Raw genomic sequence first — 56204 nt, 5'->3', positions numbered from 1 at the left:
TGGTCATGTCCTTCATGACATAGGCATATTGGGCGGCCATCGGTCGTCTTTCGTCAGGCAGGATCAGGCCTGGTCAGGCAGGATCGCAGGTTATCGGGATTTGCCGCGCAGATAGGGGCAATGGCCCGCCGGGGCAAGCGTTGCGCACGGTGTGGCCCAAGCGCGCCATGGCACGGGGCTTTCCGCCGGAACGCATCTCATTCGGCACATAAGGGTCATCGAAGCCTGAACGCGCTGCCGGTGTTGTCCACTTGCAACACGATAACACCGATCCATGAAATCGGCCGGATTTTGGAAACCGCCCCGGCTTCGCGCAGTTGAGGGCCAGACGGGAAGGGCAGGGTTACAACGAAAGGTTCTTATGAAATTCAATACCAAACTCGCCGTATCCGCCGCGCTGCTGTGCGCCGCCGGTTCGGCCCCCGCCATGGCGCAGGATGCGTTCACGGGCCCCTATGTTTCGGTGTTCGGTGGCGGCACCAAGGCCGATGACAGGACCGGAGACCGGCTGGAATTCGACACCAACCGCGATGGCGTGTTCAACGACAACGTCAACACCGTGGGCGGTGCCAACGCTTTCTCGCCCGGCTTCTGTGACAGCGACGTGGATGGCAATGCCCCGCCGTGCAACAAGGATGGCAAGGACTGGGAATACGGCGCGCGCATCGGCTATGACATGCGTCCGGGCGGCATGGCGCTGATCGGCACCGTGCTGGAAGTGAGCCGGACCGAACTGGCCGACAGCACCACCGGCTTCTCCACCACGCCCGCCAGCTATACCGTCACCCGCGAGATGGACTATGCCGTCAGTGCCCGTGCCCGGTTCGGCTGGGTGTTCGGCGAAACGGTCCTGGCCTATGCCACGGGCGGCGTGAGCTATGCCGATATCGACCAGACCTTCACCACCACCAACGGCGCCAACAGCTTCACCGAAGTCAACGATGACAAGATGCGGTGGGGCTGGCAGGCCGGCGGCGGCATGGAGTTCGCCCTGACCCCGGCGCTGTCGCTGGGTGCCGAGTATCTCTATTCCGACTATGGCGACGGTGACTACTACGTCGAGGTCGGCCCCGGCACGGCAGGCGCAACCAACCCGTTCCTGGTGGTCGATCCGACCGGCACGGACCTGCGCTCGTCGAACGGCGCGTTCCGCACCCACAGCCTGCGCGCAACGGCTACGCTGCGCTTCTGATCTTCCGATCGGGTGGAATGACGAAGGGGCGGCCTGTTGCAGGTCGCCCCTTTTCGCGTGGCGGGTTTGGCCCCGCGTTACAATCGAATACAATTGGGACGTGGATGTACCCGATACCAGCTTGGCAAAACTCCGCTTCCGAGGCACATTCGTATCCAAATTGAACGAACGGGGCCAAAGCCCCGGCGGAGGGGATTGATACGATGCGTTTGCGGTCCAGCCTGCACATTACAGCCATGCTTCTTCCGGCCACGCTTATGCTCGGGGCCGGAACGGGCGTTGCCGCCCAGGATCACCATGACCATATGGAAGCGGCGGCAGAAGCGCCTGCTGCGGCAACCAGGACCATGCGCTGGTCCGATGCGGCCGCCTGGCCCGATGGCCGCGTGCCGCGCGAAGGCGATGCGGTGGTGATCGCGCGGGACATGGATGTGCTGCTCGATGTCGTTCCGCCGACCCTGCGCAGCCTGACCATCGACGGCAAGCTGACCTTCTCCAACGATCTCGACATCGAACTGGCGACCGACTGGATCTACCTGCGGCGGGGCGAACTGCACATCGGCAGCGAGGAGCGCCCGCACACGGCCAAGGCCACGATCACGCTGACCGACAATGTCCCCGGCGAAGACATCAACACCATGGGCGATCGCGGGATCATGCTGATGGGCGGTACGCTCAGCCTCCACGGTGACCGGGAGCACACCTGGAGCAAGCTTTCAGGCACGGCCGAGGCCGGAGCCACGCGGATTGAAGTGCTGGACGCCAGCGGCTGGCGGGTGGGGGACGAGATCGTCCTTGCTTCCACCGACTTCGACCCGCGCCAGGCGGAAAAGCGCACCATCGCCGCCATCAGCGGCAACGCCATCACGCTCGACCGCCCGCTCCAATACATGCATTTCGGCGAGATCACCTTCGGCGTGGACCAGCGCGGCGAAGTGGGCCTGCTGACCCGCAACATCCGCATCCAGGCGTCAGAGGATTCCCTGGAAAACAATTTCGGCGGGCACATCATGGCGATGCTCCAGCCCGACGTGCGGGTCTCCGGGGTCGAACTGTATCGCATGGGCCAGCACCTGACGCTGGCGCGCTATCCGATCCACTGGCACCTGGTGGGTGAAGGGCAGGGCCAGTACATCCAGAATTCCGCCATCCACAACACCTTCAACCGCTGCGTCACGGTGCACGGCACCCACAACGTACGGGTCGAAAACAACGTGACCTTCGACACGGTGGGCCACTGCTTCTTCCTGGAAGATGCCATCGAGACGGGCAACCAGTTCATCAGCAACCTGGGGATCATGACCAAGTGTCACCCCACGCTGCCGTGCGAGCCGACGCACCTCGGTCCGGCAGGCCTTGCCAGCTCGGCGCCGGGGCGCGGCGCGGCAGGGCAGAGGTCGGAACATATCCTGCTGCCGTCCGACAACACGGCGGCGACCTTCTGGATCACCAACCCGGACAATGTCTATCGCAACAACGTGGCCGCCGGGTCCGACATGGTGGGCTTCTGGTTCGCCCTGCCGATCCATCCCAACGGGGAGTTCCTGAACACGGAGATCGCCGCCAATACCTGGCCCCGCCGGACCCGCGTGCGCGAATTCAGCGGCAATACCTCGCACTCCAATTTCGACGGCCTGATGTTCGATCGCGGGCCGAACCCGGACAACACCTTCAGCGTGGGCGGCAGCAACTACCACTTCCCCACGGTCGATCCGGCAGATCCGAACAGCGAGCCGCTGGTATCGCACTTTGCCGATTTCACCGCCTACAAGAACCGCAACGGCGCGGTGTGGGGCCGGGGCGAACTGCACCTGTTCACCAACCTGCGCGTGGCTGACAATGCCATCGGCTTTACCCACGCCGCATCCGCAGTGGGCCGCGCGGAATATACCTCCAAGGTCGTCGATTCGATCTTCGTGGGAGAAAGCGACAACATCGGAACCCCCACCACCCCGGCAGAGATCGCCTACGGCCGCTCGATGCCGAACGAAATCGTCGATTTCCCCATCCGTGGCTATGAATACTACGACATGCGTCATGATGTGGAGAACACGACCTTCGTGAACTTCCAGCCCAACGACACCCGCGACGCCGGCGCGCTGTCCTACCTGATGTACACCAGCTTCGGGATGAGCACCGGCAATGCGATCGAAGGGGCGACTTTCGTCAATTCCAAGCCGGTCAGCTTCCCGCCCTATGTCCGCCGCTGGGCGTCGGACCTCGGGCGCGGCAACGCCTGGCGGGGCGCGTCGATCCACGACAAGGACGGTTCGGTCGGCGGCGTGCCGGGGGCTTTCATTGTCCTCGACAACGGCATCGCGTCCGATGAAGACGCCTGCGAGATCAGGCCCACCTGGGGCGCGGCGATCTGCCAGGGCGATTTCGGCTTGTTCAACCTTGGCGGCCAGATGGGCTTCGGCGGCGGTCCGATCGCCGATCCGATCATGCTCAGCCGCAACGGCCGCCGGTGGGAATATACCGGACAGACCACAATCCGCAGCGGGGCCGACGTGCGGGTGGAAACCAGCCGGGACGAACTGGCGCTGACCCTGACCGAGATGGACGACGGTTCGTGGGTAATCTTCGAACTGCCTGGCTTCTCGACCCCTGCGGCCGGCGCGGAACTCGCCAGCCTGGATGCGCTGCGCGAAGCGGGCGAAACCGCCTGGTTCAAGGACGGCGAGACCCTGTGGGTCAAGCTGGTGGTGGACAACAGCGCCGGGCAGACCGTAACCATCGGCAGGCTCGGCGCGGGCGTAAGTACGGTCGGTCCGCGCGCCGACGGTGCCTTCGACGCCGGAGCAAACCTCGCCGTCCGCAGGTAGCACCTGCGATACCGTCAAGCAGAAAGCCCTTGGCGAAAGCCGGGGGCTTTTGGTTTGTGGGATAGCCGGGCCCACAAGTGGGCAGACTTGAAGAATGGTCGGGGAGACAGGATTCGAACCTGCGACCCTCTGCTCCCAAAGCAGATGCGCTACCGGGCTGCGCTACTCCCCGAACCGGATGGCCCGAACGATGGGCCTGAATTGCGGCGGTGGTGGGCCCGGCAGGATTCGAACCCGCGACCTAGCCGTTATGAGCGGCCAGCTCTAACCGCTGAGCTACAGGCCCCTGCCACCCAGGGTTGCCCCCGTTCCGCGGCGCGGGACTAGCCGTGCGCGGGGCTGCTGGCAAGCGGCTAGCCGCTCGCACGGTCAGTGACGCGCCGCGAAGGTGCTTTCCTACAGGAAGGGCAGGGTGCCATTCGTGGGTGCGGCTCCTCGAAACTGTCGGAAACAATCCAGCCATTCGCGCTGCTGCAGTCACGCGGGCGCAAGTCTCCCGGCCAGGTGTCACTTTGTCTCTGTCGCATCAAATTACTGGTAAACAAGGACAATCGGGCGAAAACGAAAGTGACAGGGTGTCACTTGTGTCACCTTCGCTGGTTATGCGGGCGTCAGTTGCGGATTACCTGGCCCATCACGTCGGCCAGCGAGGCGGGCTTCACCCCGCGCCGTTCGAGATAGGCGAAGACGGCCCGCCACCAGTCGTAAAGTGAATCCACGTCGCGATCCTCGCGCACATAGGGTGTGTGGCCCGGCCGCAGCGAGGGTGAGTGGAACGAGAACACCAGCAATGGCAGGCCATCGTCGAGCGCGATGTCGATGCCGCGGATCGCTTCGTCCAGGCTCACGCCTTCGGGCGTCAGCGGGATGCGCTCGAGCAGGCCCAGCCGCGCCAGCACCCCGCGCAGGGCCGGAATGCGCCACATGCGCGGGAAGATCAGGTCGCCCTGCCGCCGCAGCATGCCCCAGAACACCGTGGTCAGCGGCAGTTCGAGCAGGGTCTTGGCATCATTCAGCCAATAGGGTTCGAGCGGGAATCCGCGATAGTCCGGGCCGCCACCGGATGAATAGTCGAACAGGGGCCGCACCGAGGTATCGACGGCAAGGCCCTGGTCGGACAGCAGGCGGGCCGTGTCCGGCCCGAGGCCATAGCGTCCGGCACGGTAGATCAGCGGGGCCACGCCGAAGTTCTGCTCGATAGCATTGCGCAGGGCGGCAAACTTGGCCTCCTCCACATGCCGGGGCAGGTTGCCGGCAAAGGAATTGTGCTGTGTCAGCTCCTCGTCGAACGGCGGATTGACCCAGGGGTGCAACTGGACGCCGATCTCGGCCCGGCGAGCCTGCAGTGCTGGGCCGAGGATCTCGGCGGCGAGGCGCGAATTGGCCACCGGCCAGTCGATCAACCAGACGGGCACCACGCCGTGGGTTTCGCAGAATTGCTGGAACTTGGCGAGGCGGGGGACATGGTCGAGCCCGAAGGTGTCACGCCCAAGCGGCTGGTCCCAGTCGAACTCCTCCTCCGTATCCACGGTAAGGAGGAATCGCTGGCCGAAGCCCGGAGCGAACTGTGCCCGGGCGGAGAGTGGAGGTCGCTCCACCAGACTGCGCACGCTTTTTCCCCCTGGAAATGACAGGCCCCCTCAGGCCTCTACTATGCCGTTGCTATGGACCGCGCCAGCCCCGGTCAAGGTCGGCAGGGTTAACCTCAGGTTTCGTTCGGAAATTTTCAGGCTGCCCCCCGCCGATTCCGCCTCGGCGCGGGCCAGGCGGAGCGAGAAGCCGCTGCCGAACATGCCGGCGGTAAGGGCGGGCGAGCGTTGCGGCGGCAGGCTGGCGAAGCGATCGTCCTGCGCGGCGATGGCGGCGGGCAGGCGGCATTTGAGCACGATCCTGCTGCCATCGCCGGTCAGCTTGGCGGTGATCTGCTCTGCCGGAGCCATGGCGCTCGCCAGCGTGGCCAACACCCGCCAGGCGAGGACCAGCAGCTCCTCGCGCGCCAGCGGGGTGACGAATGGGGAGCCACTGACCGCAAGCTCAATCGCTGCATTGCGCGGGCGCAGCACGCCGTCGAGGCGGCGGATGGTTTCAGCCACGACCTCGCGCATGTCACCGTCACCCTCGGCCAGGTCGAGCGCGGCGCTTTCGAGGCGGGTGAGCCGGTCCACTTCCTCGAACGCGGCAAGCAGCTTGGCGGCATCGACCGCGATGGCCGCGGCGAGCGCGCGGTAGGCGTTGGGTGCCGGGCCGAAGATCTGCTGCTGGATGATCTCGGCAAAGCCCTGGATCGCATTCACCGGCGTTCGCAATTCGTGCAGCACCTGGCGCATACGGTCCTGCGGGCTGTCGGAGGTCGCTGCAGGCGCTGCATCGGACAGGGCAAGGAGCGGCCGGCGCAGGCGTCCGCGATAGCCGGCGAACTGGCCGGTGGTAGGGGCAAAGACCGGCTCGGCGTTGATCCGCCAGTCGCCCGAGATGGCAGGGGCCGCGTCGATCGCCAGCGCCTTGTTGCGCAAGGGCAGGTGGCGCAGCAGCGCATCGGCGGCGGCGGGTGCCAGCGCGGCGAGGGTGCCGGGCCCGGCGTGGCCCAGCCGCATGCCGATCACCAGCGGGGCGATGTCTGCGTCGGCCCAGTCGATCCGGTGATCGGTGCCCATGGTGAAATCGAAACGGGCGATGGCCGGAACCTCGCCCTCGTCCGCCAGGTCGCCCAGCGGCAGGCGGGGAGTGCCGGTTTCGAGCGGACGCCGGCCTTCGCGGAAGGCCTCGATCCGGCGCAGCAGGGCGCGGATGCCGTCGCGCTCCTCCGGCTCCATCGGGGCGGTGCCCTGGGGTTGGACCGGGGCAGGGGCGGGAGCAGGGGCAGGTGCGGGGGCCGGTTGCGCCACTTCGGTCGCGGGCTGGGGCAGGACCATGTCACCCACACCCAGGCGGGCAAGCAGGTCGCGGGCGCTGGGGGGCAGGTCGCGGCGATGGCGCAGGAAGCCGCGCGCCATGACCGGCAGGCGCGGGATAAGGTCGAGCCACTCGTCCTCATCCAGCCGCGCAATCGCGACAGCGGCGGCGGCGGGGCGGGGATCGCCGCTGGCAATCTGGGCGACCATGGCGGGGTTACGCAGGCGTTGGCCGGGCTCGAGCAGGATGCGGCTGCGTTCATCCTCGGGGATGCGGCGGGAAAGCTCCTCCAGCCGCCGCCAGCCGAGGAAGGTGAGCAGGGCGGGGTTGCGGCCGAGCAGGGCGGGGGCTTCGATAATGCGGTGAAAATCGGCAGGCGGCAGACTGTCGGCACGTTGCGAAAGGGCGCGGTAACGCTCGGCCGTCAGTTCGCCCGGCGTGGCACCCTTGCTGCCCAGCAGGTCGAGCAGCTGGCGGTACTGGGTGCGCGCGGCCGCATCGCCTCCGAGCGGAGAACGCAGGACTGTGGCAAGGCGGTCGTCGAACAGCATCGAAGGCGCGGCGAATCCGGTCGCTTTGCGGGCAGAATTACCCGTAGCCTGGGCTTAGCGCGGAGCGGGGGGCGGCACATGGGGCCTGTCATGGTGCGTTGCAAAGCGGGACAATTGCGGTAATACACAACAATATTTCCGGCACACGTTGATTTGCGCGCATTTCCTTTCGCGCAAGGGCAGTCGGGCGAACCATTTGGTACAGGAACAGGCAATGGCGACGCTGGATTCGATCGACAGGAAGCTCCTGGCCGAACTGCAGGCCGAAGGGCGCGTGACCAACGTCGATCTGGCCAGCCGGGTGGGCCTGACCGCGCCGCCCTGCCTGCGCCGAGTACGGGCGCTGGAGGAGGAGGGCGTGATCCGCGGCTATCACGCCGATCTGGACCCGTCAAAGCTGGGCTACGCCATCACCGTGTTCGCCATGGTCTCGCTGCGCAGCCAGGCCGAGGAAGACCTGCGCGCCTTCGAAAACCACATCAAGGGCCTGCCCGAAGTGCGCGAGTGCCACATGCTCAACGGCGAGATCGACTTCATTCTCAAGATCGTGTCGCGTGACCTGCAGAGCTTCCAGGAATTCCTCACCAGCCACCTGACGCCTGCGCCCAATGTGGCCAGCGTCAAGACCAGCCTGACCATCCGCACCGCCAAATATGAGCCGGGTGTGCCGCTGGGGTAATTTGTGAAAGTCAAATTCATCTTGTGGCATTGATGGCTGGCTGATAATTACCGGCGATAACGAATTCTTGGAGAGGTTTCGTGAAGCACAAGTCAATTGTGGCAGCCACCCTTGCGGCGGCACTGCTGGTTCCGCTGGGCGCCTCAGCGCACCATTCCTTCGCCGTGTTCTTCGACGAGACGCGCAATGTGAGGGTGGAAGGCGTCGTGACCGCGTTCCGCTTTACCAACCCCCACGCCACCATCGTGCTCGATGTGGTCGCCTCGGACGGCCAGACGCACGAGTGGCGGGCGGAAACCAATGCCCCTGTGGTGCTGCAAAGGCGCGGCTGGAACCGCACCAGCCTGAAGGCGGGCGACCGGGTGACGCTGGATGGCTGGCCCAGCCGCGACGGGCGGCTCTACATGCGCCTGCGCAGCGCGACCGATGCCAATGACCGCGCGATCGGCTCTGCCCCGTTCAGTGCCAACGATGACTAAGGGCCTTCTTGCCGCAGCGACCGCGCTGCTCGTCGCCGTGCCGGTTCACGCGCAGGCCGATTTCACCGGCTTCTGGGGGCCGGATTTCGTGGTCGATGAATCGGTCCGCCTGCCCGGCCTGCTGGAAAAGCTGCCCGACGATGCCGTGCTGATCGAGGACGTCGGCGCGGCAGAATTCCCGCGCGGCGAATTCGGCGGACTGGTGCTGACGGCAGAGGCCGCCGCCCACGCCGCCACCTGGAATGCCGAGCAGGAAATGGCCATCAACCGCGTCTGCCTGCCGCCCTCCATCGTCTATGCCATACAGGGGCCGTTCCCGTTCGAAGTGCACCAGACGCCCGAACTGATCGTGTTCAAGTACGAGTATTTCGACCAGGTGCGGCTGATCTTCATGGATGGCCGTTCTGCGCCGGAAAACCAGCCGCATTCGAAAGTGGGCTTTTCCACCGGGCGCTGGGACGGGCCGGAACTGGTGGTGGAAACCAGCCACATCGCCGCATCCACCATCACGAACAACGGCTTGGACCATTCCGACGGAATCCGCATGGTCGAACGCTATCGCCTGTCGGAAGATGGTACACGGCTGCACGCGACACAGTGGTTTTCCGATCCGGCGGTGATTGAGACCGACGGCGCGCGCTACATCACCTGGACCAACCGCCCGGGCGAGCATGTCTATCCCTATGAGTGCGATCCGAGTTTTGCGCTGGAATATGCGCAGGTGGAGGGGGGCTAGTTCACCTGCGTGAAGACAGGCGTGTTGAGCCGGTTAGTCCCGTGTTGACCAGGGCCCGCTGTCTCCTGCCTGGGTATTCCAGTCCGGTTTAGCCAGTTCATCGTTGATGGTAACGACAGGATCGCTGTCGTTACCTGCATAAACCGTGACGGAAGTGTCGCCTGGAATGACGGACAAGGGCGCACCGCCTAACAGCGCAGAGATTTTCATCACCTCCCCAGGCTGCAACACGTACCTGTCGGGACTCATTTCGATATAGACGGCGAGTGCCTCGGACCCGCCATTCTTGATGGTCAAAGGCTGGGAGGCATCCTGCACCTGGAGGGCCTGACCTACTCGACCCCGCGCTTGGCCAGATAATCCTCCAGCCACTTGATCGAATAGTCGCCGCTCAGGATATCCGGCTGGCGGATCAGCTCGGCGTGGAGCGGGATCGAGGTCTTGACGCCTTCGACCACCATCTCCTCCAGCGCGCGCTTCAGGCGCATGATGCAGCCTTCGCGGGTGCGGCCGTAGACGATCAGCTTGGCGATCATGGAATCGTAATAGGGCGGGATAGTGTAGCCGGCGTAGAGCCCGCTATCGACGCGCACGTGCATCCCGCCTGCCGGGTGATAGGCGGTGACCTTGCCCGGGCTGGGGGTGAAGTTGAACGGGTCTTCCGCGTTGATGCGGCATTCGATCGCGTGGCCGGTGAAACGCAGTTCGTCCTGCGTCACGGACAGCGGCTTGCCATCGGCGATGCGGATCTGTTCGCGCACCAGGTCCATGCCGGTGATCGCTTCGGTCACCGGATGCTCCACCTGCAGGCGGGTGTTCATCTCGATGAAATAGAACTCGCCGTTCTCCCACAGGAACTCGATCGTGCCCGCGCCGCGATAACCCATGTCGGCCATGGCCTTGGCCACGATGCCGCCCATCCGGTCACGCTCTTCAGGGGTAATGACGGGCGAGGGAGCTTCTTCCAGCACCTTCTGGTGGCGGCGCTGGAGCGAGCAGTCACGCTCACCCAGGTGGATGGCATTCCCCTTGCCATCGCCGAACACCTGGAATTCGATGTGGCGCGGGTTGCCGAGGTATTTTTCGAGATAGACGGTGTCATCGCCGAACGCCGCCTTGGCCTCGTTCCCGGCCTGCATCATCAGCGCGGTGAGCGTGTCGGGGCTTTCGCACACCTTCATGCCGCGCCCGCCGCCGCCGCTCGCGGCCTTGATGATCACCGGATAGCCGATTTCGGCCGCAATCTTCGCTGCCTCGACCGGATCGTTGATTGCGCCGTCGGAACCTGGCACCAGCGGCATGCCCAGCGCGCCGGCGGTGCGCTTCGCTTCCACCTTGTCGCCCATGGTCCGGATGTGTTCGGGCTTGGGGCCGATCCAGGTAATCCCGTGGGCTTCGACGATCTCGGCGAACTGGGCGTTCTCCGACATGAAGCCGTAGCCGGGATGGATCGCGTCGGCACCGGAAATTTCGGCGGCAGAGATGATGGCGGCAGTGTTGAGGTAGCTTTCCGTGGCGGAAGGCGGCCCGATGCACACGGCATGGTCGGCCAGCCGCACGTGCATCGCTTCGGCATCAGCGGTGGAGTGGACCGCCACCGTCTCGATGCCCATCTCATGTGCGGCGCGGTGGATGCGCAGGGCGATTTCGCCGCGGTTGGCGATCAATATGCGGCTGATACCCATGTCGCGCGCCTTACGAGATCACGACGAGCGGCTGGTCATATTCGACCGGCTGGCCGTTCTCGATCAGGATCGCGCCGACCGTGCCATCGCGCGGGGCGGTGATCGGGTTCATCACCTTCATCGCTTCCACGATCAGCAGGGTATCGCCCGCCTTCACCGCATCGCCCGTTTTCACATATGCTGCGGCACCGGGTTCGGGCAGGAGATAGGCGGTGCCGACCATCGGTGACCTGATCGCCTTTGATACGTCAGGTCCGGCATCGGCAGCAGGCGCGGCTGGAGCAGGAGCAGCGGCGGGAGCGGCTACGGCAACGGGGGTCGCGGCGACGGGTGTAGCGGCGGCAACGGCTCCGCGCGAAACGCGGATCTTGCGGTCACCGTCCTCGACCTCGATTTCGGTTAGGCCGGTTTCGGCCAGCATGTCGGCCAGCTCGCGCACCAGCGCGGCATCGATATTCATTGCGCTCTTGCGAGCCGTGGAGCCCCTGTTGTCGGCCATGCGAACCTCTTGCTGGGTTAAATCTGTTGCCCACCCGCTAGAAGCAGCAGGGCATCATGGCAAGAACCTAGAGCAGGGTCACAGGGTGGCGGCGTGGTCCAGGGCGAGGAGATAGCCCTTGGGGCCGAGGCCCTTGAACTCCTTCACCGCCGCCATGCCGATGTAGGAGATGTGGCGAAAGTGCTCGCGCTTCATCGGATCGGACAGGTGGACCTCGATCACCGGCACCTTGATCGATTTGGCCGCATCGTAGAGCGCGATGGAAGTGTGGGTATAGGCCCCGGCGTTGATGATGATGGCCCGCGCGCCGGTGGCCTGGGCCTCGTGCATCCAGTCGATCAGGTGGCCTTCGTGGTTCGACTGGCGGACATCGACTGCCAGGCCCAGCTCGACTGCGCGGTCTTCCAGCATGCCGGCGATATCGTCCAGCGTGTCGGAGCCGTAGATTTCCGGCTCGCGCAGGCCGAGCAGGTTAAGGTTGGGGCCGTTGAGGACATATACGGTTTGGGTCATGTCCGGCGATTAGCGGGGGGCGGCAGTCTTGCCAAGCAGCGCCGCCCGCCCGCCATCGGAGAGGGTCAATCGACCCCGCGCACCTTACCCCACTGGCGCGCCGCCGTGTAGCCGAGGTAGCCCGTGCCGAAGAGCGCATAGAGCGGTTCGGGCAGGCCGTTGAGATAGGCGTTCATCCCTGCTGCGATGTCGGTCGCGGCCTGCGGGCGGAACGCGGCCAGCACACCCATGGGCAGGGCGAACAGCAGCATCGTGTACATGACATAAAGAAAGCTGGGCCGGGCGCGGCTGGTCCACGGATCGGCCGACTGCGCCTCGGCCACGATGGCCGCCATGCGCGCTTCGATCTGGCGCAGTTCCTGCGAGCCTTCGAGCGCAAGCAGTTCGAGCTTGGCCCGGTCGCGCGCGGCCTTGTCGGGAATGACCTTGTCGATGATCGAGGCGACGGGTCCGATGAGGGATTCGATGAGAGCCATGGGCAGGGGTGTCCTTGCAGTGATTCGCAAACGGGGCCTGCGTCAGGCGGGCAGCTGTAGGAAAGCGCTTATGTGGCCCGGCAAAATTCTCCCCCGATCAATTTGACAGCGACAATAAACTTGCATTTGCCGGAATCAAAAATACTCTGGCATCTCGCGAGCAGCCGTCGGCCCGCGAACGTCGCAAGACGATAAAAGGGCGGTACATGGGAAATGGGGGAGAGATTCCGATGGGGTTGGGCAAGAGGATTGGCCGCAAGGCGGCTATGGCGAGTTCATGTGCGGTGATGGCCCTGGCCATGCCTGCGCTGGCACAGGATGCCGAAAACGAGGAAGCGTCGAGCGGCAGGCCCGATACGACGATTATCGTCACTGCAGAACGGCGGGCCACCAACCTGCAGGAAACCCCGCTGTCGATCATCGCCCTAACCAATGAAATGGTTGAAGCCAAGGGCATCGAGGATCTGCAGGACCTGGCGCGGTTCACTCCCAACCTCAGCATCACGCCGGCGCGCGGTGCGGGCAACAACAACGCCAGCTTTGTCATGCGTGGTATCGCTGGCGGCGGCGGCGCCACGGGCGAGCGCGGGGTGGGCCTCTATATCGACGGCATCTACATGCCGCGCACCTCGGGTGCGATCCTGCAGGTGCTCGATGTCGAACGGATCGAAGTGCTGCGCGGCCCGCAGGGAACGCTGTTCGGGCGCAATTCCACGGGCGGCGCGATCCGCATCTTCAGCCAGCAGCCGACCGACGAGCTGGCGGGCTATGGAAAGGTTTCGCTCTCGAACCTCGGGCGGTTCGACCTGGTTGGCATGCTCAACGTGCCCGTTACCGATACGCTTGCCGTTCGTGTCCAGGGGGCGACACTGAACCAGCAGGGCTATATGGCGCGCGGCACCGAAATGCTTGGGGCGAGCAGCGATGCGATCGGCCGGTTCCAGGCGCGGTTTGAACCTTCTTCCAGCTTCAACGCCACGCTTGGCCTGTTCTACAGCCACTCGACGTCGAACGGCGCGGCCATCCAGATGACCGAGTTCGACATGCGGCCAGGCATCGAAGGGTTCATCCAGGGCAACTATGCCGACTGGGTCAACGATTCGTTCAAGCTGGCGGGGCAGGCGCCGCTGGCTGCTTTCAACGATTCCCGCATTGTGACCGGCGATCCGTACCGGGCCACCAGCATCTGCCTGATCGATGACTTCCATCCGGACTATGGTGCCGCCTGCGACCAGTTTACGACCGACGATTACTTCCAGGCCGACCTGAACATGTCGCTCGACCTGTCCGATACCCTGACCCTGTCGACCGTGACCGGTTATTCGACGCTGAAGCACCGGGGCAATGTCGATTTCTCGGCAATCGGCATCGAAACCCGCACCGACAATGTCGATTCCGATGTGTTTTACCAGGAAGTGCAGTTGAACGCCGCGTTGTTTGACGGCGTGTTCGACCTGGTGGTTGGCGGGAATTACTTCTGGGAAGATTCGCTGGCACCGAACGAAAGCCTGACCCGTCGCGGCACCAGCGCCTATCCTGCATCGGCCAATGGTGATGGCGATGCGGGCCTGTTCCGTAATGCGGTGAGCACGGTCGGACAGGAATCGACCTCTTTTGGCCTGTTTGCCAGCGGCACATTGCACATCGGCGATAGCATCAACCTGACCGGTGGTGTGCGCCGTGCGTGGGACGAGAAGGACTACTTCCAGGAACGCTTCGCTTCGAACGGTTTTACCCCGGCGCCGGGCACAAACTCGACATTCGTCGAAAGCTCGGCCAATTTCAGTGCGTGGGACTGGCGCGGCACCGCAGACTGGCGGATTACGCCGGATATCATGCTCTATGCCACGGCATCGAAAGCCTACAAGGCAGGGTCGTTCAGCTATACCGTGGTGAGCTTCACCAATGCCAACCAGGCCACTGGCCCTGCGCAGAGCGCCGGCATCCGACCCATCCCGAATGAAAAGGTCGTCAATTTCGAGGCCGGCTTGCGGATGGACCTGTTTAATGGCGTGCTGCGGCTGAATCCGACCGTATTCCGGATGGATTTCACCAATCGCCAGGCGGCCGTCCAGGTAACCTGCGGCACCGGCGCCCTGGCGCAGATCGTGCCCGGCAGCACGGCATGTCCGGTCGGCTTCCTGATCCAGGTCACCAACCAGGGCGACGTGCGGCTGGAAGGTGTCGAGCTGGACGGCCTGTTGTCGGTTACCGACAACCTGTTCATCGACGGCAGCATGGCCTATTTCACGCCGAAGCTGATCTCGCCGCCTGCGGGAACGGTCAACCTGTTCCCCGACGCGCCATCGCCCACGTTCAACGTGGGGGCGACCTGGTTCGGCGATCTTTCTGTCGGAGAATTGCAGCTCAACGCCAATTACACCTGGCAGGGCGAGATGGAGACCCATCCATCATCGGGCACCGACTCAAGCTATACGCTGCCATCCTATGGCCTGGTCAACGCGCGGGCACGGCTGCAACTCAACGATTACCCGATCAGCTTTACCCTGTTTGCCAGCAACCTGCTCGACAAGACCTATGCCACCTTTGCGCAGCGGTTTGGCGGCGGTTTCTGGGATTCGGGTTCTGGCGTAGGCCCGGCTGCTCCACCGCGCAGCGCATTATCGGAGAACCGTGGCCGTCCGCGCGAAGTGGGCCTCACGATCCAGTACAACTTCTGATAAACTGCACCCGCCCCCAGTCGCAAGGATTGGGGGCGGGATGCCAGAAAGAGGATGTTGTTGACTCCATGTTCATGTGGCCTTCATCCTTTTTGACTTAGTCAAAAAACTATCCGGGAGCCTGAGAGAGTGATGCCGAGAAACCTTTTACCACCCCGAGCAGTCACTGCTGCCGCCACGGCCCTGCTCGTCGGCCTCGGCCTGTCGGCTGTCCCTGCCTATGCGCAGGACGAAACCCCGCAACAGCCCGAGATCGTGCGCGAATATACGCCCCTCAGCGCCGAGCGGCTGGCGGGTATGGTACCCAAGCATCCGGGTTACCTGGGCGCGCTGGCTCCGGCCAATCTCAATGCCGAGCGTCCGCCCGCGCCGATCAACCTCACCGGTACCTGGTTCATCGACCTGTCCGAAGGGTTTAACCATTACCTGTTCGGCCCACCCTATCCGCAGTTCGGGCCAGAGGGCATCGAGGCGCTGATCGAGGCGCCCAAGGCCCAGGCGCGGGGTGAGACGTACCGCGATTCCATCGGCCAGTGCTTTCCGCCGGGCATGCCCATGATCATGACGCGCGTCTGGCCGCACGCTTTCATCCAGCTGCCGACCGCAATTTACATGATTTCCGGCTTCAACAATTCGGTTCGCACGATCTTCCTCGACGGGCGTGATTTCACCGATCCCAACCTGGTCGTGCCGGGCTACAACGGCGAAAGCATCGGCCACTTCGAAGGCGATACCCTGGTTGTCCACACGCGCTATTTCGAAGCTGACCACCACTGGATCGACCACGGCATCCCGATGTCGTTCGATACCGAGATCGTCGAACGCATCCGCCTGCTGGAAGACGGCATGGTCATGGAGGTGGAATATACCCTGACGGATCCAGACCTGTGGGAAGGCGAATGGAAGTCGACCAAACGCTTCGGCCGGCAGGACTATACCGACATCAACGAGAGCAATTGTATCCTCGCCTATAACGAGAACCTGCCAGGGACCAACCTGGGCCGGGACGCGGCGGAAGAGCGCGGGCAGAGCAATGTGGAAGGGATTTCAGATGATTAGGAAAACTGTCCTGGCAGCAGCAGGTGCTGCGGCAGGCCTTGGCGCGGTTGCCATGCTGGCCATGCCGGCCGCTTCGCACCACAGCTTTGCCATGTTCAACCAGCGCGAGATCATGACGCTGGAAGGCACGGTGCGGCAGTTCCAGTGGACCAACCCCCACGCCTTCATCGAACTGGACGTGCGGCAGGGCAATGAAACGCGCACCTGGTCGATCGAGCTGAACAGCCCGAACAACCTCACGCGGCAAGGCTGGCGGCGCAATTCGCTGCGTCCGGGCGAGCGGATATCCTTGCGCATGAACCCCTTGCGCGATGGCGCCACGGGCGGCCTGTTCCTCGACCTGCGCAAGGCCGATGGCTCCGTGCTCGATTCCGGATTGCCCAAGAACGGGCAGCCGATCAATGTTCCGCAATTCTGACCGATCGGGGGAGATAGACCGATGAAACTGCTTCAGAAAATGGCGCTGGCCGCATTGCTCGCCGCCCCGCTGGCGGTTCCTGCCGCTGCCCACCATTCCTATTCGATGTTCGACATGCAGCGCACCATCCGGCTGGATGCCACGGTAACGCAGTTCCGCTGGCAAAACCCGCACGCTTTCATCCGCGTGACCGTCCCCGCAGGTGACCAGACCGAGATATGGTCAATCGAAATGACCAGCCCCAACAACCTGGCGCAGGATGGCTGGACACGAACCACACTGCGGCAGGGTGAACGGGTGGAGCTCTATGTCCATCCGCTGCGCAGTGGTGCGAAAGGCGCGGCCTATGCGGGCGTCCGCAAGGCCGATGGCACAACCTTCGGGGAGGTCGGCTGAACGTGGCGCTCTCCTTCAAGGCGCTCGCCCTTCTCGCCGGAACGGCCCTGTTCGCCGGAACTGTTGCCGGCTCTGTTGCTCACGCGCAGATCGGCACGCCGACCTCGTCGCCGCTGCCAGAAGGCATCACCGCGCCGGAAAACAGTGCCGGGTTCGCCAAGGGCCGCTATCACGAGCTGGACCAGCTGCCCGACTGGGGCGGCATCTGGTTTCTCATCCGCGGTGATCCGTCCTTGGCCCGCGCACCCACTCTGCCGCTGAAGGGCGAATACCTTGCCCAGTGGGAACGCTGGCGCCAGCAGGTGCTGGATAACGACGGGGTGGAGTTGCGCAGCCGGTCCAACTGCAGCCCGCCGGGCCTCCCGCGCATCATGCAGCTGGCGCAGTACCCCTACGAATTCCTGTTCACCCCGGGCCGGTTGACGATCAACCAGGAAGCATGGATGCAGACCCGCACCATCTGGATGGATGGCCGCACCCACCCCGATCTGGAGGAGTTGACCCCCAGCTTCCACGGCCATTCGATCGGCCACTGGGAGGGCGAGACACTGGTAGTCGATACCATCGGCATCTCGGATCAGCTCGAAGTGGGCGAGGGGGGCAAGCATTCTGACCAGTTCCGGCTGGTCGAACGTATTTTCCTATCGCCCGACAATGCGGACGTGCTGGTCAACGAAATGACCATGACGGATCCGCTGGCGTTTTCCGAACCCTATGTCGTCACCGTCAGCTACCGGCGCGACCGGCACGGCGCGCTGATCGAGTTCCAGTGCGCCGAGAACGATCGCAACCCGGTGAACGAGGACGGCGAGACACTCTATCTTTGAAGCCAGCCGGAGCCGCACTGGTTTTTCGCGCGACAGGCGTTAAGGATGGCGCGAAGGACCTTGGGGAATGCGGGTGCGGAAGGGCACGCAGATTGGCTGACGACAGCACCAGCAAAACCGGCGGGCCTTTGCGCTCGATCGATGAAATGCGCCGTCAATTAAGCGGCAAGCGCAGCGGTCCGCTGGCCGAACTGCTGTCGATGCGCATGGTCGTGCTGTTCAGCATCATGCGCCGCAGCACGATCTACAACCAGCGCCGCCTGTTCGACCTGACCGAGATCGAATGGCGAATCATGTCGCAGATGCACGAACACGCGCCGCTGTCGCTCAACGGCCTCGCTGAACTGCTGATGCAGGATCGCGGGCAGTTGAGCCGCGCGGTGAAGAACCTGGTCGAGCGCGGGCTGATGACCCGCAGGCGCAAGCCCGGCGGTCCGGGAATCGAGATCGGGCTGGCCGAAGGCGGGAAGGCGCTTCAGGCCCGGATGGTCGAGCTGGCGATCCAGCGCGACGAATTTCTCACCGAAGATATAGCGCCTGACGACCTGGCAGCCGCGCGCCGGGTAATCGAACAGATGATAACCCGCGCCGAAGTGCTGGCGGAACAGGCCCTTGCGGCTGATAACAGCTGATTGAACGACAACGCGCTATTCAAGAGGTTTCGATGATCGGACAAGCTGCTGAACGGTACAGCCGCGGGGCGATCCTGCTGCACTGGATCATCGCGGCCGCGCTGGCGCTGGTCCTGGCCATCGGTTTCGGCATGCCACGTGATGCCAGCGGGTTCGCCCTGTTCCAGTTCCACAAGAGCCTTGGCATCACCATCCTGGTCTTCACCCTGGTGCGGATCGGCTGGCGGCTGACCCACCGGCCGCCGCCGCCTGTGGAGCGCGGGTTCAACGGGTTCCTCGCGGGCGCGGTCCACTTCGGGCTCTATGCCTTCATGATCCTCGCCCCGCTGACCGGCTGGGCGCTGGTTTCCACCTCGCCGATCCAGGTGCCGACGGTGCTGTTCGGCCTTGTCCCCCTGCCGCACCTGCCCCTTGATCCGGCTCTGGCCGAGAACTTCGAGAATGCCCATTGGCTGATGGCCTGGATCGGCCTTGCCCTGTTCGCGCTGCACGTTGCGGGAGCGATGAAGCATCACCTGCTGATGCGCGACGGGGTGTTGGCGCGGATGTCACCGGGTGGCTCGGCCAAGGCGGGCATGGTGCTGTTTGGCGTGGTCCTGCTGGTGGGGGCGGTGACCTTCGCCATCCTGCCGGGACACGAGGAAGGATCTGAGCCTGTTGAACAGGATATCGCCGCCGTTGCCCCCGATAGTGCCTCGACGGACGAAGCAGCGGCAGTCGAGGAACCCGAAGCCACCGAGGAAGTCGTCGAGGAGACCGAAGAAGCGGCAGAACCCGACGAACCCGCCGGTCCGCCGCCATCGTGGTCGATCCAGCCTGGCGGCTCGCTGCGCTTCGTGGCCGACAATGCCGGCACCGCCATGCGCGGCAGCTTCCGCCGGTGGGATGGGTCGATCACGATGGACCCGGAAAATCCGGCAGGCGCGGACATCCGCATCGAGATCGAACTTGGCAGCGCGACACTGGGGGATGCGACGCAGGACACCATGCTGGCAGGCGGTGATTTCTTTGGCATTTCGGCCAATCCCACGGCCACGTTCCGCTCCACCAATGTGACGAGAACCGGCGCCAATTCCTATCGTGCCAATGGCACGCTGTCATTGAAGGGGGCGAGCCGGTCGCAGGCGATCACTTTCACCCTGTCGGGCAGCGGGGCGACGCGGGCAGTCAGCGGCAGTGCCACGGTGGACCGCACGGGGTTCGGCGTGGGCACGGGCGAGAACGCCGCAGGCCTCGCGCCATCGGTGCGGGTGGAATTCGCCTTCGACGCGACCCGCGACTGACGAGCGTCGCGCTCGCCGTCAGGGGGGTGCAGAAAGGCTTGAGAGGGTAATTCCACTGGTCGGGACGACAGGATTCGAACCTGCGACCCCCACACCCCCAGTGTGATGCGCTACCAGGCTGCGCTACGTCCCGTATCCAGTGGAGTGCGGGCCTATAGGCACCCCTTGGCAGGTTGGCAAGCCGGTCGATTGCCCTTGCAGGACAATGCTGCTAGTCGCGCTGCGATATCGACGGTACCGGGCCGGGGAGGGCTTGAACCCGCGCGATAAACGGCCATTTACCACGCTTCGCGCGTCACATTCCTGATGGGGCATTACCATGCTTGATTTTCTCGCCGCCGGTTCCGGTTCAGCAGGCCAGGGCCTGATCGGCTTCATTCCGATCATCGGCATGGTGCTGATCTTCTGGTTTCTGATCATCCGCCCGCAGATGAAGCAGCAGAAGGCCCATCGCGCCAAGGTGGCAGCGGTCAAGCGGGGCGACCAGATCGTCACGTCGAGCGGAATCGTCGCCAAGGTTACCAAGGTGGACGACGAATATATCGAGGCCGAAATCGCGCAAGGCGTGAAGGTCAAGGTGGTCAAGTCGATGCTGGGCGATGTGATCGCGCCCGGCGGCACTGCCGCCAACGACTGATCGAACAGCACCCATGCTCGACTTTCCGCTCTGGAAGCGCAACTTCCTCTGGGCCATCACCATTTTCACGGTGGCCCTGGCGCTGCCGTCTCTGGCTTCGCTCACCAATCTGCGCTGGCCGGATATGCTGCCCAGCCAGACGGTCAACCTCGGCCTCGACCTTGCCGGCGGCAGCCATATCCTGCTCGAAGCGGACAGCTCGCAGGTGGGCGCCCAGCGGCTCGAGAACATGGAAGAGGCGGTGCGCAGCGCGCTCGACAACGCGCGGGAAGACATCGGCTTTGGCGATGTATCCACGGCGGGCGGCAGGCTGACTATCAGGCTGGACGATCCCTCGCAGGTCGATGCCGCACGCGAGGCGATCCTGCCGCTGATGGGCACGGGCCTGGTCAGCGAATGGGATCTCGAATTCCTCGACGGCAACACCCGGCTGGTCCTCACGCCGACCCAGAGCGGCATCGACAACGCCGTCACCACGGCCATGGACAGCGCGACCGACGTGGTCCGCCGCCGTATCGATTCGCTCGGCACGCGCGAGCCGACGATCATCCGCCAGGGCGATACCCGCATCGTGGTGCAGGTCCCCGGCCTGACCGATCCCGACGAACTGAAAGACCTGCTGGGCCAGACCGCGCGGCTCGAATTCAAGATGCTCGATACCCAGGCCACTCCGGCCCAGATCGAGAGCGGCATCCCGCGTGCAGGCAGCGAGCTGGTGCCCGGCGCGCCCGGCGGCGACTATGCCGGCCAAGTTATCGCGGTGCGGCGCCTTGGCGGTGTGCGCGGCGATTCGCTGGTCGATGCAAGCCAGACATTCAATCCGGACGACAATACGCCGGCAGTTTCGATCACGTTCGACAGTGTGGGCGCTGAACGTTTCGCCCGGTTGACGACCGAGAACGTGGGCCAGCAGTTCGCCATCATCCTCGATGGCGAGGTGTTGTCCGCTCCGCGCATCCTCCAGCCGATATACGGTGGTTCATCCCAGATTACGGGCGGATTCAGCCTGCAGCAGGCAACCTCGCTGGCGCGGGCGCTGGCATCGGGCGCGCTGCCGGTGGACCTGACCGTGATAGAAGAACGCACCGTCGGGCCCGATCTTGGCGCCGCCTCGATCAGGAGCGGCACCATGGCCATGGGCGTGGGCACCCTGCTGGTGATCGTGCTGATGATCCTGGTCTATGGCCGTTTCGGGATTTACGCTACGGCGGCGCTGGCCATCAACGTGCTGATGATTTTGGGCATCATGGCGGCATTCAGCACCACACTGACCCTGCCGGGCATCGCCGGTTTCGTCCTCACCATCGGCGCGGCGGTAGACGCCAACGTGCTGATCAACGAACGCATCCGCGAGGAGCGAAAACGCGGCCGCCGCGTGGTGGCGGCGGTGGAGAACGGCTACCGCGAGGCCAGCCGCGCCATCTATGACGCCAATGCCACCAACTTCATTGCCGGTGTCCTGCTGTTCACCTTCGGCTCCGGCCCGGTGCGCGGCTTTGCCGTGGTGCTGCTGATCGGCCTGTTCACCAGCGTGTTCACCGCCGTGACGATGACCCGCATGTGGACTGCCAACTGGCTGCGCGCCAAGCGCCCCACCGATATCCAGATCTGAGCTCGGGAATTCTACCATGAAACTGCTCAAGCTCGTCCCCGAAGACACCAACATCAAGTTCCTGAAATGGCGCATGCCGTTCTACGTCGTCAGCGTGATCCTGATCATCGCCAGCTGGGCGCTGGTCTGGACCAACGGCCTCAACTACGGCGTGGATTTTGCCGGCGGCCAGGAAATCCGCGCCACTTTCGTGGGCGAGGCGGAGGCTCCGGTGGAGGAACTGCGCGATACCGTGGGGGCGCTGGGGTTCGGTGACCCCGTGGTCCAGCGCTTCGGCGCGGCCAACGAAGTGTCGATCCGCGTCAGACTGCCCGACGAGGCGACTTCCGATCCCGCTGCCGCAGAACGCATCAGCCGCCAGATCGTTGGCTCGATCGAGGTCGGTCATCCCGGCGTTAGGATCGACGGGGTGGATACGGTTTCGGGCAAGGTTTCGGGCGAATTCCGCCAAACCGCGCTGATGGCGCTGATGTTCGCGATGATTGCCATCTCGATCTACATTTGGATCCGGTTCGAATGGCAGTTCGGCGTAGGCGCGCTGCTGGCGTTGCTGCACGACGTATCGCTGACCATGGGCATGCTGGCGCTGTTCCAGCTGGAATTCAGCTTGCAGATCGTGGCGGCGATTCTGGCCATCATCGGCTATTCGCTTAACGACACTATCGTGGTCTATGACCGCATCCGCGAGAACCTGAAGAAATACCGCAAGATGCCGGTGCCCGAACTGCTCGACTTGTCGGTAAACGAGACTCTGGCCCGCACGATCATGACTTCGGTCACGCTGCTGGTCGCGCTGATGCCGCTGCTGTGGTTCGGTCCGGCCAGCCTGTTCGGCCTTACCGCCTGCATCACGCTGGGCATTTTCGTCGGCACCTACAGCTCGGTCTACATGGCCGCGCCGATCCTCATCTGGCTGGGCGTGAGTTCGGACAGCTTCGTGCCGCGGGAGACCAGCATGGACGTGCAGGAGCGGAAGGCGCGCGGGGAGGCTTAGGCCTTGCTGATCAGCCCGGCGTAGTATTCCGCCAGGGCCTCGGCATTGTTCTCCCAGCTGAACTGCGCGGCGGTGGCGGCGACATGTTCGGGCGGCAGACTGGCGGCGAGTACCTCGCGTACCCCTGCGGCGAGCGCGGCGGCATTGCGCTCCACGATGCGGCCCGATGCGGGTGATTTCACCAGCTCGCGCGCGCCGCCCGCATCGGTGATGACCAGCGGCGTGCCACAGGCGAGCGCCTCGACCCAGGCGTTGGCCAGGCCCTCGCTGGCCGATGGCAGGACCATGGCGTCGGCCGCGGACAGCACCACCGGAAGGCTGGCATGATCGAGAACGCCGAGGAAATGGACGCGGTGGCCCACACCCAGTTCTGCCGCCAGCGCTTCCAATAGGGCCTTGTCCGGCCCCTGGCCCACCAGCGCCAGTTGCGTATCGGGGAGGGCGGCAAGCGCCTCGACCACGAAGCGCTGCCCCTTGCGCGGGATCAGCGCGCCCACGCTGGCAAGTAGCGGGCCGCCGGCAGGCACGCCGAACTGGTCGAGCAGCCGCTGGCGGGTGAGGTCGCGCCCCAGGGGGCGGAAGAGCGCATGGTCAAGGCCGGTGTAGTGCACGATGATCTTGTCGCGCGGCAGGCCCAGCGCGGCCATGTCGCCCGCCAGCGCCTCGCTTACCGCCAGCAATCTTGCCGCCTGTCGTGCCGCGCTGCGCATCTTGCGCAGGGCATATGGCTTTGCCCCCCAGTGCGAGATATCCGCCCCGCGTGCCTTGATCGACAGCGGCAGGCCAAGGTCGGCGGCAATCGCGGCGGCAGCAGGCCCATCGGGATAGAAGAACTGCGCATCGATGACATCGAACGGCTGCGCCGCATGGAGCCGCCGGGCGAGGGGAAAGACAGCGCGGCGGATCATCCGCGGATTGAACGGTCCGCCCACTGCCGGGATCAGGGTGAAGCGCGGACGGTGCACCATCACGCCGTGTTCCTCCCCGCTTGTCGCGGCGGCCAGCAGCGGGGCATAGCGCCCCATGGCAATGGGCGGCACGCCGATGGGGTTGACCACGGTCACTTCCCAATCGCCGCGCGCGGCCAGCGCCTCCAGCTGGCGTGCAACAAAAGTGCCGAAGCGCGGGTTGTGCGCATTGGGATATAGCGTGGCGATGGAGAGCAGGCGCTTCATCGGCTTACAGCTTGCGCACCAGCATTTCGGCCACGGCGAGCCAGGCAGGCCGGTCAATCACGATCTGCCGCTGGCCCATGCCCGGCGGGAGCAGGGCCACCATGCTGCCCTGCCGGTCGATCAGCCGCCCGAAGGCATAGCGCCCGCCGCTGCGCGGGGCGAGCACGTCGCGGTTGATGAGGTGGGCGGCGTCCTCCAGCCGCAATTGGCGCATCCACAACTGGTCACCGCTGCGGTATTCACCCTGCGGCGCCTCGATCGACAGGCAGACGAGCTGCGCGCCATCGACCAGCTGGGTGGGCAGGATCGCATCGCGCGGGCGGGTGAGGGCTTCTGCTCCCTGGTCTGTCAGGCGGGCGACGACCATGGGAACGCTGGCTTCCTCGCCCTTGACCAGCAGTTCGGGATCGACGCCCAATGCTGCACCGATCCGGTTCATCCAGGCAAGGCTGAGATTGCGCATCCCGGTTTCCAGCCGCCCGATGGTCTGCGCTGTGGTGGCCGGATTGCAGGCCGCGCCGACTTCGGCCAGTGTCATGCCCTTTTCCTTGCGGATGTCGCGGATGCGGTTGATCATTGCCTGCCCTCATATAACCAAATCGGTTTCTACTTTCCTACAGAATGTTCCATCTGACAAGGCCCCTCGCGTCGCTGAAGGGGAGATTCGCGCATGAAACAGCAACTCGTCGAACGGGAACTGACCGAAGAAGGCCCGCGCCGCCGGGGTGGACCGGTCAGCCGCCGTCGCAGCGTGACGGTCAACGTGGCGGAAAGCCCGCTCGCCTGGCTCCACGCCCACGGCCATCTCGATGCGCGATTGTTCGAGGCAGGCGAAGCGCTGCGCGGCGACTACGAGCGCGCCCAGCTCGGCCCCAATGTGACGATGCGGTGGGACGCGGTGCGCATCAAAGGCACGGCCGACCAGGGGCTGAACCCGTCCGAACGCGCCATCGCCGCCCGCACCCGCTTCAACGGCGCGCTGGCCCAGGCCGGACGCGGACTGGAAGATATCCTGTGGCGCGTGGTCTGCGCGGGCGAAAGCCTGCCCGTGGCGGAAAAGAACCTCGCCTGGCCCGCCCGCAGCGGCAAGCTGGTGCTGCGTCTGGCGCTCGACCGGGTAGCGGATTTCTACCGTCTTTAAGGGAGCGGCTCTACCCCTCCACCAGTTCCGCCAGTTCAAGCCAGCGCATTTCGGCGGCGTCCTTTTCCTCGCGGGCGAGGTCGAGGCTTTTGCTGATGCGGGCGAATTTGGCGGGGTCGGCGGTGTAGAGCGCGGGGTCGGCCAGGGCGGCCTCGCCGTTGGCGATCAGCTTGTCGAGTTCCTCGATCCGGGCGGGCAGTAGCTCGTAGTCGCGCTGGTCCTTGTAGCTGAGCTTTTTGGCGGGCGAGGGTGGTGCGGGCGCTTTCGGCGCGGCCCCTCCACCATCGCTCCGCGATGGTCCCCCTCCCCGTCCCGGGGAAGATTTGCTTGTCCGGCGCCGCGCGACCCAGTCTTCGTAGCCGCCCGCGACAATATCCACCGTGCCGCTGCCGTCGAGGCCCAGCGTGACCGTGACCGTGCGGTCGAGGAAATCGCGATCGTGGCTGACGATCAGGACTGTGCCTTCATAGTCCGCGATCACTTCCTGCAACAGGTCGAGCGTTTCGAGGTCGAGGTCGTTGGTCGGTTCGTCCAGCACCAGGAGGTTCGAGGTGCGGGAAAATTCTCGCGCCAGCAGGATGCGGCTGCGTTCGCCGCCGCTGAACGTGCCGATCTTGGCATCGACCACGGAAGGATCGAACAGGAAGTCCTTGAGGTACCCCTGCACATGCTTGCGTACCCCGCGCACGTCGATCCAGTCCCCGCCCTCGGCCAGCACGTCGCGCACGGTCTTCTGCGGATCGAGCAATTTGCGTTGCTGGTCGATCATCACGCCCGAGAGGGTCTGCGCACGGGTGACCTTGCCGGTATCGGGCTCCAGATCGCCGGTCAGCATCTTCAGCAGCGTGGTCTTGCCCGCGCCGTTGGAGCCGACGATGCCGATCCGGTCCCCGCGCTGGATGCGCAGGGAGAACGGCTTGATGATCGTGCGGTCGCCGTAGGTCTTGGAGATATCCTCCGCCACGATCACCGACTTGGATTTGAATTCCCCGTCGCTTGCCAGTTGCAGCTTGGCCGCGCCTGCCGGGTTGATCATGGCCGCACGCGCGGCGCGCATGTCCCATAGCTTGGCGAGGCGACCCTGGTTGCGCTTGCGCCGCGCGGTCACGCCGCGTTCCAGCCAGTGCGCCTCCAGCTTCAGCCGCGCATCCAGCCGGTCGGCGTTGCGCGCTTCCTCGGCATAGACCTGCTCTTCCCACGCCTCATAGCCGCCGAAGCCCACTTCCTTGCGGCGCAGGTTGCCGCGATCGATCCAGATCGTCGCGCGGGTCAGGCGTTTGAGGAACGTGCGGTCATGGCTGATGACGATGAAGGCCCCGCGATAGCGTTCGAGCCACGATTCCAGCCATTCGATGGCGGCGAGGTCGAGGTGGTTGGTCGGCTCGTCCAGCAGCAGCAGGTCGGGATCCTGCGCCAGGGCGCGGGCCAGCGCCGCGCGCCGCCGTTCGCCGCCGCTGGCCGTGGCGCTGGGCGTGTCCATCGCAATGCCGAGCTGGCCGGCAATGGCCTCCACCTCGTGCCGTTCCGGCGCATTGCTGCCGCCCAGCGCGAAGTCCATCAGCGTGGGACAGGCGGAAAAATCGGGTTCCTGTTCGAGGATCACGATATTTGTGCCGGGCTTGGTCTTGCGCAGCCCCCGATCGCCCTCGATCTCGCCCGCCACCAGCCGCAGCAGGGTAGTCTTGCCCGCGCCGTTGCGGCCAATCAGCGCCAGCCTGTCACGCGGGCCGACGTGAAGATCCAGCCCCGGTCCGGGAGGCGCGCCGAACAGCCAGCCGCCGCCTTGCTGCAGGCCAAGCCCTTCCCATGAAACGATCGGTGGTTCTGCCATTGTGGGGCGCAGGTAGGCGCGGCGAACCTTGCTGGCAAGGAACCGCGTGGTTCAGTCCGTCGTAATAACTGCGCGCGCATTGGCCGCGCTACACGATTGGAGAACTTCCCATGACGAATGCAAAGCTTCCGCTCGCCGCTGCAATGGCTGCCATGGCCATGATGCCCGCCGCCGCCAGCGCTGCCGAAGTGCAGATCCAGGCGACCGGCCCGGTGATCGAGCTTGCCGTGACCGAAAGCGTTTCGACCGACCCGGATGTGGTCAACCTTGATGCAGGCGTCACCACCTTTGCCGCCACGGCGGTGGCTTCGATGCGGCAGAATGCGACCGCGATGACTGCCGTGATCGACCGGATCGAGGCGCTGGGCATCGACCGCGACGATATCCAGACCAGCGGCATCAGCCTGAACGCCGAATACGAATATGACGAAGCCACCCGCAGCCAGCGCTTCCGCGGCTATCGCGTGAGCAACCGCGTCAACGTGAAGCTGCGCAATGTGGACCAGACGGGCCAGGTGCTCGATGCGCTGGTGGCCGCTGGTGCGACCGACCTTGGAGGCATTTCCTTTGCCATCGACGATCCCACCGCCGCGCAGGAGCAGGCCCGCACTGCCGCTGTCGAAAGCGCCAACGCGCGGGCGATGGCCTATGCGCGGATGGCCGGATATTCCGGCGTGCGCCTGCTGGAGATCAGCGAGATGACCGCGCCCAGCTTCCCGCAACCTATGTTCCGCCAGGCCGAATTGCAGTCTGCCGATGCGGCATCCACGCCCGTCCGCCCTGGGCAGGTCGATGCCAGCGTGACCGTGGGTGTCAAATTCGAGATGACCCGTTAATCTGCACTCGAACCTTGCTGAACGGCGGCGGGTGCATTCACAGCTTGTTCAACGCGCCGCCGCTAGGCAAAAGGCCATCATGAAACGGATTCTTGCATCTATGGCCGCGATGGCCCTGCTTTCGGGCCCGCTTCTGGCAACCGACGCGCTGGCCCAGTCGCGCTCGTTCCAGCCGGGGGCGGGCGAGCAGGCCTCTGCGCGCGAGCAGATGCAGGCCGGGCGCAACATGCCCATCCGCGATATCGAGCGGCGCATTATCCCGCAGATGGAGCGGACCGACGAATATATCGGGTTTGAATACGATCCTGCCGCAGCGGCCTATCGCCTCAAGTTCATCCGCGACGGGCGGGTGATCTGGGTCGATGTCGATGCCCGCACCGCGCGCATCCTGCGCGTGTCGCGGTAACCGGATCCGGTGGCAGGTTCGAAGCGTTGAGGGGAGCCGGTCGATCAAGGCCGGTGCAAGGAACAGGGGAATACAAGCATGCGCATCCTGATAGTTGAGGATGAACCGACACTGGGCCAGCAGCTCAAGAACACGCTGGAACAGAACGGCTATGCCGTGGACCTGTCCACCGATGGTGAAGACGGGCATTACCTCGGCTCGACCGAGGACTACGATGCCGCCGTGCTCGACCTTGGCCTGCCGGAGATCGACGGGCTGACCGTGCTGGGCATGTGGCGGCGCGAGAAGCGCAATTTCCCCGTCCTGGTGCTGACCGCGCGCGACAGCTGGTCGGACAAGGTGGCCGGCCTCGATGCCGGGGCCGACGATTACCTTGCCAAGCCGTTCCAGTCCGAAGAACTGATTGCCCGCCTGCGCGCGCTGATCCGGCGCGCTTCGGGCAACGCCAGCAGCGAGCTGATCGCCGGCGAAGTGCGACTGGATACGCGCAGCGGCCGCGTCACCCGGGCGGGAGAGCCGGTCAAGTTGACCGCGCAGGAATACAAGCTGCTCAGCTACCTGATGCACCACAAGGGCAAGGTCGTCAGCCGCACAGAGCTAATCGAACACATCTACGACCAGGACTTCGATCGCGACTCCAACACCATCGAAGTGTTCGTCACCCGCATCCGCAAGAAGCTGGGCGCCGATGTGATCACAACGATCCGTGGCCTGGGCTACAGCCTGGATGATCCCGCCCACGCCCCCCGCGAGTGACGTGGCCGACGCTGGCCTCCCGCAAGCACTGCCGCTAGCCGGGCGCGATGGAATAGCGCCTCCCGCAAAGGCAGAGGCAGAGGCGGCCGTAGCGCTGCCGGTGCAGCACACCGGCAGCATTTCGCGCCGCATGATCCTGATCGCGGCGGGCTGGATTTTCATCCTGCTCGCCGTGGGCGGCGTGGCGCTCAATTCCGCGCTGACCAACCTGGTATCGAGCCAGTTCGACCGCGAGCTGGAAGAATCGCTCACCGCAATGATCGCCTCGACCGAGATCGATCCGCTGGGCGAGGTCTATTACAACCGCATCCTTGGCGACCAGCGCTTCCTGGAACCCAATAGCGGGTTCTACTGGCAGATTTCGGGTGGCGGTTTCCAGCCCTACCTGTCGCGTTCGTTGTGGGACAGTCCGCTGGAAATCCGCGACGATGTGATCGCGACAGACCCGATCTACTACGATTCCGAGCAGTTCGAGGACGAGCGCCTGCGCATTGCCCAGCGCACCGTGGGCCTGCCGGGCAGCGATGTGCAGTGGCAATATGTCGTGGCCGGATCGCGCGAGGAACTGGACCTGCAGCTGGCCGACATCCGCGCCATCCTGATCTGGTCCTTCGCCGTGTTGGGCATCGGCTTGTTCATCATGGCCATGTTGCAGACCTGGTACGGACTTGGTCCCTTGCGCCGCATTCGCCGCGCCATCGCCCGCATCCGCACATCGGGCGCCAATCGCGTGACCGATCCGCTGCCGCTGGAAGTCCAGCCGATGGTTGAGGAGCTGAACGCGCTGCTCGCCCATTCGGAACGGCAGGCGGAAGAGGCGCGCACCCATGCGGGCAACTTGGCCCATGCGCTGAAAACTCCGCTCACCGTGCTGACCAACGCTGCCGCCGCCCGCTCGCCCGACCTGGGAGAGACCGTGCTGCGCGAGACGCTGGTGATGCGCCGCCAGGTCGATCACCACCTCGCCCGCGCCCGTGCGGCTGGCCGCCGGGCCGTGGGTCTGGCGCGGACCAATGTGATGGACAGTGCCAAGGCGGTGGAGCGGGCCGTGTCGCGGCTTTATCCCGATGTGCGGTTCGATATCGACGGGTCGGTGGAAGCCGGAGCGGTGATCGAGAAGCAGGACCTGGAGGAAATCCTCGGCAACCTGATCGAGAACGCGGCCAAGTATGGCGGCGGCAGCGTGTTCGTGACGGTCGATGCCGAACCCGATGCCGAGCAGTGCACCGTGTGGATCGAGGATGACGGCGTGGGCATCCCGCCCGACAAGCGCGGCGAACTGTTCACCCGCGGCGCGCGGCTCGATACCGAAAAGCCCGGCACCGGCCTCGGCCTTGCCATCGTGCGCGACGTGGCGGAAATCTATCGCGGCAGCGTGGAACTGGGCGAAAGCGAGGATCTGGGCGGGCTGCTGGTGAGACTGCGGCTGCCGCGCTGGTCAGGGTGAACGACCGCATTTTTTTTTGCGAAGGGTTTTCGCCCGTGCCGCGTCTTGAGGGGGTGCACAGGGCGCTGGTGGGCGCCCGGGAAGGGTAGACAAGCGCGGATGCAGGCGGCTGGACCACCGGCAAAGCAAGGCGCAGAAGGGGGTGGGGTGGCCGACGATGTTGCCCTGCTGGCCCGGGTCGCGGGCCCGCGATCGTGTCACCTGCTTGCCGAACGGCACGCGCCGCAGCTGCACCGCATCGCATGGCGGATCACCGGCGATATGCACGAGGCCGAAGACATCTCGCAGGAGAGCCTGCTCCGCCCCTGGGATCAGCCGCCGAGTTGGCAGGAAGGGCGGACCAGCCTTGCCGCATGGCTGTGCCGGGTGGCGGTGAATCGCCATTGACCGCCACCGCTGCTCGCGCAGGATCAGCAGCGCCGAAATACCGGACCGGGCAGATGAAGCGCCGCTGGCTGCTGGCCGGCGGGCTGCTGTCGAGTGCGGCAGCGGCTTCGGGCCTGCTCGGACAGGTCGGTATCGTCCTGCCGGTCCAGCAATTCGTCGATGATGGAACCGAAACCGTAACCGGCAAGCCGGCTCCTGCGCCGGTGCGCGCTGTTCGAGCGAGGGTGCAATCGGCGGATGGCCGGGCTATTGTGATCGAGGGACCGATCAACAACCCGCAGGAGCTGGAAACGGCCTTCGAACGGATCTACGCCGCGCGCCCCGAGCGCCTGGCGACCCGGCGCGAACTGGTTGACCAGCGCATTGACGGCGCGCTCGACCGGCGGCGGGCGCAGGGCCTTCCCATTCCCGATGCCGTTGAGGAGGCGAGGCTGCGCGCGTGGCTGGAGCAAGCCCAGGCCCGGCGCGATGCCCAGGCTGCCGAACGGCGCGAGGCGGTCCGGGCGGACCTGCGCGACCGGGTGGCAGATGGTGAGGCGATTGCCCCCCGCGCACTCGCGCCGCGTGGCACCGAGACGCTCGAAGGCCTGTCGCCAGCCCAACAGCGCCAGGCCCTGCGCCGGCGGCTGGCCGAGCGCCGGGCGGCCGGATCCCTTCCGCCTTCCGCAGAGGCTGGCGGTGGGGCGGAAAATATTCCCTGATCGCAAAGGATTTTTCCTGCTGCCGCGTCATGTTGGTGGAGCCGCAAAAGCACGGCTCGGCAACCAGGAGGTCAACATGACAGGACGTTTTTGCACTATCATCGGCGGCGCTGCAATCGGCACGCTGCTGTTTGCCACGGCAGCCATGGCCGAGCCGCGCACCCAGACCCGTTCATTCGACGGGCCGCGTGCCAGCGGTATGGAAAGCCGCACGATCGACCGTCAGGCCGGCACTGCCAGCCGCGACCGCTTGGTTACCCGTCGCAGCGACGGCGCAACCGCCAGCAGCCGCTTCGACCGTAGCCGCAGCGACGGCAGCGTTACGCGCTCGCTGGAGCAGACCGGCTTTGCCGGCCGGACCCGGTCGGCTGCAACCACGCGGACCCTTACCGAAACCGGCTCGGTCCTCAGCGGCACGGCGACAGGTCGCGGGGGCGAGACCTATGCCATCGCAGGCGAGCGGGTGCGGACCGATAATGGCTATAGTGCCAGCCGGGCGGTGACCAATTCGGCAGGCGAAGTGGTCTCCTCGCGCTATGCCAGCCTGGTGCGCGAGAACGGCACCGCTACCCGTACCGTTGAGACGACGGGGCCGCAGCGCCGCCCCCGCTTGCGCGATTGAGGGCTGCATGACGGCATAGGCCGGAGGGGGTGGCCATCACGGTTACGCCCTGGCCGGGGGCGCGGGTCAATTGCCGGACCTGCGCCTCCCTGCCGTGGTTAGAGCACCCGCTGGGGCAGGCCCGGAAACTGCGGCAGGCTCTCGTCCACCTTGTCCCAGTGGACCTTGTCCTTCACGTAGATCACGTTCTGCGGGCTGACCTGGCCGGGATCGTCCAGCGATCCTGCCTGGACCATGATGTGGTCCCCCGGCGTATCACCCGACGTATAGAGCCGACCCGCGCACCGCCCGCAGAAATGCCGCGTCACACTGCCGCCGGTATCGCCCTTGTTGGTGAAAGTGGTAGGCGTGCCGTGGAGGCGCAGCTGGTCCTTGTGGATGCCGATGATCGTGGTGTGCCCGGTGCCGGTCGCCTTCTGGCAATCCTTGCAGCAGCACTGGCTGACAAACAGGGCAGGCGGCGTGATCTGGTAGCGAATATCTCCGCACAGGCATCCGCCGATGAGGTTGTCTTGGGTCATGGTGTTTCCTCTCCTGGGCAATCGGGCTGGATATAAAAGCCGCGGTCGTTCCGTCGCAGATCCATCAGTGAAGCGACGGGAAAGCAAACGCCATGCTGCGTTTCCAGCCGCCGTTTGATTTCCTCCAATGCGCCGATATCGCGTGCAGTCATTCGCTCTAGGACGCTCGAAACCCTCCAGGCCAGATCAACCGGATCATTGCCGAATTCATCCCAATGATCGAGGATTTCCTGCGAGCGACCAAAGGTGAGCCAGTGCTCCCACATATTGGCGTAATCAAGTGAAGCACCTGCTGCTCGAAGCATGTCCCATGTTTCGCGATGCCCGTCCTGCTTCTGAAAATCGGCGGCCCGGAGCGGAACGTTGGGGAAAGAGTCACCAAGAACATTCGGATTTGCTCCTGCGTCGAGCAGGCGGCCTAGGAATTTGGGCCAGTTGCTATCGGCTGCAACAAAGACCGGTGGGCTGCCAAACTGACCTTTCTCGTCCGTGTTGAAACCCGCGTCCAGCAGCGCGGCGAAAGCCTCAGCGTCGTCGCATTCCATCGCCCAATCGAGCAGCGATATTCCGTCGATCCCGCGCTGTTCGAGCGGTGCACCGGCGAAGTCTGGAGCAGTCAAGGGTGTCGCGCGCTCGACACAGATGCGTGCGGACCACGGAAGCAGCCCGGTGTCGGCAAACAGTTCTGCGCCGGTCTTGCCGCTCCAGCGGAAGGCGGTTGCGGCAGCGAGCAGGTCTGCTGGCGGCGTTCCTTCCGCCCGCGCAATGCCCATGTCATCGAGCAGGCTGTCGCAGCGCCGCGCGATGCTTGCGGGAAAAAGATAACCCAAATCAGCTATTGCAGTTGTGTCCTGCTCCATCTGCTCGACCAGCCAGGGATCTGGCGCATAACTCAGCAGGCCCATCACCTGACTGTGTTCGCGCGTACTTTGCTCCAGCTCGGATGCCGAAAGCCTGCTGTTGATGACGGTCAGCAAGGGGGTCAGCCGTTCGCTGTAACGCCAAGCCTCGCCCACGCGGTTTTCGCGCAAGGCCGGGTCTGCTGCCTCGGCAGCCTGGCTCATCAAAATCCCGGAAACAAACCCGCAAAACCTGATGCGGGCCGGAATGTCCATGTCCATGGTCATCAGGCCGAACATGCCCTGATCGCGCATCACCTGCTCGCGATCTGCTTCGCGGCGCGCGGATTCGGTTTTTTCGTCCGGGGTCCAAGGTTGGGGCGGGACAACCCTGATTGTAGGGGCAGATCCTGCGGGACGAACCGAGGGCGGCGCTACCCTGTCCTGCGCAGATGCTGGTGCGGTACAAAGCGACAGGGCCGATAGCGCAATGGCAGCGATGCGCAGCAATCCCTACTTTCCCTGCGCCCGCTTGTGGTGGCGGATCACCTCGTCGATCACGAAGCGGATGAATTTCTCGCTGAATTCGGGGTCGAGCTCGGCCTCCACCGCCAATGCCCGCAGGCGTTCGATCTGGCGGGCTTCGCGGCCCGGATCGCTGGCGGGCATGCCGGTGACGGCCTTGTGCTCGCCCACGGCCTGGGTGATGCGGAAGCGTTCGGCCAGCATGTGGACCAGGGCTGCGTCGATGTTGTCGATGCTCTTGCGGTAGCCTGCCAGCACCGGATCGGGCGCGGCGGGAGTGGCTTGGAAAGCGGATTGCTGGGTCATCCATCCTTGCTAGCAGCAATTGCGAACTTGCCAAGACGGGTCCACTTGCCCATGGGAAACCTCGCATGAGCGCCGATGTCATTCCCTTGAAGCGCGGGCCCGCGCCTGCCCCCAGCCTGGCTCCGATCCTGTCGCTGACAGCTACGGCCATGAATTCGGTCAACCAGGTGATCCTGGACCGGATGCAGAGCGAGATTCCGCTGATCCCAGCCCTGGCGGGCCACCTCATCAGCGGCGGCGGCAAGCGCATGAGGCCGATGCTGACGCTCGCGGGAGCAGAGGTGTTGGGCTATAACGGCACGCGCCACCACAAGCTGGCGGCCGCCGTCGAATTCATCCACACCGCCACCCTGCTGCATGACGACGTGGTCGATGGCAGCGAAACGCGGCGCGGCAAGCAGACCGCCAATATCGTGTTCGGCAATCCCGCCACCGTGCTGGTCGGCGATTTCCTGTTCAGCCGCGCCTTCGAACTGATGGTCGAGGACGGCAGCCTCAAGGTGCTGAAAATCCTGTCGGGCGCCAGCGCGATTATCGCCCAGGGCGAGGTGGACCAGCTGGTCAGCCAGCGCCGGATCGAGACGAGCGAGGAGCGCTACCTCCACATCATCGGCGACAAGACCGCCGCCCTGTTCGCCGCCGCCAGCCGCATTGCCGCCGTGGTGGCCGAGCGGGGCGAGGAGGAGGAGCGCGCGCTCGACGATTATGGCCGCAACCTCGGCATTGCCTTCCAGCTGGTGGACGATGCGCTCGATTACGATTCCAGCGCCGCCGAAATGGGCAAGGACCGGGGCGACGATTTCCGCGAAGGCAAGATGACCCTGCCGGTGATCCTGGCCTATGCCCGCGGTTCGGAAGAGGAACGCCGCTTCTGGCGCGATGCCGTGGCAGGTTTTACCAATTCGGACGAGGACCTCGCCCACGCGGTGGAGCTGATCGGGCGCCACAACGCGGTGGAAGACACCCGCGAGCGCGCCCGCCACTTCGCCCGGCGCGCCTGCGATGCCCTGTCGATCTTCCCCGATAGCAAGGCACGCTCCGCCATGATCGAAGCTGCCCAATTTGCGGTTTCTCGCGGGTATTGATCCAGAACCAATGCCGTTCGCATCGAGCGAAGTCGAGATGCGCGCACAGTTTCTCGACTTCGCTCGACACGAACGGGTAGTGGGTGCTGGTGACCGATAGCCTCCCCATCCACGCTGTCCTGCCCGATCTGCTGGCCGCACTGTCCACGCGCAATTCTGCCGTGCTGATCGCGCCGCCGGGGGCGGGCAAGACTACGGCCGTGGCGCCTGCGCTGATCGGGGAAAGGTGGTGCAGCGGTCAGGTCATCCTCCTCAGCCCGCGCCGGGTTGCCGCCCGCGCTGCCGCCGAACGCATGGCGCAGATGTTGGGCGAGGAGGTTGGGCAAACCGTGGGCTACAACACCCGGCTCGACAGCAAGAGCAGCAAGGCCACCCGCATCCTTGTGGTGACCGAGGCAATATTCGTTGCCCGCATCCTGGCCGACCAGGAGCTGGCAGGCATTTCCGCCGTGCTGTTCGACGAGGCGCACGAACGCCACCTCGACAGCGACCTTGGTCTTGCGCTGGCGCTGGAAACCCAGGCCGTGCTGCGTGAAGACCTGCGCGTGTTGGTGATGAGCGCCACGATCGATGGCGCGCGCTTTGCCCGCTTGCTGGGTGACGATTCTGAGTATGGGGGCGCCCCGGTGATCGCAAGCGAGGGCAAGGCGCACCCGCTGCGCATCGAATGGCTCGGTTCCAGCCCGGAAAAGCGGCTGGAGGACAGCATGACCAGCGCGATCCTCACCGCCTGGCGGGCAGAGGAGGGCGATGTGCTGGCCTTCCTCCCCGGCATGGGTGAGATTAGCCGGGTGCAGGAACGGCTGGCCGAACGCCTGCCTGCTGCCTTGGTCCTGCCGCTGCACGGCCAGGTCCAGCCGCAAGACCAGCGCGCTGCCATCCGCCGCGATGCTGAAGGACGGCGACGGATCGTGCTCGCCACGTCCATCGCCGAAACCTCGATCACGCTGGATGGGGTGAGCGTGGTGGTGGACGCCGGGTTATCGCGCCGGGCGCAGTTCGATGTGGCGGCAGGCGTCACCCACCTCGTCACCACCCGCGCCAGCCAGGCGAGCGCGGCGCAGCGGGCAGGGCGCGCGGCGCGGCAGGGGCCGGGCGTGGCCTATCGCCTGTGGGAACAGGCCGCCCACGCCGGGCGCGAGGCGTTCGATCCGCCGGAAATGCTCACCAGCGACCTTGCCCCGCTGATGCTGGCGCTCGCCCAGTGGGGGGTGGACGATGCCGCCAGCCTGCCGTGGCTCGATGCGCCTCCCGCGCCTGCGCTGAATGCCGCGCGCGAGCGGTTGCAGGCACTGGGAGCGCTCGACGCAGAGGGGCGGATAACCGAAACCGGTCAGCGGATCGCGGCCCTGCCGATGGACCCGTGGCAAGCGGCCATGCTGCTGTTCGGGGCGCAGCACGGCGCAGCACGGCTGGCGGCGCGGCTGGCGCTGCTGTTGCAGGAACGCGGGCTGGGCGGGCGCGGGGAAGACCTGCTCGCCCGGTTGCAGCGGTGGGACGGCGACCGTTCGGGCCGGGCCGAGGCATCGCGCAAGCTGGCCGATGGCTGGGCGAGGCGGGCCAATGACGAGAGCCACGTTCGGGTCGAGCGAAGTCGAGACCCCGCTGCGGCATCTCGACTTCGCTCGATGCGAACGGAGGTCGAATCTGTACCCCCCGCCGTGCTCCTCGCCCATGCCCTGCCCGACAATCTCGCCCGCCGCCGTGATGCTTCGGGCGAGAACTGGCTGTCGGCGGGAGGGCGCGGCTACACCCTCGATCCCGCCAGTCCGCTGGCTCGCGCCGAGTGGCTCGCCATCGGTGACGCACAGGGCAGGGCAGGCGGGGCGCGGATAACGGCTGCGCTCGCGCTGGATACGGCGGAAGTGGAACAATGGCTCGGCCACCGGATCGAACGGCGGCACACGGCGCGCTGGACCGGCGAGCGGGTGGAGGCGCGGCTGGAGCGGCGGCTGGGGGCGATCACGCTCGCCAGCGGACCCGATCCGCAGCCGGACGAGGCAGCGATCACCGCGCTGCTTGTGGAAAAGTTTGTGGACAAGCTGGGGGAACTGCTCCCCCGCAGCCTGATCGCCCGCGCCCGCTTTGCCGGGATCACCGCGCTCGATCCGGCGCTGCTGGCGGAAGGAGCGGGCGAGTGGCTGGCGCCGCTGCTCCACCGCCGCCGCGATCTCGATGTGCTGCCCGGCGCATTGGCCGAGGCCTTGCTAAATCGCCTTTCGTGGGACGAACGCCAGCAAATGGACGCCCGCGCGCCGCGTCATTTCGCCAGCCCTGCCGGAACCAGCCACGCGATCGACTATGCCGCCGACGATGGACCCAGCGTAGAGGTGCGCGTGCAGGCCGTGTTCGGCCTCGAACGCCACCCGACGATCGGTGACACGCCGCTGCTTCTTAAGCTGACCGATCCCGGCGGCAAGCCCATGCAGTCCACCCGCGACCTGCCGGGTTTCTGGCGCGGATCGTGGGCCGATGTGCGCAAGGACGGCAAGAGCCGCTACCCCAGACACCGCTGGCCGGATGAGCCGTGGGCTGAAAAGCCCAGTCTCAAGACGAAGAACGCGTTTGATCGCACTTGATTCCCGCGCGGAAACGACCAAAGGACAAGCCATGCAGGCACGAATCTACCAACGCCCGAAGAACGCGATGCAGAGCGGCAAGGCACTGGGCGACCAGTGGGTGCTCGATTTTGCTCCGGCCGAGGCGAAGAAGCCCGATCCGCTGATGGGCTGGGCCGGCAGCGGCGATACGCAGGCGCAGGTCCAGCTCAAGTTTGCCAGCCTTGAAGATGCGCAGGCCTATGCCGCGAAATATGGCATCGACGCGGTGGTCCACACCGTGCCGCCGCGCCGGTTGAAGCTGCAGGCCTACGCTGACAATTTCCGTTGAGACTTGCCAAGGTTGGCAGCTCTACCTAAATGCCCAGCCGGGAGTCGGGTGGACGTTCGCGTCTGCTTACCTGGTCAGGTCCGGAAGGAAGCAGCCAAGGTAGATTGCAGCGGGTCGCCCGGCTCCTATTTATCCCCACCCGCACCGTGACCCCACATCAGCACCATGACATTGGCTGCGTGAACGCCTAACTGTTGGCACATGGGCGATTCACCGGATGACGAGACCCCGCCGTGGGGCACTGATGGCGCGGAGGAGGAGCAAGACTCTCCCACCGCAGCGGAGCTTGAGGCGGCCGGGCAGAATTCGATGTTCGGCGATGTGGCTGCGCCCGTCGCGCCGCCGCCACCGCCCGCACCTGCACCAGCCACCAACCAGCCCTATCGCGTGCTGGCCCGCAAATATCGCCCGCAGACCTTTGCCGAACTGCTGGGGCAGGAGCCGATGGTTCGCACGCTCGCCAATGCCATTGCGCGCGACCGGCTGGCCCATGCGTTCCTGATGACCGGCGTGCGCGGGGTGGGTAAGACCTCCACCGCGCGGCTGATCGCCAAGGCGCTCAATTGCATCGGCCCCGACGGGCAGGGCGGCCCGACGATCGATCCATGCGGGGTGTGCGAGCCATGCCGCGCCATCGCCGAAGGCCGCCATATCGACGTGATCGAGATGGACGCGGCCAGCCATACCGGCGTGGACGACGTGCGCGAGATCATCGAGGCAGTGCGCTATTCCGCCGTCAGTGCGCGCTACAAGATCTACATCATCGACGAAGTTCACATGCTGTCGCGCAATGCTTTCAATGCCTTGCTCAAGACTCTTGAGGAACCGCCGCCCCATGTGAAGTTCCTGTTTGCCACCACAGAGGTGGACAAGCTGCCGGTCACGGTCCTTTCGCGCTGCCAGCGCTTCGACCTCAGGCGCATCGGGGCCCCACTGCTGCACGAACACTTCGCCGCGATCTGCGTGAAGGAAGGCGTGGAGGCCGAAAGCGAGGCCCTGGCGATGATCGCTTCTGCCGCCGAAGGCTCGGCGCGCGACGGGCTGTCGATCCTCGACCAGGCGATTGCCCATGCCGATATGGATGGCGGTAGCAGTGCCTCTGTCACCGCCGAAATGGTCCGCGACATGCTGGGCCTGGCGGACAAGGGCGCGCAGCGGCGGCTGTTCGCCTGCCTGCTGGAAGCCGATCCCAGGGGCTTGCTGGCCGCCGTGGCCGACCAGTATTCGCGCGGGGTGGATCCGCTCGCCCTGCTGCGCTCGCTGATGGAACTGACCCACCGCGTGGCCGTGGCGCAACTGGCCGACAACCTGGCCGATGGCGTGTCGGAGGAGGAGAAGCAGGCGCTGTCCACTTGGGCCGGGCGATTGTCTGCCGGGCAGGTCCACCGGCTGTGGCAACTGCTGCTCAAGGGACATGACGAGGTGCGCACCGCGCCCGATCCGCTGGTGGCCGCCGAAATGGCCCTCCTGCGCGTGCTCCATGCTGCCGAACTGCCTGATCCCGGCACGCTGGAGAAGCTGCTGAAGGATGCGGCGGAACGCGGGCTTTCTGCCGCTCCTGCTGCCGCGGCAGGGTCCACGCCTGCCGCAGCACCTTCAGGCCCCACCGATGTCGCGCTGGAATGGTCGATCCTGTGCGACAGGGTGGAGCAGGAAGGGCTGCTGCGCGTGGGCCAGATCATGCGCGACTGGGTGCAGGTGATCGAGCTTGCGCCGGGCCGCCTGAGCTACACGACGCCCGCCGAATTCGAAGAGGATGTGCTGGCAGAACTGCGCGATGCCCTGCTGCGCGCCACGGGCGAGCGGTGGGACGTTTCGCGGGGGCAGGGCGAGGCCCAGCCGTCCTTACGCCAGCGCGAGGAAACCGCGCGCGCCGCCGAGGCGTTGCGTATCCGTAACCACCCGCTGGTGCAAAGCGCACTTGCCATGTTCCCCGGCGCCCAGCTGGTGGAGGAGGCCGACGTGTCCCGCGCCAACGATTACCGCAACCGGAAAGCGAGATAGCCATGCAGTCGATGGAAGAAATGATGAAGGCCGCCCAGGCCGCTGCCGAAAACATCCAGAAGCAGATGAACGAAGCCCAGGTGAAGCTGGATTCGGTCGAGGTCGAAGGCTCGTCCGGCGGCGGGCTGGTCAGGATCCGCGCTACGGCCAAGGGCCGCATCCTGGGCGTGGCGATCGACGACAGTCTGGTTTCCCTGGAAGAAAAGCAGATCCTGGAAGACCTCGTCGCCGCTGCCTTCAACGATGCGCGCGACAAGGCCGACCGCGCGGCCAATGCCGAGATGCAGCAGATGCAGGCGGGCCTCGGCCTGCCGCCGGGCTTCAAGTTGCCGGGGATGTGATGATTATTCTTTCCTTTGAAGGATCGGTCGACCAGCCATGACGCTGCTGTTTATCTATGTCGGCCTCGCGCTCGGCGTGTCGTTCCTCTGCTCGCTGCTGGAGGCTTCTTTGCTCACCCTGTCGCCCTCGGCGATCCAGGCGGCCAAGTCGCGTGGCGCCCGCTGGGCAGACCGGATGGCCGCGCTCAAGCAGCATGTGGACCGGCCGCTGGCCGCGATCCTGACGCTCAACACCGTGGCCCACACCATGGGCGCGGCAGGCGCGGGCGCGGAATATGCGCGGCTGTTCGGCAATTCCACCCAAGCGATCTTTGCCGCTGTCCTTACCGTGGCCGTGCTGGTGATGACGGAGATCATCCCCAAGACCATCGGCGCGCGCTATGCCGTGCCGCTCGCGCCGTTCGTGTGCCGGGTCCTGCCGGTTATGATTACGGCGCTGGCACCGCTGGTGTGGTTCTCGCAGCAGGTGACCAAGGTCATCACGCTGGGCAAGGCGGCCCACGCCCCGCAGCACCGCGAGGAACTGCTGGCCGTGGCGCACCTGGGCCATGCCTCGGGCCAGATCCACGAACGCGAATCGCAAATCCTGCACAACCTGTTCGGGCTCGACGAGGTCCACACGTCGGACATCATGACGCCGCGCACGGTGATGTTTACCCTGCCGGCCGCCATGCCGCTGACGCAGTTCCTCGCCGCCGTGGCCGACCGGCCCTTCACCCGTATTCCTGTTTACGGGAGCGACAGCGATTCCATTGTCGGCTTCGTCATCAAGAGCGAGGTGCTGACTCGGCTGGTGGAGCAGGGGCCCGAGACCACCCAGACGCTGGCCGACGTCGCCCGCCCGCTTTCGACCGTGCCGGACCTCCTGTCGCTCGACCGGGCCTTCCAGCGCTTCATCAAGGACCGCCACCAGATCATGCTGGTGGTCGATGAATACGGCACGATCGCAGGCCTGATCACGCTGGAAGACGTGGTGGAAACGATCTTCGGGATCGAGATTCTCGACGAGGTCGATACGATCAGCGACATGCAGGCCTATGCCCGCCAGCTGTGGCAGGAACGGGCACGGCGAGCGGGGACAGTGCAGGGGGAGTGACGATGGGGCGCCGGGAGCTTGTTTCGTCTATAGCGGTGCTAGCTCTCGCCAGCGGCATTGTTCCCACCGGCTTTGTTCATGGCCCGGTGCAGGCGAGGGATGCTGCTCTCGACCTGGCTCCATCCAGTGCCTGGGTGCTCGATTATGCCGCGGACAGTTGTGCGCTGCGCCGGGAATTTGGCGGACCAGACACGCCTGTGGTGATCGAATTGCGGCAATATGCGCCGGATCGGATCGATTTCCAGGTGCTGGCTGTCAGCAGTAATTTCCGCCTGAAAAGCCGATCGACTGCGCGAAATCTGGCGGTGCGCTATCTTCCTGATGTTGACTCCTCCCCCACGGGAATTGCCTTCAACATGCAGCCATCCAACGGGATGAACGGCATAACCTTCACCAGCACGCTGTTCCCTGCACAATGGGAATCCCCTTCGACCGACCGCCTTACAGCAGCCGATCGTATCGCCCGCGAAAGCGAAGTGGTGGCAATCGAACTGGTCAACGCATTTCGCGATGATGTGGTGCTGACGACAGGGTCGTTGCGTGCTCCAATGGAAGCGATGCGTGGCTGCCTTGACGAATTGTTGACTCATTGGGGCATTGATGTCGAAGCGCACAGGCAACTGGCGTCACCAGTTGCACCGCTGCAAATGGAGGATTGGGCGCGAGCGGTTTATGATGTCTATCCTGCGCGGATGGTTCGGAGCGGCTCGCAGGCAATCCTGCGAATACGGATGAACGTGTCTGATGAAGGCATGCCAACAAGCTGTTCCATGCAGACCCGAATGGGGGAAGAGGAATTTGAGCGGACGGCTTGCGAAATTCTCATGCGGAGAGCCCGGTTCTCGCCGGCAATTGCCGCCGATGGAACGCCGATCGCCAGCTATTACATCCTCTCGGTGGTCTACAGTATGTCTCATGGGTAGCCACTGAACCCTTTCCTACGCTCTATGGCGTGGACTAGTTGGCATTGCATGAAGCTACCATCGCGATCCAAGTTGTTCTTTCTCCCGCCCCCCTGTCACTTTGTCCCCTTTGCCGCAAACCCGCAGAAAACCGCCATTCCGCGCACAAAATAGAAAGTGACGCCCTGTCACTTGTGTCACCTTCACCTGCCGTTCCACACCCTTGCGACAGCCCGAAGTTGCACGCCCGCGCCGCCGTCCCCATATTCCGCCCATGACCATTGCAGAAACGCCCATGACCCCGCCCGAAAATCCCATGACCGCCCTCCCGCTGCTGCCCCTGCGCGACATTGTCGTGTTTCCCGGCATGGTGGTGCCGTTGTTCGTCGGCCGCGACATGTCGGTCGCCGCGCTCGAAGCCGCGATGGAGGGCGACAAGGATATCTTCCTGCTCGCCCAGATCGACCCCGCGTGCGACGAACCGGGCAAGGACGACCTCTATGACATCGGCGTGGTGGCCCAGGTGCTGCAGATGCTCAAGCTGCCCGATGGCACCGTGCGTGTGCTGGTCGAAGGCACGGCGCGGGCCGAGCTGGTGGAACTGCGCAATAGCGAGAACATGGTGCTGGCCCAGACCCGGCTGGTGGACGAGCCGACAAGCGACAGCAGCGAGGCAACCGCGCTGGTGCGGTCCGCGCTCGACCAGTTCGGTGAATATGCCCGCCACAACAAGAAGCTGCCCGACGATATCGAGGTCGATCTGGCGCAGATCGAGGATCCGGGCAAACTGGCCGATGCCATCGCCGGCAACCTGGTGGCCAAGGTCGCCACCAAGCAGCAGTTGCTGGCCGAGCGCGACCCGTTGAAGCGGCTGGAACTGGTCTATGCCGCGATGGAAGGCGAGCTGGGCGTGTTGCAAGTGGAGCGCAAGATCCGCGGCCGCGTGAAGCGCCAGATGGAAAAGACCCAGCGCGAATATTACCTCAACGAACAGTTGAAGGCGATCCAGAACGAGCTGGGCGGCAGCGAGGACGGCGAGGGCGACGAAATCGCCGAGCTGCAGAAGAAGATCCTCGGCCTCAAGATGTCGAAGGAAGCCAAGACCAAGGCCGATGCCGAGATCAAGAAGCTGCGCGGCATGCAGCCGATGAGCGCCGAGGCCACCGTGGTGCGCAACTATCTTGATGTGCTGCTGGGCCTGCCGTGGGGCAAGAAGAGCAAGCTGAAGAAGGACATCGCCAAGGCGCAGGAAGTGCTCGACGCCGATCACTATGCGCTCGACAAGGTCAAGGACCGGATCGTGGAATACCTCGCGGTCCAGGCGCGCACCAACAAGCTCAAGGGTCCGATCCTGTGCCTCGTTGGCCCGCCGGGCGTGGGCAAGACCAGCCTCGGCAAGTCGATTGCGCGGGCCACGGGCCGCGAATTCATCCGCCAGTCGCTGGGCGGCGTGCGCGACGAGGCCGAAATCCGCGGTCACCGCCGGACCTACATCGGCTCGATGCCGGGCAAGATCGTCGCCAACCTGAAGAAGGCCGGCACCAGCAATCCCCTGTTCCTGCTCGACGAGATCGACAAGCTGGGGCAGGATTTCCGCGGCGATCCGGCTTCGGCGCTGCTCGAAGTGCTCGATCCGGAACAGAATTCCAAGTTCCAGGACCATTACCTCGAACTCGATATCGACCTGTCGGACATCATGTTCGTGTGCACGGCCAACAGTTTGAACCTGCCCCAGCCGCTGCTCGACCGGATGGAGATCATTCGGCTCGAAGGCTATACCGAGGACGAGAAGGTCGAGATCGCCACGCGACACCTCATTGCCAAGGTGGTGGACGAGCACGGGCTGAAGCCGGGCGAATTTACTCTCACCGAAGAGGGCCTGCGCGACCTGATCCGCTATTACACGCGGGAAGCAGGCGTCCGCACGCTGGAGCGCGAGATCGCCAGGCTGGCGCGCAAAAGCTTGCGCAAGATCCTCGAAAAGCAGGTTGAGAGCGTCACTATAACGCCCGATAACCTGGCCGAATTTGCCGGCGTGCAGAAGTTCCGTCACGGCATGTCGGAACTGGAAGCCCAGGTCGGCATGGTGACGGGGCTTGCCTGGACTTCGGTCGGTGGCGAGCTGCTCACCATCGAAAGCGTGACCACTCCCGGCAAGGGCGAGGTCAAGACCACCGGCAAGCTGGGCGAGGTGATGAACGAGAGCGTGGCGGCCGCCTTCAGCTTCGTGAAGGCGCGCAGCCCCGCCTATGGCATCAAGCCGTCGATCTTCCAGCGCAAGAATGTCCACATCCACCTGCCCGAAGGCGCCGTGCCCAAGGACGGGCCGAGTGCGGGCGTGGGCATGGTCACCTCGATCGTTTCGACCCTGACCGGTGTTCCGGTGCGTCCCGATGTGGCGATGACCGGCGAGGTCACCCTGCGCGGGCGCGTACTGGCGATCGGCGGGTTGAAGGAAAAGCTGCTTGCGGCCCTGCGCGGCGGGATCACCAAGGTGCTGATTCCGGAAGAGAACGTGAAGGACCTGGCCGAGATTCCGGATAACGTGAAGCAGGGGCTGGAAATCGTGCCGGTGAGCCATGTGGACCAGGTGCTGGAACACGCGCTGGTCTCGCCCATCGTACCCATCGAATGGACCGAGGCTGATGACCTTGCCAGCCAGCCGCTCCCCGCCGTTTCTGTGAGTGGTACGACCGCGCACTGAGTCGCCGGGGGCGGAGCATCGGGGGGGCGCGTCCCGCGTCGATTCGGCAAGTGGCCGATGGTTCCTGTTCCCTTGCGGAGCGATTCCGCCGGATCGACCGCGAAAATCGCCCAAATGCCTGGCCTTCCGGGGCTAGCCCCTAGACATGGCTGGCAAAACTCGCTCAATTCGTCCGCCATCGCCGAGATTGCTCAAACAATCCGAACGACAACACGAGTGAGGGGGGTTTTCCGTACCATGAACAAGAACGAATTGATCGGGGCAGTCGCTGAATCGAGCGGCCTTTCACGCAGCGATGCGACCAAGGCCGTTGAAAGCGTTTTCGAAGCAATTACCGGCACGCTTTCAAGGGGCGATGAAGTGCGCCTCGTCGGCTTCGGCACGTTCTCGGTGTCCAAGCGCAAGGCGTCGATCGGCCGCAACCCGCGCACGCGTGAACCGATGAAGATTCCCGCATCCAGCCAGCCCAAGTTCAAGGCAGGCAAGGGTCTCAAAGACGCCGTCAACTGATCCCGTTGCTTGACCGCGCAGCGCGGCGGGTCGCAATCGAAGGGCCGCTCCCGCACCGGGATGCGGCCCTCCGCTGTTTTGATCAGCGGTGCCGCATGGCTGTCGCGTAAAGGGCAATCGCCGCAGCATTCGACACGTTGAGGCTCTCCATCGCGCTGCTGATCGGCAGGCGCGCCAAGGTGTCGCAATGGGCAGCAATGTTCTGCCGCATGCCTTCGCCCTCAGCCCCAAGCACGATCGCGACGGGACCCGAGGGGAGGGCGCTCGCAAAGTCCTCCTCCGCTTCGCCCGCGAGGCCGATGCGCCAATATCCGGCCTCTGCCATCTCCTCGAGGGCGCGGGCGAGGTTCACCACCCGCACCCATGGAATGATCTCCAGCGCGCCCGATGCGGACTTGGCCAGCACGCCGCCTTCGGGCGGGGCATGGCGGTCTTGCGTCACGATGGCGGCGGCATCAAAAGCGGCGGCCGAGCGCAGGACCGCGCCCACGTTATGCGGATCGGTTACCTGGTCGAGCACAACGATCGGGCGCGTGCTGTCGCCATCGAGAACGTCAACCAGGTGCAGGTCCTCCAGCGGCTCGCACTCGAGCACCAGCCCCTGGTGCGGCGCGTCGCGGGCGACCAGCCGGGCAAGGTCCTCGGGCCCGGCATATTCGACCGGGAAGGCGGGCGGCAGCTCGCCGGAAAGCGATTCGACCCCCTCGGTCGTGGCCCAAAGCTTGCGGTGTACCCGCGCCGGGTTCAACAGCGCGGCTTCGACCGCATGGCGGCCCCAAAGGCGCACGGCGCCTGCACTGGCCCGGCCGGAGCCGCGTCCGCCCTGGTTACGCCCGGCCCTTCCGCGCAGGTTCTTCTTCTCGCCACGTTTGTTCATCATCAATCCTTCATTGCGGCGACGCTCCTGCCAGCGTGACCATTGACAGGCAAGCGCGGCTTCGCCATTGGGGCGCCTCTCGGCTGGACCGGACCTTTTCGAAGGTCCATTCCCGAGCGGGTCAATCTTCCTGATTGGGCTGCTTTCCGGCACCGGTGGACAGGTGGCCGAGTGGTTAATGGCAGCAGACTGTAAATCTGCCCGCGAGAGCGTACGCTGGTTCGAATCCAGCCCTGTCCACCAATGCCCCTTCTCATACTACCCCACAGAACCCCTAGAAATCCCAGAAATCCGGGGTATTCTCCCCCTCATCGTCCGCTTGTGACCGCTGCCATTTGCCTGCAGCCGGAGCCAAGTGTGGGGGTAGTGTGGGGGTAAATCGGCTTACCTCCACACTCTGACCTAGGGAATCGGCGCCGAAAAGTGTGGGGGTAAAGCGATGGGCAAACTCTCGGCAGTCGCGGTCAAGGCCGCCTTGGCGAATCCGGGCACATATCAGGACGGCGACGGACTGTTCCTGAAAGTGGATAAACGTGGCGGCGCTTACTGGAACTTGCGACTCCAGCGCGATGGCAAACGGCAGGATTTGGGGCTGGGTAGTGCAAAGCTGGTGACGCTGGCCGAAGCGCGCGAGAAGGCAGGACAGCTGCGCAAAGCCATAAAAGTGGAAAAGCGCGATGTGTTGGTGGAGCGCAGGGACGAGGCCGCTGCGAAAGTCACGTTTTCCGAAGCGGCTCGCCAGTATCACTCCGAGAATGAAGCAGGCTGGAAAAGCGACGTCTACACGCGCCAATGGCTGGCCAGTCTGGTGAACTATGCATTCCCCAAACTGGGGACCATGCCAACCGGGAGCATTACCGCTGCCGACATCATCTCGGTTCTGACTCCGATCTGGCAGGAAATTCCTGAAACCGCTCGGCAGGTGCGCAATCGGATTTGTGCTGTGCTGGACTATGCCCATGCCAAGGGATGGCGCTCGACCGAAGCCCCATCGGGCAATAGCAGCCTGAAAGCGGGACGGGGGTTGCCCCGGCAAGTCAAACAGCGGGCAAACCGCAAGGCCATGCCCTATGTCGCCTTGCCCGGTTTCATGACTGCCTTGCGGCGCAAGCCGTCCTTTGGCCGACTGGCTCTGGAACTGCTCATCCTGACAGGAACGCGGTCTCAGGAGGTCCGGCTGGCGACATGGGCCCAATTTGACCTGGAGGAGCGTCTGTGGAGCGTTCCTGCCGATCACATGAAGCGGAGCAAGGCGCACATCGTTCCGCTCTCTGACGCCGCACTGGCGGTGCTGGCGAAGGCCGATGCGTTGCGACTCGAGGAAACTGATGTTGTCTTCCCCGGGGCGTCAGGCAAGCCCATTTCCGACATGACATTGCTCAAGGTCCTGAGAGACATGCGCGAGCCTTTCCACGTCCACGGCTTCCGTTCCTCCTTCACCGACTGGGCAGCGAATGAAGGCTTCCCCGATGCCGTTGTCGAGGCGGCCCTGGCGCACAAAACGCCCGACGCAGTGCAGGCTGCCTACCGCCGCACAACATATCTTGGAACGCCGGGTATGCCGGGCGCACGGGTAAAGCTGATGGAAGCGTGGGCAAGCTATTGCATTGGATCTGCGGATTCGCAGAAGTTGACCGATTCGGACAGCTAGTGCTCCGCACGAAGCTGAACCCCAAAGCGCTTCGGGGATTCGCACGAAGTTCTGTCTCAGGAACTACTCCCGGCTTCCGAGGAAAGCCTGGCCAGACGCTCGGAACACACCTCGTGAACCACGCGGCCGAGTTCCTCGACCTGCTCGCCGAGCCAGTCGAGCTCCTCTTTCGTGATCCGATAGTGCTTCGAGTAGCGCGCCTTGTCTCGACATCACCCGACGCGATCAGTTCGTAGAACTTTGAGCGCCCCAGGCCGACCATTCGGGCAGCTTCTGAGACCCGCAAAGCGATCGGGATGTGGTGTTCAGGCGGAGGGCACCGATCAAGGGGCAGGGCGAGCTGCTTGGCATCAGTTCCCATCTTGCCAGAGCCCCTCACGCTTCACCCGCCTGGACCCCGATTGGATCAATCTCGAGGGCATTTTTGATGCTCATTTTTCCATGTTCCTACTCTTTCGGAACCTGGTCCGCCCTGCGAACACGGCCGGACAGGAACGGGTTGCAGCTCCCAGCTGACCTGGTTCAGACAGGTTCGCACAGAAAGCCGGACTGGTATCGGGACTGGCGTGAAGGTCTCGTGACCTGGGTCTGCACTCAGCCCCCGCCCTTGCCCTCCGGTGCCGCCACGGGATCAATGAGGCTCAAGATGTTGCGCGGCCATGATCTGCCCAAGGCCTGCTTCGGCTAGCTGAATCGCTGCGACGCGTTCACGCGGGGCCTCGATAATGGCAGGATCTGCCTCAGCAACAACGCCGTCGAGCGCGCGTTGCGCTGCATTCCGGAAAGCACTCGCAGAAGAACGTCCAGAGGCACTCTCGGCGACCTTCGGTGCCAGCATCCTGGTCAGCACCTGGTACAGAATCGGGACCGGGCGCCCCCAGTTGGACGGGTGTGGTCGCGCCGACATTGGTCCCCGGCGCCATCGCCGCCACATGACTGGCTGTCAGGATCAAAGCACCGGCGCTGGCCGCCCGGCCTCCGCTGGGGCTGACATAGGTGACGACCGGCTTTGGGGAGTTGACGATCGCCCGGATGATCTCGCGCATGGATGTGTCGAGTCCGCCTGGCGTGTCCATGCGGATGACCATGAACTGGCTGCCATCCTGCCCGGCCGCTGCGATCCCCTTTACGATGTAGTCGGCCGTGGCCGGGCCGATGGCCCCATCTATCGTGAGTACGGGAACCTGATGATCGGCCGGCTGACCGTCAGCGTGGGCAAAGGGCTGCCAAAGTCCAACCAGCAGGCAAAGGACGAACAGCCATCGCAATGGTGCAACGCGGTCTGACCTGTCCATGGGAACATCCTTCCCTGTAATCGCTCAAAATCAAACGAACCTCATCTGCCGGAATTCACATCCGCTATATCCCCAGCTTGATGCGATGAGAATGAACCGGTGTGCTATATTGAACGGAGGCGAGGTGCTTTGACTCCGCGCAATCCATGGCTGTCCGTCCTTCGTTACTATGAATTGGTGGCGGGTGCTATTGATCATCACTCGGGGAGCGGACGATGGCTTATGAAATCATTGCCAAGGTAGCGCAGCCCGAGGGTCTATTGCCGATGGCAGCGGGCTGGGATGCGGCGCGGGCGCGGTTGGACGGGCTGCCGGGCGGCGGGCTCAATGTCGCGCATGAAGCGGTGGACCGGCATGTTGGTGCGGGGCACGGCGCGCAAACGGCGATGATCTGGCTGGGGCGCGAGGGTGCCCGGCGGGAACTGACCTATGCCGATCTGGCGGCGGACGCCGCCCGCTTTGCGAACGTGTTGCGCTCATGTGGTATCGGTCCGGGCGAGCGGCTGTTCCTCTTGGCCGGGCGGGTGCCGGAGCTTTACGCGGCCGTGCTGGGAGCGCTGAAGGCAGGGGTTGTGGTCAGCCCTCTTTTTCCCGCCTTCGGTCCAGAACCCGTGCGTGCGAGGATGGAAATCGGCGAAGCTTCGGTGCTGGTTACAACCGAAGCCCATTACCGACGGAAGGTGGCAGACTGGCGGGCCGATATGCCGCAGTTGAAACTGGTGCTGATTATCGGCGAGACGGCTCCTGAGGACTGCATTGCGCTCGGACCGGCAATGGCTGCAGCACCCGCCACCTTTGAAACCCATCCGACCCAGGCCGAGGACATGGCGCTTTTGCACTTCACCTCGGGCACCACCGGTCTGCCGAAAGGGGTTGTCCATGTGCATGAGGCGGTTGTCGCCCACGCCGAGACAGGTCGGCTGGCGCTGAACCTGCGGCCGGGTGACATCTACTGGTGTACCGCTGATCCTGGGTGGGTGACAGGAATGAGCTACGGCATCATCTCTCCCCTCTGCAACCGCGTGACGATGGTGGTGGACGAGGAAGAGTTCGACCTCGACCGCTGGTACACGATCTTGGAACGCGAGCGCGTCCAGGTCTGGTACACCGCCCCTACAGCGATCCGGATGATGATGAGGGCAGGAGATGGCGCGGCCAAAGGGCGTGACTTTTCGGCGCTGCGGTTCCTTGCCTCGGTTGGTGAGCCATTGAACGCCGAGTGCGTGATCTGGGGCCAACAGGTATTCGGCCTGCCGTTTCACGACAACTGGTGGCAGTCGGAAACGGGCGGCATCATGATCGGCAACACAGCCGAGATGGACATCAAGCCCGGAGCGATGGGCAAGCCCCTGCCGGGGATCGAAGCCGGCATCGTGGTCCGTGAGGGTGACCGCGTGGTTGAGCAACCCGACGGCACAATCGGCGAACTGGCCCTGCGCCCTGGCTGGCCATCAATGATGCGGGCCTATCTTGGCCAACCGGAGCGCTATGCGAAGTGCTTTGCGGGTGGCTGGTATCTGACCGGTGATCTGGCGATGCGTGACAGCGACGGGTACTACTGGTTCGTCGGCCGCGCGGATGACCTGATCAAGTCTTCGGGCCACCTGATCGGTCCTTTCGAGGTGGAAAGCGCGCTGATCGAACACACTGCGGTGGCAGAAGCCGCAGTGATCGGCATCCCGGATGAAACTGCGGGGGAGGTCGTCAAGGCGTTCGTCACCCTGAAAGCTGGTTTCCCTGCAGACGAGGCGATGGAGCGCGAGTTGCGCGGACATGCCAGAAAACGTCTCGGCCCTGCGGTCGCACCGCGCGAAATCGTGTTCCGCGACAGTCTCCCGCGCACCCGCTCGGGCAAGATCATGCGTCGGCTACTGCGCGCCCGCGAACTTGGATTACCCGTGGGTGATCTCTCCACTCTTGAGGGTGATCCGAAATGACCAAGGTCAAGCTGACCCACGATCATGCCCGCGACCTGTTGCGCGGCATGATCCGCATCCGCCGGTTCGAGGAAAAGTGCTACGAACTTTATACGCAGGAAAAGATCCGCGGCTTCCTGCATCTCTATGATGGCGAAGAAGCTGTGGCCGTGGGCATCGCAGCCGCGCTGGAACCGCGCGACCGGGTGGTTTCCACCTATCGCGAACATGGGCATGCCCTGGCGCGCGGCATTAGCATGGCATCCGCTCTGGCCGAGATGTACGGCAAAGCCACTGGCTGCGCGGGTGGGCGGGGCGGGTCGATGCACCTTTTCGACGCCGAGACCAACCTTTACGGCGGCAATGCCATCGTCGGCGGGGGGCTGCCATTGGCCGTGGGTCTGGGCCTTGGCGATCATATGCAGGGCGAGGACCGGGTAACTGCCTGTTTTTTCGGCGATGGCGCGCTGGCCGAGGGCGAGTTCCACGAGGCGATGAATCTTGCGGCGCTCTGGAGGCTGCCGGTTCTCTTCGTCCTGGAGAACAATCTCTACGCCATGGGTACCGCAGTAGCCCGGGTCCAGGCGAACTCTGATTTCGTGCCCCGCGCCGCCAGTTACGGGATGCCAGCAGAAAGCGTGGATGGCAACGATGTGGTGTCGGTCGAGGCGGCAGCGCGGCGGCTGGTCGAGGCGATCCGCGCGGGCGGTGGCCCGCAGTTTCTGGAATGTCGCACCTATCGCACCCGGCCTCATTCGATGTTCGATGCCGAGAAATACCGCGACAAGGCCGAGATGGCGGAATGGCGCAAGCGCTCCCCCATCACCCGCTTCCAGTCCTGGCTTCTGGAAAACAATCTCCTGCATCAGGACGAAGTCGATGCCATCGAGGTCGAAGTCGAGGCTCAGCTGAAGGAGGCGGTCGCCGCCTGCGAGCAGGCCCCTTGGGAGCCGGTCGAGGATCTGACGCGTCATGTTGTCGCCGAAACCCGTCCAGCTCTTCCCGCACCCGCTGCCCCCACGTCGCCGGTCGAAAGTACCTATCGCGATTGCTGCCGCGCAGCTCTCATCGAGGCGCTGTTGCGTGATGACCGCGTGTTCATGATGGGCGAGGACATCGGAGCCTATGGCGGTTGCTATGCCGTGTCGATGGGGCTCCTGGCCGAATTCGGTCCGGACCGTATCCGCGACACCCCGCTGTCGGAATCCGGCTTCACCGGGGCGGGGATTGGCGCTGCTCTGGTGGGCATGCGCCCGATCGTAGAGATCATGACAGTCAACTTTTCGCTTCTGGCGCTGGACCAGATATTGAACACTGCAGCAACCATCCGGCACATGTCTGGCGGGCAGTTCGGCGTGCCTCTGGTCATCCGCATGGCCACCGGTGCTGGACGCCAGCTTGCGGCGCAACATTCTCATTCGCTGGATGCCTTCTTTGCCCACATCCCCGGTCTGCGCGTTGTGGCTCCGGCCACACTGGAAGATGCGCGCGGGATGGTCGCGACTGCTCTCCAAGAGCCGGACCCGGTGATCATCCTTGAACACGTGATGCTGTACAACATGACCGGCAAGATCCCATCCAATGCGGGTGCGGTGGACATCGACCGCGCCGTGATCCGCCGCCCGGGTCGCCATGTTACGCTGATTGCGTGGTCCTATTCGCTGTGGAAGGCTCTTGAAGCCGCCGAAACCCTGGCCAAGGAAGGCATCGAGGCCGAGGTCATCGATCTGCGATCCTTGCGCCCGCTCGATGAGGAAACGATCATGGCCTCGGTTCGCCGCACAGGCCGGGCAATCGTCGTCGACGAAGGCTGGCGCACCGGATCGCTCTCCGCCGAAATCGCCGCCCGGCTTCAGGAGGCCTGCTTCTTCTATCTCGACGCACCGGTTGGCCGCGTCTGTTCGGCTGAAGTGCCAATACCATACCCCAAGCATCTAGAGACCGCCGCCCTGCCGCAGGCGGCCGACATTGTGGCAGCAGTAAAGGCCGTGCCAGGGATTGCGACATGAGCACCTTCACCATGCCCTCACTGGGGGCCGATATGGAAGCAGGTACGCTGGTCGAGTGGCTGGTAAAGCCGGGCGACAAGGTGACACGGGGTGACACCGTTGCCGTGGTCGAAACCCAGAAGGGTGCCATCGAGATCGAGATTTTCGAGTCCGGAGTGATCGGCGAGCTTCTGGCCGAGCCGGGGCAGACGCTGCTCGTCGGTGCACCTTTGGCGCGGCTCGGCGATCAGGAGATCAACGTGCCAGCAGCCGCAGCGGAACCAGAGCCGCAGCCAGAACCGCAGCCAGAACCGGAGGACCCGCGAAGGGTGCAAGCGTCCGCAGTACCCGCAGCGGTGCCGACAAAACCGATGCCTGCAGCCACAACCGGCACGGTGCTCGCATCGCCGGCAGCGCGCGCCCGCGCTGCAGAGCTTGGGCTCGCGCTGGACGGTGTGGTTGGTTCGGGGCCGGGCGGTGCAGTCCTACTGGCGGATGTGGAGCGCCCGGAGCAGGCTCGCCAGGCAGTCACGTTTGAGCCAGCCACAGATCGCCCCAGGGGAAAGCCGGGACTGGACTTGTCCGAGATGCGTCGCGCCATTGCCACAGCAATGAGCCGGTCCAAGCGCGATATCCCGCACTATTATCTCAGTCACGAAATCGACCTGCAATCCGCTCAAGACTGGCTTACAGATACCAATGCGGTTCGAACTCCTGATCAGCGACTGTTGATGGGGGCGATGCTGATCCGCGCTACGGTCAAGGCCTTGGCCAAGGTGCCGGAACTGAACGGGCGGTTCGAGACTGACTCCTTTGCCCCCTCAGGACCGGTGCACTGCGGCCTTGCGATCGCGATGCGTGGCGGCGGGCTGATCGCGCCTGCCATGCTCGATGCCCAGGAAAAGGGACTCGACGCGATCATGGAGGCGATGCGCGACATGGTCGCTCGCACCCGCACCGGACTGCTGCGCAACAGCGAGATCACCCAAGGGACCATCACCATTTCCTCTCTGGGCGAGAGTGGCGTGGATGCACTTTTCGGCGTAATCTACCCTCCACAGGTTGCGCTGGTGGGCTTCGGCGCTCCGCGCCCGAGGTCCATGGTCCACGATGGAGCTGTCCAGCCGCGCATTGCTGTTACCGCGACACTCGCCGCCGATCACCGGGTGAGCGACGGCCGACGCGGCGCGCTATTCCTGGCCGAGATTGACCGCCTCCTGCAGGAGCCTGAAGCCCTATGACCCCATCCGATCCTCGTGCCGTCTTCATTGAAGAGCTTATCGCTGTCGCCCCCGATCTTGAGGCCGCGACGATAGACGACAACGACCATTTGCAGAATGAACTTGGTCTCGACTCGATGGACTTTCTGCGGCTTGTCAGTGCGTTGCATAAGCGGTTCGACTTGCCGATCCCAGAATCCGATTATCCGCGCCTCGCTTCACCGGCAAAGGCTGTGACCTATCTGGTAGAAAAGTTGGCAACCTGATTGATCCTGAAGAATGGTGTTCCGATGATAGGCGCGCTGATCTGTGACGCTGTCCCCCCGGATCGTAAACTGCCCACAACTTTGTTGCGTTTAGCAAGAACAAGCATCGTTTCCTGCAGGCTAGGGATATTGCGGATTTTGCCGCATCGCTTTTTTTCCGAAATGCATTGCGAAATCAATGCAACAAGCCAAACGAGCAGGGCGAAGGCGAGCCCCTCTCGCATTGGCTATGTTCTATTCAACAAGAGAAGCAACGCTCTTGGAGAATGTAGTGCCTTCCATTTCAGGGGGAAGTTGCCATGGATGCTGCCGAACACGTTCTGTTCGCGCGAGACCAGATCGACATCAATGCCGTATTCGATAGCCTCGCCCGGATTGATGGCAAACCAAGGCTTATCGTAAACCGGAGAGGGGCAATAAGTGCCGCGTCGTCCGGCGCAGGTGAAATCGTTGCGCTGCACCCATCCCTGGCGATCGAAAGGAACTGTTTATGCCCCTGCGATCCTCTCGCGGAAATGGCTCTAGAAGAGTTGTTGAATGTGCCTTGCGTAGCTACGCGCACTGCGGTGCTGGGCGAACCGGGAAGTGAGCATCATTTGCTCCTTCGCGCATCATCAATCGGTGAATTTGGCGTCTGCCTTATCCTTGTCACCGCTGCGTCGTGCGAAATGCGGAATGTGCCGGAAATACGGGTCATATTCGGGCTGACTGACAGCGAAGCGCAGATCGTGCGAGACATGTTTTTCGGTTACCCGCCGCAAGTCATCGCGGAAAGGCGCGACTGTTCGATTCATACCGTGAGGGCGCACATTAGACAGTGCTACCAGAAACTACGGGTCCACACCCGGGAGCAGCTCGTGGCAAAGTTGTTGATTTACTACGTGTAAAAGATCTCATCAGA

54 protein-coding genes, 4 tRNA genes, 1 other RNA gene and 2 pseudogenes (1 of these 61 running past the window's edge) are annotated in these 56204 nt (G+C 64.4%); 41 read left to right on the top strand and 20 right to left on the bottom strand.

Annotation, left to right across the window (positions count from 1 at the left end; genetic code table 11):
• Positions 1 to 40, bottom strand: the beginning of a protein-coding gene (ettA, locus tag M3P36_RS00305) for an energy-dependent translational throttle protein EttA (RefSeq protein ID WP_249698002.1). The gene continues 1634 nt to the left of window position 1, outside the view; the window shows 40 of its 1674 coding nt (coding positions 1-40); its start codon is at positions 38 to 40; its stop codon lies beyond the left edge, outside the window.
• 321 nt (positions 41 to 361) lie between these two features.
• On the opposite strand from ettA, the gene M3P36_RS00300 reads away from it, so the two are divergent.
• Both M3P36_RS00300 and M3P36_RS00295 read left to right on the top strand, forming a co-directional pair.
• Positions 362 to 1192, top strand: coding sequence for an outer membrane protein (locus M3P36_RS00300; RefSeq protein WP_249697999.1), 831 nt, complete (start codon positions 362 to 364; stop codon positions 1190 to 1192).
• Positions 1193 to 1395: 203 nt separating this feature from the next.
• On the top strand, positions 1396 to 4017 hold the full coding sequence (locus M3P36_RS00295; RefSeq protein WP_249697997.1) for a G8 domain-containing protein: 2622 nt from the start codon (positions 1396 to 1398) through the stop codon (positions 4015 to 4017).
• Positions 4018 to 4112: 95 nt separating this feature from the next.
• Here M3P36_RS00295 and M3P36_RS00290 read toward each other — a convergent pair.
• From M3P36_RS00290 to M3P36_RS00275, 4 genes are all read right to left on the bottom strand, one after another.
• Positions 4113 to 4189, bottom strand: a tRNA-Pro gene (locus tag M3P36_RS00290).
• Positions 4190 to 4227: 38 nt separating this feature from the next.
• Positions 4228 to 4303 (bottom strand) — tRNA-Ile (locus M3P36_RS00285).
• 325 nt (positions 4304 to 4628) lie between these two features.
• Positions 4629 to 5618 carry a polysaccharide deacetylase family protein gene (locus M3P36_RS00280; RefSeq protein ID WP_249699000.1) on the bottom strand — a complete coding sequence of 330 codons (990 nt, stop codon included), beginning with the start codon at positions 5616 to 5618 and terminating at the stop codon, positions 4629 to 4631.
• Between the two features lie 39 nt (positions 5619 to 5657).
• On the bottom strand, positions 5658 to 7460 hold the full coding sequence (locus M3P36_RS00275; RefSeq protein ID WP_249697995.1) for a histidine kinase dimerization/phospho-acceptor domain-containing protein: 1803 nt from the start codon (positions 7458 to 7460) through the stop codon (positions 5658 to 5660).
• Between the two features lie 214 nt (positions 7461 to 7674).
• Between M3P36_RS00275 and M3P36_RS00270 the strand changes: the two genes are divergently transcribed.
• From M3P36_RS00270 to M3P36_RS00260, 3 genes are all read left to right on the top strand, one after another.
• On the top strand, positions 7675 to 8139 hold the full coding sequence (locus M3P36_RS00270; RefSeq protein WP_249697993.1) for an Lrp/AsnC family transcriptional regulator: 465 nt from the start codon (positions 7675 to 7677) through the stop codon (positions 8137 to 8139).
• An 80-nt stretch (positions 8140 to 8219) separates the two neighbouring features.
• Positions 8220 to 8618: a DUF6152 family protein gene (locus M3P36_RS00265; RefSeq protein ID WP_249697990.1), complete on the top strand. Its 399-nt coding sequence runs from the start codon at positions 8220 to 8222 to the stop codon at positions 8616 to 8618.
• A complete protein-coding gene (locus tag M3P36_RS00260; protein WP_249697987.1) occupies positions 8611 to 9354 on the top strand; it encodes a hypothetical protein in 744 nt (247 codons plus the stop codon). The genes M3P36_RS00265 and M3P36_RS00260 overlap by 8 nt, the downstream gene beginning before the upstream one ends.
• Positions 9355 to 9387: 33 nt before the next feature.
• Here the strand turns inward: M3P36_RS00260 and M3P36_RS00255 are convergent, their stop codons facing one another.
• The 5 genes from M3P36_RS00255 to M3P36_RS00235 form a co-directional block, all read right to left on the bottom strand.
• Complete coding sequence (locus M3P36_RS00255) at positions 9388 to 9651, bottom strand: hypothetical protein (RefSeq protein ID WP_249697985.1); 264 nt, start codon at positions 9649 to 9651, stop codon at positions 9388 to 9390.
• Between the two features lie 35 nt (positions 9652 to 9686).
• On the bottom strand, positions 9687 to 11039 hold the full coding sequence (accC, locus tag M3P36_RS00250; protein ID WP_249697982.1) for an acetyl-CoA carboxylase biotin carboxylase subunit: 1353 nt from the start codon (positions 11037 to 11039) through the stop codon (positions 9687 to 9689).
• A gap of 10 nt (positions 11040 to 11049) precedes the next feature.
• Complete coding sequence (accB, locus tag M3P36_RS00245; protein ID WP_249697980.1) at positions 11050 to 11538, bottom strand: acetyl-CoA carboxylase biotin carboxyl carrier protein; 489 nt, start codon at positions 11536 to 11538, stop codon at positions 11050 to 11052.
• A gap of 78 nt (positions 11539 to 11616) precedes the next feature.
• The gene (gene aroQ, locus M3P36_RS00240) at positions 11617 to 12051 is read right to left on the bottom strand and encodes a type II 3-dehydroquinate dehydratase (RefSeq protein ID WP_249697978.1); all 435 of its coding nucleotides are present in this window, start codon (positions 12049 to 12051) and stop codon (positions 11617 to 11619) included.
• Between the two features lie 65 nt (positions 12052 to 12116).
• The gene (locus M3P36_RS00235) at positions 12117 to 12527 is read right to left on the bottom strand and encodes a holin family protein (protein WP_249697975.1); all 411 of its coding nucleotides are present in this window, start codon (positions 12525 to 12527) and stop codon (positions 12117 to 12119) included.
• Positions 12528 to 12793: 266 nt separating this feature from the next.
• Between M3P36_RS00235 and M3P36_RS00230 the strand changes: the two genes are divergently transcribed.
• The 7 genes from M3P36_RS00230 (at position 12794) to M3P36_RS00200 (ending at position 19823) form a co-directional block, all read left to right on the top strand.
• Positions 12794 to 15208, top strand: coding sequence for a TonB-dependent receptor (locus M3P36_RS00230; RefSeq protein WP_249697972.1), 2415 nt, complete (start codon positions 12794 to 12796; stop codon positions 15206 to 15208).
• A 132-nt stretch (positions 15209 to 15340) separates the two neighbouring features.
• A complete protein-coding gene (locus tag M3P36_RS00225; RefSeq protein WP_249697970.1) occupies positions 15341 to 16267 on the top strand; it encodes a hypothetical protein in 927 nt (308 codons plus the stop codon).
• Positions 16260 to 16685, top strand: coding sequence for a DUF6152 family protein (locus M3P36_RS00220; protein ID WP_249697967.1), 426 nt, complete (start codon positions 16260 to 16262; stop codon positions 16683 to 16685). Before M3P36_RS00225 ends, M3P36_RS00220 begins: the two co-directional genes overlap by 8 nt.
• Before the next feature lie 21 nt (positions 16686 to 16706).
• A complete protein-coding gene (locus tag M3P36_RS00215) occupies positions 16707 to 17081 on the top strand; it encodes a DUF6152 family protein (protein ID WP_249697965.1) in 375 nt (124 codons plus the stop codon).
• A 2-nt stretch (positions 17082 to 17083) separates the two neighbouring features.
• On the top strand, positions 17084 to 17908 hold the full coding sequence (locus M3P36_RS00210; protein WP_249697962.1) for a hypothetical protein: 825 nt from the start codon (positions 17084 to 17086) through the stop codon (positions 17906 to 17908).
• 92 nt (positions 17909 to 18000) lie between these two features.
• Positions 18001 to 18540, top strand: coding sequence for a MarR family winged helix-turn-helix transcriptional regulator (locus M3P36_RS00205; protein ID WP_249697960.1), 540 nt, complete (start codon positions 18001 to 18003; stop codon positions 18538 to 18540).
• Positions 18541 to 18572: 32 nt separating this feature from the next.
• Complete coding sequence (locus M3P36_RS00200; protein WP_249697958.1) at positions 18573 to 19823, top strand: cytochrome b/b6 domain-containing protein; 1251 nt, start codon at positions 18573 to 18575, stop codon at positions 19821 to 19823.
• Between the two features lie 56 nt (positions 19824 to 19879).
• Here M3P36_RS00200 and M3P36_RS00195 read toward each other — a convergent pair.
• Positions 19880 to 19956, bottom strand: a tRNA-Pro gene (locus tag M3P36_RS00195).
• A 186-nt stretch (positions 19957 to 20142) separates the two neighbouring features.
• Here M3P36_RS00195 and yajC point away from each other — a divergent pair.
• The 3 genes from yajC to secF are packed head-to-tail and all read left to right on the top strand — an operon-like array spanning position 20143 to position 23066.
• The gene (yajC, locus tag M3P36_RS00190; protein WP_249697955.1) at positions 20143 to 20460 is read left to right on the top strand and encodes a preprotein translocase subunit YajC; all 318 of its coding nucleotides are present in this window, start codon (positions 20143 to 20145) and stop codon (positions 20458 to 20460) included.
• A 13-nt stretch (positions 20461 to 20473) separates the two neighbouring features.
• Positions 20474 to 22072 (top strand): protein translocase subunit SecD, encoded by a 1599-nt coding sequence (secD, locus tag M3P36_RS00185; protein ID WP_249697953.1) that lies wholly within the window; start codon positions 20474 to 20476, stop codon positions 22070 to 22072.
• A 16-nt stretch (positions 22073 to 22088) separates the two neighbouring features.
• The gene (secF, locus tag M3P36_RS00180) at positions 22089 to 23066 is read left to right on the top strand and encodes a protein translocase subunit SecF (protein WP_249697951.1); all 978 of its coding nucleotides are present in this window, start codon (positions 22089 to 22091) and stop codon (positions 23064 to 23066) included.
• Here secF and M3P36_RS00175 read toward each other — a convergent pair.
• Positions 23063 to 24241 (bottom strand): glycosyltransferase, encoded by a 1179-nt coding sequence (locus tag M3P36_RS00175; RefSeq protein ID WP_249697949.1) that lies wholly within the window; start codon positions 24239 to 24241, stop codon positions 23063 to 23065. The genes secF and M3P36_RS00175 overlap by 4 nt on opposite strands.
• Before the next feature lie 4 nt (positions 24242 to 24245).
• Positions 24246 to 24818 carry a helix-turn-helix domain-containing protein gene (locus M3P36_RS00170; RefSeq protein ID WP_249697947.1) on the bottom strand — a complete coding sequence of 191 codons (573 nt, stop codon included), beginning with the start codon at positions 24816 to 24818 and terminating at the stop codon, positions 24246 to 24248.
• 93 nt (positions 24819 to 24911) lie between these two features.
• Between M3P36_RS00170 and M3P36_RS00165 the strand changes: the two genes are divergently transcribed.
• A complete protein-coding gene (locus M3P36_RS00165) occupies positions 24912 to 25382 on the top strand; it encodes a DUF6456 domain-containing protein (protein WP_249697945.1) in 471 nt (156 codons plus the stop codon).
• Positions 25383 to 25392: 10 nt separating this feature from the next.
• On the opposite strand, the gene M3P36_RS00160 is transcribed toward M3P36_RS00165, so the two are convergent.
• On the bottom strand, positions 25393 to 27213 hold the full coding sequence (locus M3P36_RS00160) for an ABC-F family ATP-binding cassette domain-containing protein (protein WP_249697944.1): 1821 nt from the start codon (positions 27211 to 27213) through the stop codon (positions 25393 to 25395).
• Positions 27214 to 27323: 110 nt separating this feature from the next.
• Here M3P36_RS00160 and M3P36_RS00155 point away from each other — a divergent pair, with 110 nt between their 5' ends.
• From M3P36_RS00155 to M3P36_RS00125, 7 genes are all read left to right on the top strand, one after another.
• Positions 27324 to 28049 carry an SIMPL domain-containing protein gene (locus tag M3P36_RS00155; RefSeq protein WP_249697941.1) on the top strand — a complete coding sequence of 242 codons (726 nt, stop codon included), beginning with the start codon at positions 27324 to 27326 and terminating at the stop codon, positions 28047 to 28049.
• 79 nt (positions 28050 to 28128) lie between these two features.
• On the top strand, positions 28129 to 28455 hold the full coding sequence (locus M3P36_RS00150) for a hypothetical protein (RefSeq protein WP_249697939.1): 327 nt from the start codon (positions 28129 to 28131) through the stop codon (positions 28453 to 28455).
• 78 nt (positions 28456 to 28533) lie between these two features.
• Positions 28534 to 29211, top strand: a complete 678-nt coding sequence (locus tag M3P36_RS00145) for a response regulator transcription factor (RefSeq protein WP_249697937.1) — start codon at positions 28534 to 28536, stop codon at positions 29209 to 29211.
• Positions 29183 to 30658 carry a sensor histidine kinase gene (locus M3P36_RS00140; RefSeq protein ID WP_283773274.1) on the top strand — a complete coding sequence of 492 codons (1476 nt, stop codon included), beginning with the start codon at positions 29183 to 29185 and terminating at the stop codon, positions 30656 to 30658. The genes M3P36_RS00145 and M3P36_RS00140 overlap by 29 nt, the downstream gene beginning before the upstream one ends.
• A 147-nt stretch (positions 30659 to 30805) precedes the next feature.
• A complete protein-coding gene (locus M3P36_RS00135; protein ID WP_249697933.1) occupies positions 30806 to 31045 on the top strand; it encodes a sigma factor in 240 nt (79 codons plus the stop codon).
• Positions 31042 to 31746, top strand: a complete 705-nt coding sequence (locus M3P36_RS00130; protein ID WP_249697931.1) for a hypothetical protein — start codon at positions 31042 to 31044, stop codon at positions 31744 to 31746. Before M3P36_RS00135 ends, M3P36_RS00130 begins: the two co-directional genes overlap by 4 nt.
• A gap of 76 nt (positions 31747 to 31822) precedes the next feature.
• The gene (locus M3P36_RS00125; RefSeq protein WP_249697929.1) at positions 31823 to 32368 is read left to right on the top strand and encodes a hypothetical protein; all 546 of its coding nucleotides are present in this window, start codon (positions 31823 to 31825) and stop codon (positions 32366 to 32368) included.
• A 98-nt stretch (positions 32369 to 32466) separates the two neighbouring features.
• On the opposite strand, the gene M3P36_RS00120 is transcribed toward M3P36_RS00125, so the two are convergent.
• The 3 genes from M3P36_RS00120 to M3P36_RS00110 are packed head-to-tail and all read right to left on the bottom strand — an operon-like array spanning position 32467 to position 34559.
• Positions 32467 to 32889, bottom strand: coding sequence for a GFA family protein (locus M3P36_RS00120; RefSeq protein ID WP_249697926.1), 423 nt, complete (start codon positions 32887 to 32889; stop codon positions 32467 to 32469).
• Complete coding sequence (locus tag M3P36_RS00115) at positions 32886 to 34238, bottom strand: ankyrin repeat domain-containing protein (protein ID WP_249697925.1); 1353 nt, start codon at positions 34236 to 34238, stop codon at positions 32886 to 32888. Before M3P36_RS00115 ends, M3P36_RS00120 begins: the two co-directional genes overlap by 4 nt.
• A gap of 3 nt (positions 34239 to 34241) precedes the next feature.
• On the bottom strand, positions 34242 to 34559 hold the full coding sequence (locus M3P36_RS00110; protein WP_249697924.1) for a chorismate mutase: 318 nt from the start codon (positions 34557 to 34559) through the stop codon (positions 34242 to 34244).
• Between the two features lie 65 nt (positions 34560 to 34624).
• Here M3P36_RS00110 and M3P36_RS00105 point away from each other — a divergent pair, with 65 nt between their 5' ends.
• From M3P36_RS00105 to M3P36_RS00060, 10 genes are all read left to right on the top strand, one after another.
• Positions 34625 to 35644 (top strand): polyprenyl synthetase family protein, encoded by a 1020-nt coding sequence (locus M3P36_RS00105; RefSeq protein ID WP_249697923.1) that lies wholly within the window; start codon positions 34625 to 34627, stop codon positions 35642 to 35644.
• 89 nt (positions 35645 to 35733) lie between these two features.
• Positions 35734 to 38223 carry an ATP-dependent helicase HrpB gene (gene hrpB / locus M3P36_RS00100; RefSeq protein WP_502798344.1) on the top strand — a complete coding sequence of 830 codons (2490 nt, stop codon included), beginning with the start codon at positions 35734 to 35736 and terminating at the stop codon, positions 38221 to 38223.
• Positions 38224 to 38254: 31 nt separating this feature from the next.
• Complete coding sequence (locus M3P36_RS00095; RefSeq protein WP_249697922.1) at positions 38255 to 38533, top strand: ETC complex I subunit; 279 nt, start codon at positions 38255 to 38257, stop codon at positions 38531 to 38533.
• Positions 38534 to 38570: 37 nt separating this feature from the next.
• Positions 38571 to 38665: signal recognition particle sRNA small type (gene ffs / locus M3P36_RS00090), an RNA gene on the top strand.
• A 69-nt stretch (positions 38666 to 38734) separates the two neighbouring features.
• On the top strand, positions 38735 to 40537 hold the full coding sequence (locus M3P36_RS00085; protein WP_249697919.1) for a DNA polymerase III subunit gamma/tau: 1803 nt from the start codon (positions 38735 to 38737) through the stop codon (positions 40535 to 40537).
• Between the two features lie 2 nt (positions 40538 to 40539).
• Positions 40540 to 40878: a YbaB/EbfC family nucleoid-associated protein gene (locus tag M3P36_RS00080; RefSeq protein ID WP_249697917.1), complete on the top strand. Its 339-nt coding sequence runs from the start codon at positions 40540 to 40542 to the stop codon at positions 40876 to 40878.
• 37 nt (positions 40879 to 40915) lie between these two features.
• Positions 40916 to 41974 carry a CNNM domain-containing protein gene (locus M3P36_RS00075; protein WP_249697915.1) on the top strand — a complete coding sequence of 353 codons (1059 nt, stop codon included), beginning with the start codon at positions 40916 to 40918 and terminating at the stop codon, positions 41972 to 41974.
• Between the two features lie 2 nt (positions 41975 to 41976).
• Positions 41977 to 42897 (top strand): energy transducer TonB family protein, encoded by a 921-nt coding sequence (locus M3P36_RS00070; RefSeq protein ID WP_249697912.1) that lies wholly within the window; start codon positions 41977 to 41979, stop codon positions 42895 to 42897.
• Positions 42898 to 43192: 295 nt separating this feature from the next.
• On the top strand, positions 43193 to 45580 hold the full coding sequence (gene lon, locus M3P36_RS00065) for an endopeptidase La (RefSeq protein ID WP_249698988.1): 2388 nt from the start codon (positions 43193 to 43195) through the stop codon (positions 45578 to 45580).
• Positions 45581 to 45817: 237 nt separating this feature from the next.
• Entirely contained in the window at positions 45818 to 46090 is a 273-nt protein-coding gene (locus M3P36_RS00060; protein WP_249697909.1) for an HU family DNA-binding protein, read from the top strand.
• Positions 46091 to 46172: 82 nt separating this feature from the next.
• On the opposite strand, the gene M3P36_RS00055 is transcribed toward M3P36_RS00060, so the two are convergent.
• Positions 46173 to 46970, bottom strand: a complete 798-nt coding sequence (locus M3P36_RS00055) for a TrmH family RNA methyltransferase (RefSeq protein WP_249697907.1) — start codon at positions 46968 to 46970, stop codon at positions 46173 to 46175.
• 154 nt (positions 46971 to 47124) lie between these two features.
• On the opposite strand from M3P36_RS00055, the gene M3P36_RS00050 reads away from it, so the two are divergent.
• Together M3P36_RS00050 and M3P36_RS00045 are read left to right on the top strand one after the other, a co-directional pair.
• Positions 47125 to 47210 (top strand) — tRNA-Tyr (locus M3P36_RS00050).
• Positions 47211 to 47406: 196 nt separating this feature from the next.
• Complete coding sequence (locus M3P36_RS00045; protein ID WP_249697905.1) at positions 47407 to 48618, top strand: tyrosine-type recombinase/integrase; 1212 nt, start codon at positions 47407 to 47409, stop codon at positions 48616 to 48618.
• Between the two features lie 56 nt (positions 48619 to 48674).
• Here the strand turns inward: M3P36_RS00045 and M3P36_RS00040 are convergent.
• Positions 48675 to 48821: pseudogene (locus M3P36_RS00040) on the bottom strand (nucleotidyltransferase); the annotation flags it as partial.
• Positions 48822 to 49261: 440 nt separating this feature from the next.
• On the opposite strand from M3P36_RS00040, the pseudogene M3P36_RS00035 reads away from it, so the two are divergent.
• Positions 49262 to 49399, top strand: a pseudogene (locus tag M3P36_RS00035) (IS66 family transposase); the annotation flags it as partial.
• On the opposite strand, the gene M3P36_RS00030 reads toward M3P36_RS00035, so the two are convergent.
• Positions 49359 to 49913, bottom strand: coding sequence for a Clp protease/crotonase-like domain-containing protein (locus M3P36_RS00030; protein WP_249699085.1), 555 nt, complete (start codon positions 49911 to 49913; stop codon positions 49359 to 49361). The pseudogene M3P36_RS00035 and the gene M3P36_RS00030 sit on opposite strands and share 41 nt — an antisense overlap.
• Before the next feature lie 215 nt (positions 49914 to 50128).
• Between M3P36_RS00030 and acsA the strand changes: the two genes are divergently transcribed.
• The 5 genes from acsA to M3P36_RS00005 all read left to right on the top strand — a co-directional run bounded on the left by acsA (position 50129) and on the right by M3P36_RS00005 (position 56190).
• Positions 50129 to 51850, top strand: a complete 1722-nt coding sequence (acsA, locus tag M3P36_RS00025) for an acetate--CoA ligase (protein ID WP_349630528.1) — start codon at positions 50129 to 50131, stop codon at positions 51848 to 51850.
• Positions 51847 to 53838 carry a pyruvate dehydrogenase (acetyl-transferring) E1 component subunit alpha gene (gene pdhA, locus M3P36_RS00020; protein ID WP_249697901.1) on the top strand — a complete coding sequence of 664 codons (1992 nt, stop codon included), beginning with the start codon at positions 51847 to 51849 and terminating at the stop codon, positions 53836 to 53838. Before acsA ends, pdhA begins: the two co-directional genes overlap by 4 nt.
• Positions 53835 to 55058 (top strand): dihydrolipoamide acetyltransferase family protein, encoded by a 1224-nt coding sequence (locus tag M3P36_RS00015; RefSeq protein WP_249697899.1) that lies wholly within the window; start codon positions 53835 to 53837, stop codon positions 55056 to 55058. Before pdhA ends, M3P36_RS00015 begins: the two co-directional genes overlap by 4 nt.
• Positions 55055 to 55303, top strand: a complete 249-nt coding sequence (locus M3P36_RS00010) for an acyl carrier protein (RefSeq protein WP_249697897.1) — start codon at positions 55055 to 55057, stop codon at positions 55301 to 55303. The genes M3P36_RS00015 and M3P36_RS00010 overlap by 4 nt, the downstream gene beginning before the upstream one ends.
• A gap of 299 nt (positions 55304 to 55602) precedes the next feature.
• Positions 55603 to 56190, top strand: a complete 588-nt coding sequence (locus M3P36_RS00005) for a helix-turn-helix transcriptional regulator (RefSeq protein WP_249697895.1) — start codon at positions 55603 to 55605, stop codon at positions 56188 to 56190.
• Positions 56191 to 56204 lie beyond the last annotated feature (14 nt).

The sequence above is a fragment of the Altererythrobacter sp. KTW20L genome (assembly GCF_023501975.1).
In the GTDB taxonomy this organism is placed as follows: domain Bacteria; phylum Pseudomonadota; class Alphaproteobacteria; order Sphingomonadales; family Sphingomonadaceae; genus Alteraurantiacibacter.
Note: the sequence above shows the minus strand (reverse complement) of the source record. Positions and strands in the feature narration are given on the sequence as shown.

Bases quoted from the DNA above. Each gene is read 5' to 3' on its own strand.
- M3P36_RS00160 (WP_249697944.1), bottom strand. From the start codon at position 27,213: ATGGCAGAACCACCGATCGTTTCATGGGAAGGGCTTGGCCTGCAGCAA.
- M3P36_RS00155 (WP_249697941.1), top strand. From the start codon at position 27,324: ATGACGAATGCAAAGCTTCCGCTCGCCGCTGCAATGGCTGCCATGGCC.
- M3P36_RS00140 (WP_283773274.1), top strand. From the start codon at position 29,183: ATGATCCCGCCCACGCCCCCCGCGAGTGACGTGGCCGACGCTGGCCTC.
- M3P36_RS00075 (WP_249697915.1), top strand. From the start codon at position 40,916: ATGACGCTGCTGTTTATCTATGTCGGCCTCGCGCTCGGCGTGTCGTTC.
- M3P36_RS00235 (WP_249697975.1), bottom strand. From the start codon at position 12,527: ATGGCTCTCATCGAATCCCTCATCGGACCCGTCGCCTCGATCATCGAC.
- M3P36_RS00005 (WP_249697895.1), top strand. From the start codon at position 55,603: ATGGATGCTGCCGAACACGTTCTGTTCGCGCGAGACCAGATCGACATC.
- lon (WP_249698988.1), top strand. From the start codon at position 43,193: ATGACCGCCCTCCCGCTGCTGCCCCTGCGCGACATTGTCGTGTTTCCC.
- secF (WP_249697951.1), top strand. From the start codon at position 22,089: ATGAAACTGCTCAAGCTCGTCCCCGAAGACACCAACATCAAGTTCCTG.
- M3P36_RS00085 (WP_249697919.1), top strand. From the start codon at position 38,735: ATGGGCGATTCACCGGATGACGAGACCCCGCCGTGGGGCACTGATGGC.
- M3P36_RS00260 (WP_249697987.1), top strand. From the start codon at position 8,611: ATGACTAAGGGCCTTCTTGCCGCAGCGACCGCGCTGCTCGTCGCCGTG.
- accC (WP_249697982.1), bottom strand. From the start codon at position 11,039: ATGGGTATCAGCCGCATATTGATCGCCAACCGCGGCGAAATCGCCCTG.
- M3P36_RS00015 (WP_249697899.1), top strand. From the start codon at position 53,835: ATGAGCACCTTCACCATGCCCTCACTGGGGGCCGATATGGAAGCAGGT.
- acsA (WP_349630528.1), top strand. From the start codon at position 50,129: ATGGCTTATGAAATCATTGCCAAGGTAGCGCAGCCCGAGGGTCTATTG.
- M3P36_RS00270 (WP_249697993.1), top strand. From the start codon at position 7,675: ATGGCGACGCTGGATTCGATCGACAGGAAGCTCCTGGCCGAACTGCAG.
- M3P36_RS00170 (WP_249697947.1), bottom strand. From the start codon at position 24,818: ATGATCAACCGCATCCGCGACATCCGCAAGGAAAAGGGCATGACACTG.
- M3P36_RS00010 (WP_249697897.1), top strand. From the start codon at position 55,055: ATGACCCCATCCGATCCTCGTGCCGTCTTCATTGAAGAGCTTATCGCT.
- M3P36_RS00060 (WP_249697909.1), top strand. From the start codon at position 45,818: ATGAACAAGAACGAATTGATCGGGGCAGTCGCTGAATCGAGCGGCCTT.
- M3P36_RS00275 (WP_249697995.1), bottom strand. From the start codon at position 7,460: ATGCTGTTCGACGACCGCCTTGCCACAGTCCTGCGTTCTCCGCTCGGA.
- M3P36_RS00105 (WP_249697923.1), top strand. From the start codon at position 34,625: ATGAGCGCCGATGTCATTCCCTTGAAGCGCGGGCCCGCGCCTGCCCCC.
- M3P36_RS00200 (WP_249697958.1), top strand. From the start codon at position 18,573: ATGATCGGACAAGCTGCTGAACGGTACAGCCGCGGGGCGATCCTGCTG.
- pdhA (WP_249697901.1), top strand. From the start codon at position 51,847: ATGACCAAGGTCAAGCTGACCCACGATCATGCCCGCGACCTGTTGCGC.
- secD (WP_249697953.1), top strand. From the start codon at position 20,474: ATGCTCGACTTTCCGCTCTGGAAGCGCAACTTCCTCTGGGCCATCACC.
- M3P36_RS00225 (WP_249697970.1), top strand. From the start codon at position 15,341: ATGCCGAGAAACCTTTTACCACCCCGAGCAGTCACTGCTGCCGCCACG.
- M3P36_RS00175 (WP_249697949.1), bottom strand. From the start codon at position 24,241: ATGAAGCGCCTGCTCTCCATCGCCACGCTATATCCCAATGCGCACAAC.
- M3P36_RS00095 (WP_249697922.1), top strand. From the start codon at position 38,255: ATGCAGGCACGAATCTACCAACGCCCGAAGAACGCGATGCAGAGCGGC.
- accB (WP_249697980.1), bottom strand. From the start codon at position 11,538: ATGGCCGACAACAGGGGCTCCACGGCTCGCAAGAGCGCAATGAATATC.
- M3P36_RS00145 (WP_249697937.1), top strand. From the start codon at position 28,534: ATGCGCATCCTGATAGTTGAGGATGAACCGACACTGGGCCAGCAGCTC.
- M3P36_RS00110 (WP_249697924.1), bottom strand. From the start codon at position 34,559: ATGACCCAGCAATCCGCTTTCCAAGCCACTCCCGCCGCGCCCGATCCG.
- M3P36_RS00215 (WP_249697965.1), top strand. From the start codon at position 16,707: ATGAAACTGCTTCAGAAAATGGCGCTGGCCGCATTGCTCGCCGCCCCG.
- M3P36_RS00120 (WP_249697926.1), bottom strand. From the start codon at position 32,889: ATGACCCAAGACAACCTCATCGGCGGATGCCTGTGCGGAGATATTCGC.
- M3P36_RS00230 (WP_249697972.1), top strand. From the start codon at position 12,794: ATGGCGAGTTCATGTGCGGTGATGGCCCTGGCCATGCCTGCGCTGGCA.
- M3P36_RS00300 (WP_249697999.1), top strand. From the start codon at position 362: ATGAAATTCAATACCAAACTCGCCGTATCCGCCGCGCTGCTGTGCGCC.
- aroQ (WP_249697978.1), bottom strand. From the start codon at position 12,051: ATGACCCAAACCGTATATGTCCTCAACGGCCCCAACCTTAACCTGCTC.
- M3P36_RS00055 (WP_249697907.1), bottom strand. From the start codon at position 46,970: ATGATGAACAAACGTGGCGAGAAGAAGAACCTGCGCGGAAGGGCCGGG.
- M3P36_RS00045 (WP_249697905.1), top strand. From the start codon at position 47,407: ATGGGCAAACTCTCGGCAGTCGCGGTCAAGGCCGCCTTGGCGAATCCG.
- M3P36_RS00295 (WP_249697997.1), top strand. From the start codon at position 1,396: ATGCGTTTGCGGTCCAGCCTGCACATTACAGCCATGCTTCTTCCGGCC.
- M3P36_RS00165 (WP_249697945.1), top strand. From the start codon at position 24,912: ATGAAACAGCAACTCGTCGAACGGGAACTGACCGAAGAAGGCCCGCGC.
- M3P36_RS00080 (WP_249697917.1), top strand. From the start codon at position 40,540: ATGCAGTCGATGGAAGAAATGATGAAGGCCGCCCAGGCCGCTGCCGAA.
- yajC (WP_249697955.1), top strand. From the start codon at position 20,143: ATGCTTGATTTTCTCGCCGCCGGTTCCGGTTCAGCAGGCCAGGGCCTG.
- M3P36_RS00070 (WP_249697912.1), top strand. From the start codon at position 41,977: ATGGGGCGCCGGGAGCTTGTTTCGTCTATAGCGGTGCTAGCTCTCGCC.
- M3P36_RS00150 (WP_249697939.1), top strand. From the start codon at position 28,129: ATGAAACGGATTCTTGCATCTATGGCCGCGATGGCCCTGCTTTCGGGC.
- M3P36_RS00125 (WP_249697929.1), top strand. From the start codon at position 31,823: ATGACAGGACGTTTTTGCACTATCATCGGCGGCGCTGCAATCGGCACG.
- M3P36_RS00220 (WP_249697967.1), top strand. From the start codon at position 16,260: ATGATTAGGAAAACTGTCCTGGCAGCAGCAGGTGCTGCGGCAGGCCTT.
- M3P36_RS00030 (WP_249699085.1), bottom strand. From the start codon at position 49,913: ATGGACAGGTCAGACCGCGTTGCACCATTGCGATGGCTGTTCGTCCTT.